The organism is Billgrantia endophytica (assembly GCF_002879615.1).
Taxonomy (GTDB): Bacteria; Pseudomonadota; Gammaproteobacteria; order Pseudomonadales; family Halomonadaceae; genus Halomonas; species Halomonas endophytica.
In genome coordinates, this window is record NZ_PNRF01000031.1 from 1 (window position 1) to 55,758 (window position 55,758).

56 protein-coding genes and 3 tRNA genes (1 of these 59 only partly in view) are annotated in these 55,758 nt (G+C 59.0%); 30 read left to right on the plus strand and 29 right to left on the minus strand.

Annotation, left to right across the window (positions count from 1 at the left end; translation table 11 throughout):
• From C1H69_RS23860 to C1H69_RS24435, 12 genes are all read left to right on the plus strand, one after another.
• The coding region (locus tag C1H69_RS23860; RefSeq protein WP_205738502.1) for a hypothetical protein at positions 1 to 254 on the plus strand (254 nt) is incomplete at its 5' end.
• A 359-nt stretch (positions 255 to 613) separates the two neighbouring features.
• Positions 614 to 1,630: an extracellular catalytic domain type 1 short-chain-length polyhydroxyalkanoate depolymerase gene (locus C1H69_RS15000; protein WP_102654199.1), complete on the plus strand. Its 1,017-nt coding sequence runs from the start codon at positions 614 to 616 to the stop codon at positions 1,628 to 1,630.
• 157 nt (positions 1,631 to 1,787) lie between these two features.
• Positions 1,788 to 2,459, plus strand: a complete 672-nt coding sequence (locus tag C1H69_RS15005; protein WP_102654200.1) for a Crp/Fnr family transcriptional regulator — start codon at positions 1,788 to 1,790, stop codon at positions 2,457 to 2,459.
• A 397-nt stretch (positions 2,460 to 2,856) separates the two neighbouring features.
• Positions 2,857 to 3,354, plus strand: coding sequence for a GNAT family N-acetyltransferase (locus C1H69_RS15010; protein ID WP_102654201.1), 498 nt, complete (start codon positions 2,857 to 2,859; stop codon positions 3,352 to 3,354).
• Between the two features lie 167 nt (positions 3,355 to 3,521).
• Positions 3,522 to 4,652 (plus strand): histone deacetylase family protein, encoded by a 1,131-nt coding sequence (locus tag C1H69_RS15015; protein ID WP_102654202.1) that lies wholly within the window; start codon positions 3,522 to 3,524, stop codon positions 4,650 to 4,652.
• A gap of 290 nt (positions 4,653 to 4,942) precedes the next feature.
• A tRNA-Glu gene (locus C1H69_RS15020) sits at positions 4,943 to 5,018 on the plus strand.
• Positions 5,019 to 5,059: 41 nt separating this feature from the next.
• A tRNA-Gly gene (locus C1H69_RS15025) sits at positions 5,060 to 5,134 on the plus strand.
• 724 nt (positions 5,135 to 5,858) lie between these two features.
• Complete coding sequence (locus C1H69_RS23300; RefSeq protein WP_133154983.1) at positions 5,859 to 6,323, plus strand: hypothetical protein; 465 nt, start codon at positions 5,859 to 5,861, stop codon at positions 6,321 to 6,323.
• Between the two features lie 31 nt (positions 6,324 to 6,354).
• Entirely contained in the window at positions 6,355 to 7,278 is a 924-nt protein-coding gene (locus C1H69_RS15035) for a hypothetical protein (protein WP_133154984.1), read from the plus strand.
• Positions 7,279 to 7,291: 13 nt separating this feature from the next.
• Entirely contained in the window at positions 7,292 to 8,068 is a 777-nt protein-coding gene (locus tag C1H69_RS15040; protein ID WP_102654204.1) for a hypothetical protein, read from the plus strand.
• Positions 8,069 to 8,307: 239 nt separating this feature from the next.
• Entirely contained in the window at positions 8,308 to 9,282 is a 975-nt protein-coding gene (locus C1H69_RS15045) for a hypothetical protein (RefSeq protein WP_133154985.1), read from the plus strand.
• Positions 9,283 to 9,467: 185 nt separating this feature from the next.
• Positions 9,468 to 9,683: an ATP-binding cassette domain-containing protein gene (locus tag C1H69_RS24435; protein ID WP_102654206.1), complete on the plus strand. Its 216-nt coding sequence runs from the start codon at positions 9,468 to 9,470 to the stop codon at positions 9,681 to 9,683.
• Positions 9,684 to 9,966: 283 nt separating this feature from the next.
• Here the strand turns inward: C1H69_RS24435 and C1H69_RS15060 are convergent, their stop codons facing one another.
• The 8 genes from C1H69_RS15060 to C1H69_RS15095 all read right to left on the minus strand — a co-directional run bounded on the left by C1H69_RS15060 (position 9,967) and on the right by C1H69_RS15095 (position 17,676).
• Positions 9,967 to 11,007, minus strand: coding sequence for a Csu type fimbrial protein (locus C1H69_RS15060; protein ID WP_102654208.1), 1,041 nt, complete (start codon positions 11,005 to 11,007; stop codon positions 9,967 to 9,969).
• 31 nt (positions 11,008 to 11,038) lie between these two features.
• Positions 11,039 to 13,411 carry a fimbria/pilus outer membrane usher protein gene (locus C1H69_RS15065; RefSeq protein ID WP_102654209.1) on the minus strand — a complete coding sequence of 791 codons (2,373 nt, stop codon included), beginning with the start codon at positions 13,409 to 13,411 and terminating at the stop codon, positions 11,039 to 11,041.
• A 22-nt stretch (positions 13,412 to 13,433) separates the two neighbouring features.
• On the minus strand, positions 13,434 to 14,222 hold the full coding sequence (locus tag C1H69_RS15070) for a fimbrial biogenesis chaperone (RefSeq protein WP_102654210.1): 789 nt from the start codon (positions 14,220 to 14,222) through the stop codon (positions 13,434 to 13,436).
• A gap of 14 nt (positions 14,223 to 14,236) precedes the next feature.
• Positions 14,237 to 14,770: a Csu type fimbrial protein gene (locus C1H69_RS15075; RefSeq protein WP_165789498.1), complete on the minus strand. Its 534-nt coding sequence runs from the start codon at positions 14,768 to 14,770 to the stop codon at positions 14,237 to 14,239.
• Positions 14,771 to 14,798: 28 nt separating this feature from the next.
• Positions 14,799 to 15,350, minus strand: a complete 552-nt coding sequence (locus tag C1H69_RS15080; RefSeq protein WP_102654212.1) for a Csu type fimbrial protein — start codon at positions 15,348 to 15,350, stop codon at positions 14,799 to 14,801.
• A gap of 67 nt (positions 15,351 to 15,417) precedes the next feature.
• Positions 15,418 to 15,948, minus strand: a complete 531-nt coding sequence (locus C1H69_RS15085) for a Csu type fimbrial protein (RefSeq protein WP_102654213.1) — start codon at positions 15,946 to 15,948, stop codon at positions 15,418 to 15,420.
• Positions 15,949 to 16,008: 60 nt separating this feature from the next.
• Positions 16,009 to 16,602, minus strand: a complete 594-nt coding sequence (locus tag C1H69_RS15090) for a Csu type fimbrial protein (protein WP_102654214.1) — start codon at positions 16,600 to 16,602, stop codon at positions 16,009 to 16,011.
• Positions 16,603 to 16,767: 165 nt separating this feature from the next.
• A complete protein-coding gene (locus C1H69_RS15095) occupies positions 16,768 to 17,676 on the minus strand; it encodes a helix-turn-helix domain-containing protein (RefSeq protein ID WP_102654215.1) in 909 nt (302 codons plus the stop codon).
• 535 nt (positions 17,677 to 18,211) lie between these two features.
• Here C1H69_RS15095 and C1H69_RS15100 point away from each other — a divergent pair.
• The 7 genes from C1H69_RS15100 to C1H69_RS15130 all read left to right on the plus strand — a co-directional run bounded on the left by C1H69_RS15100 (position 18,212) and on the right by C1H69_RS15130 (position 22,853).
• On the plus strand, positions 18,212 to 19,174 hold the full coding sequence (locus C1H69_RS15100; RefSeq protein WP_102654216.1) for an ABC transporter ATP-binding protein: 963 nt from the start codon (positions 18,212 to 18,214) through the stop codon (positions 19,172 to 19,174).
• Complete coding sequence (locus C1H69_RS15105) at positions 19,171 to 19,944, plus strand: ABC transporter permease (protein WP_102654217.1); 774 nt, start codon at positions 19,171 to 19,173, stop codon at positions 19,942 to 19,944. The genes C1H69_RS15100 and C1H69_RS15105 overlap by 4 nt, the downstream gene beginning before the upstream one ends.
• The gene (gene queF, locus C1H69_RS15110) at positions 19,944 to 20,780 is read left to right on the plus strand and encodes an NADPH-dependent 7-cyano-7-deazaguanine reductase QueF (RefSeq protein WP_102654218.1); all 837 of its coding nucleotides are present in this window, start codon (positions 19,944 to 19,946) and stop codon (positions 20,778 to 20,780) included. The genes C1H69_RS15105 and queF overlap by 1 nt, the downstream gene beginning before the upstream one ends.
• 72 nt (positions 20,781 to 20,852) lie before the next feature.
• Positions 20,853 to 21,413: a nitroreductase family protein gene (locus tag C1H69_RS15115; protein WP_102654219.1), complete on the plus strand. Its 561-nt coding sequence runs from the start codon at positions 20,853 to 20,855 to the stop codon at positions 21,411 to 21,413.
• 2 nt (positions 21,414 to 21,415) lie between these two features.
• The gene (locus C1H69_RS15120) at positions 21,416 to 21,919 is read left to right on the plus strand and encodes a YiiD C-terminal domain-containing protein (protein ID WP_102654220.1); all 504 of its coding nucleotides are present in this window, start codon (positions 21,416 to 21,418) and stop codon (positions 21,917 to 21,919) included.
• 116 nt (positions 21,920 to 22,035) lie between these two features.
• A tRNA-Ser gene (locus tag C1H69_RS15125) sits at positions 22,036 to 22,123 on the plus strand.
• 292 nt (positions 22,124 to 22,415) lie between these two features.
• Positions 22,416 to 22,853: a transposase gene (locus C1H69_RS15130; RefSeq protein ID WP_102654221.1), complete on the plus strand. Its 438-nt coding sequence runs from the start codon at positions 22,416 to 22,418 to the stop codon at positions 22,851 to 22,853.
• A gap of 20 nt (positions 22,854 to 22,873) precedes the next feature.
• Here C1H69_RS15130 and C1H69_RS15135 read toward each other — a convergent pair whose 3' ends face one another.
• From C1H69_RS15135 to C1H69_RS15145, 3 genes are all read right to left on the minus strand, one after another.
• Positions 22,874 to 23,077, minus strand: coding sequence for a TetR/AcrR family transcriptional regulator (locus tag C1H69_RS15135; RefSeq protein ID WP_102654222.1), 204 nt, complete (start codon positions 23,075 to 23,077; stop codon positions 22,874 to 22,876).
• Entirely contained in the window at positions 23,074 to 23,991 is a 918-nt protein-coding gene (locus C1H69_RS15140) for an SDR family NAD(P)-dependent oxidoreductase (protein ID WP_102654223.1), read from the minus strand. Before C1H69_RS15140 ends, C1H69_RS15135 begins: the two co-directional genes overlap by 4 nt.
• A gap of 72 nt (positions 23,992 to 24,063) precedes the next feature.
• Positions 24,064 to 25,065 (minus strand): aldo/keto reductase, encoded by a 1,002-nt coding sequence (locus tag C1H69_RS15145; protein WP_102654224.1) that lies wholly within the window; start codon positions 25,063 to 25,065, stop codon positions 24,064 to 24,066.
• 99 nt (positions 25,066 to 25,164) lie between these two features.
• Between C1H69_RS15145 and C1H69_RS15150 the strand changes: the two genes are divergently transcribed.
• Entirely contained in the window at positions 25,165 to 26,070 is a 906-nt protein-coding gene (locus C1H69_RS15150) for a LysR family transcriptional regulator (protein ID WP_102654225.1), read from the plus strand.
• A 16-nt stretch (positions 26,071 to 26,086) separates the two neighbouring features.
• Here C1H69_RS15150 and C1H69_RS15155 read toward each other — a convergent pair whose 3' ends face one another.
• Entirely contained in the window at positions 26,087 to 26,917 is an 831-nt protein-coding gene (locus C1H69_RS15155; RefSeq protein ID WP_102654226.1) for an SDR family NAD(P)-dependent oxidoreductase, read from the minus strand.
• Positions 26,918 to 27,080: 163 nt separating this feature from the next.
• Between C1H69_RS15155 and C1H69_RS15160 the strand changes: the two genes are divergently transcribed.
• Positions 27,081 to 27,665, plus strand: coding sequence for a TetR/AcrR family transcriptional regulator (locus C1H69_RS15160; RefSeq protein WP_165789501.1), 585 nt, complete (start codon positions 27,081 to 27,083; stop codon positions 27,663 to 27,665).
• A gap of 319 nt (positions 27,666 to 27,984) precedes the next feature.
• Here the strand turns inward: C1H69_RS15160 and speB are convergent, their stop codons facing one another.
• The 7 genes from speB to C1H69_RS15195 all read right to left on the minus strand — a co-directional run bounded on the left by speB (position 27,985) and on the right by C1H69_RS15195 (position 34,102).
• Positions 27,985 to 28,974 carry an agmatinase gene (gene speB, locus C1H69_RS15165; RefSeq protein ID WP_102654228.1) on the minus strand — a complete coding sequence of 330 codons (990 nt, stop codon included), beginning with the start codon at positions 28,972 to 28,974 and terminating at the stop codon, positions 27,985 to 27,987.
• A gap of 24 nt (positions 28,975 to 28,998) precedes the next feature.
• Positions 28,999 to 30,276 carry a M20 family metallo-hydrolase gene (locus tag C1H69_RS15170; protein WP_102654229.1) on the minus strand — a complete coding sequence of 426 codons (1,278 nt, stop codon included), beginning with the start codon at positions 30,274 to 30,276 and terminating at the stop codon, positions 28,999 to 29,001.
• A gap of 10 nt (positions 30,277 to 30,286) precedes the next feature.
• Complete coding sequence (locus C1H69_RS15175) at positions 30,287 to 31,006, minus strand: DUF1989 domain-containing protein (protein ID WP_102654230.1); 720 nt, start codon at positions 31,004 to 31,006, stop codon at positions 30,287 to 30,289.
• Between the two features lie 37 nt (positions 31,007 to 31,043).
• Positions 31,044 to 31,844, minus strand: coding sequence for an amino acid ABC transporter ATP-binding protein (locus C1H69_RS15180; protein WP_102654231.1), 801 nt, complete (start codon positions 31,842 to 31,844; stop codon positions 31,044 to 31,046).
• On the minus strand, positions 31,831 to 32,529 hold the full coding sequence (locus C1H69_RS15185; RefSeq protein ID WP_102654232.1) for an amino acid ABC transporter permease: 699 nt from the start codon (positions 32,527 to 32,529) through the stop codon (positions 31,831 to 31,833). The genes C1H69_RS15180 and C1H69_RS15185 overlap by 14 nt, the downstream gene beginning before the upstream one ends.
• 22 nt (positions 32,530 to 32,551) lie before the next feature.
• Positions 32,552 to 33,208: an amino acid ABC transporter permease gene (locus tag C1H69_RS15190; protein ID WP_102654233.1), complete on the minus strand. Its 657-nt coding sequence runs from the start codon at positions 33,206 to 33,208 to the stop codon at positions 32,552 to 32,554.
• Positions 33,209 to 33,274: 66 nt separating this feature from the next.
• The gene (locus tag C1H69_RS15195) at positions 33,275 to 34,102 is read right to left on the minus strand and encodes a transporter substrate-binding domain-containing protein (RefSeq protein WP_102654234.1); all 828 of its coding nucleotides are present in this window, start codon (positions 34,100 to 34,102) and stop codon (positions 33,275 to 33,277) included.
• A 161-nt stretch (positions 34,103 to 34,263) separates the two neighbouring features.
• Between C1H69_RS15195 and C1H69_RS15200 the strand changes: the two genes are divergently transcribed.
• Complete coding sequence (locus C1H69_RS15200) at positions 34,264 to 35,208, plus strand: LysR family transcriptional regulator (RefSeq protein ID WP_102654235.1); 945 nt, start codon at positions 34,264 to 34,266, stop codon at positions 35,206 to 35,208.
• A gap of 49 nt (positions 35,209 to 35,257) precedes the next feature.
• Here the strand turns inward: C1H69_RS15200 and C1H69_RS15205 are convergent, their stop codons facing one another.
• From C1H69_RS15205 to C1H69_RS15230, 6 genes are all read right to left on the minus strand, one after another.
• Complete coding sequence (locus C1H69_RS15205; RefSeq protein WP_102654236.1) at positions 35,258 to 36,523, minus strand: amidase; 1,266 nt, start codon at positions 36,521 to 36,523, stop codon at positions 35,258 to 35,260.
• Positions 36,524 to 36,568: 45 nt separating this feature from the next.
• A complete protein-coding gene (locus C1H69_RS15210) occupies positions 36,569 to 37,969 on the minus strand; it encodes an amidase (protein ID WP_102654237.1) in 1,401 nt (466 codons plus the stop codon).
• 16 nt (positions 37,970 to 37,985) lie between these two features.
• On the minus strand, positions 37,986 to 38,456 hold the full coding sequence (locus C1H69_RS15215) for a RidA family protein (RefSeq protein WP_102654238.1): 471 nt from the start codon (positions 38,454 to 38,456) through the stop codon (positions 37,986 to 37,988).
• Positions 38,457 to 38,558: 102 nt separating this feature from the next.
• Complete coding sequence (locus tag C1H69_RS15220) at positions 38,559 to 39,833, minus strand: TRAP transporter large permease (RefSeq protein WP_102654239.1); 1,275 nt, start codon at positions 39,831 to 39,833, stop codon at positions 38,559 to 38,561.
• Positions 39,834 to 39,848: 15 nt separating this feature from the next.
• Positions 39,849 to 40,370, minus strand: coding sequence for a TRAP transporter small permease (locus C1H69_RS15225; protein ID WP_102654240.1), 522 nt, complete (start codon positions 40,368 to 40,370; stop codon positions 39,849 to 39,851).
• Between the two features lie 44 nt (positions 40,371 to 40,414).
• The gene (locus tag C1H69_RS15230; RefSeq protein WP_102654241.1) at positions 40,415 to 41,416 is read right to left on the minus strand and encodes a TRAP transporter substrate-binding protein; all 1,002 of its coding nucleotides are present in this window, start codon (positions 41,414 to 41,416) and stop codon (positions 40,415 to 40,417) included.
• Positions 41,417 to 41,746: 330 nt separating this feature from the next.
• Here C1H69_RS15230 and C1H69_RS15235 point away from each other — a divergent pair, with 330 nt between their 5' ends.
• Together C1H69_RS15235 and C1H69_RS15240 are read left to right on the plus strand one after the other, a co-directional pair.
• A complete protein-coding gene (locus C1H69_RS15235) occupies positions 41,747 to 42,478 on the plus strand; it encodes a FadR/GntR family transcriptional regulator (protein ID WP_102654242.1) in 732 nt (243 codons plus the stop codon).
• A 178-nt stretch (positions 42,479 to 42,656) separates the two neighbouring features.
• Positions 42,657 to 43,247, plus strand: a complete 591-nt coding sequence (locus C1H69_RS15240) for an IS110 family RNA-guided transposase (protein ID WP_102654243.1) — start codon at positions 42,657 to 42,659, stop codon at positions 43,245 to 43,247.
• Between the two features lie 214 nt (positions 43,248 to 43,461).
• Here C1H69_RS15240 and C1H69_RS15245 read toward each other — a convergent pair whose 3' ends face one another.
• Positions 43,462 to 44,253, minus strand: coding sequence for a GntR family transcriptional regulator (locus C1H69_RS15245; RefSeq protein ID WP_102654244.1), 792 nt, complete (start codon positions 44,251 to 44,253; stop codon positions 43,462 to 43,464).
• 110 nt (positions 44,254 to 44,363) lie between these two features.
• Between C1H69_RS15245 and C1H69_RS15250 the strand changes: the two genes are divergently transcribed.
• From C1H69_RS15250 to C1H69_RS15270, 5 genes are read left to right on the plus strand one after another with little or no spacing between them, the layout of a single operon-like run.
• Entirely contained in the window at positions 44,364 to 46,484 is a 2,121-nt protein-coding gene (locus C1H69_RS15250; RefSeq protein ID WP_102654245.1) for a TRAP transporter permease, read from the plus strand.
• 59 nt (positions 46,485 to 46,543) lie between these two features.
• Positions 46,544 to 47,524: a TAXI family TRAP transporter solute-binding subunit gene (locus tag C1H69_RS15255; protein WP_102654246.1), complete on the plus strand. Its 981-nt coding sequence runs from the start codon at positions 46,544 to 46,546 to the stop codon at positions 47,522 to 47,524.
• 10 nt (positions 47,525 to 47,534) lie between these two features.
• Complete coding sequence (locus C1H69_RS15260) at positions 47,535 to 48,890, plus strand: class-II fumarase/aspartase family protein (protein WP_102654247.1); 1,356 nt, start codon at positions 47,535 to 47,537, stop codon at positions 48,888 to 48,890.
• Positions 48,883 to 50,325 (plus strand): class II fumarate hydratase, encoded by a 1,443-nt coding sequence (locus tag C1H69_RS15265; protein ID WP_102654248.1) that lies wholly within the window; start codon positions 48,883 to 48,885, stop codon positions 50,323 to 50,325. Before C1H69_RS15260 ends, C1H69_RS15265 begins: the two co-directional genes overlap by 8 nt.
• Positions 50,315 to 51,472: a mandelate racemase/muconate lactonizing enzyme family protein gene (locus tag C1H69_RS15270; protein ID WP_102654249.1), complete on the plus strand. Its 1,158-nt coding sequence runs from the start codon at positions 50,315 to 50,317 to the stop codon at positions 51,470 to 51,472. The genes C1H69_RS15265 and C1H69_RS15270 overlap by 11 nt, the downstream gene beginning before the upstream one ends.
• A gap of 402 nt (positions 51,473 to 51,874) precedes the next feature.
• Here C1H69_RS15270 and C1H69_RS15280 read toward each other — a convergent pair whose 3' ends face one another.
• Positions 51,875 to 52,681, minus strand: coding sequence for a sulfite exporter TauE/SafE family protein (locus tag C1H69_RS15280; RefSeq protein ID WP_102654250.1), 807 nt, complete (start codon positions 52,679 to 52,681; stop codon positions 51,875 to 51,877).
• A 594-nt stretch (positions 52,682 to 53,275) separates the two neighbouring features.
• Here C1H69_RS15280 and C1H69_RS15285 point away from each other — a divergent pair.
• Positions 53,276 to 53,521 carry a hypothetical protein gene (locus C1H69_RS15285; RefSeq protein ID WP_102654251.1) on the plus strand — a complete coding sequence of 82 codons (246 nt, stop codon included), beginning with the start codon at positions 53,276 to 53,278 and terminating at the stop codon, positions 53,519 to 53,521.
• A 263-nt stretch (positions 53,522 to 53,784) separates the two neighbouring features.
• Here the strand turns inward: C1H69_RS15285 and C1H69_RS15290 are convergent, their stop codons facing one another.
• Both C1H69_RS15290 and C1H69_RS15295 read right to left on the minus strand, forming a co-directional pair.
• The gene (locus C1H69_RS15290; RefSeq protein ID WP_102654252.1) at positions 53,785 to 55,290 is read right to left on the minus strand and encodes a tripartite tricarboxylate transporter permease; all 1,506 of its coding nucleotides are present in this window, start codon (positions 55,288 to 55,290) and stop codon (positions 53,785 to 53,787) included.
• A protein-coding gene (locus tag C1H69_RS15295) for a tripartite tricarboxylate transporter TctB family protein (protein WP_165789502.1) crosses the window boundary here: on the minus strand, positions 55,290 to 55,758 show its 3' portion. 50 nt of this gene lie beyond the right edge of the window; only the last 469 of its 519 coding nucleotides appear in the window; its start codon lies beyond the right edge, outside the window; its stop codon occupies positions 55,290 to 55,292. The genes C1H69_RS15290 and C1H69_RS15295 overlap by 1 nt, the downstream gene beginning before the upstream one ends.

Sequence of the window (55,758 nt, forward strand, 5' to 3'; positions counted from 1 at the left end):
TCGATCTCCTTTCCCGCTCCAGTTATTTGTTCACCCTCGAATGTGCCAAGGCTCGGGCCGTGATCCGGGGCGCCGGTCCGATCGATCTCCTTTCCCGCTCCAGTTTTGATCCGCACAAGCCCATCGGCCCCGCCTACATATGCCTTGACGGTGCTCCCCGATACGATGCCCGACAGGCAGCGACGCCTTCCATTGAGAACCATTCCGAGATTGCCTTCGGGAAGCCCGCATTTTCCGAGATCAAGCCGGCCTGACCAGGCTGGCGGAGCGTGGTATGGGGGCCGACGGCCTCAGCACCAACCATTGCCGCCCCCCGTCCTCGATGATGTGATCAATTTTGCACAGCCTTTCCCCGAGCATAGGCGTAACGTCATTGGCATGGAGGCATCGTTTCCTGCCACCGCCTCCCTATGTCCTTTACGGCTGGGCAAGACCGGACAAGCATTTCCTCCTGCGTGCCTGGCAAGACATACGTTTTGGGCGTGCTCACTCGAGGAGCCGTCGGCATTGATCACGCAAGGACAATATCATGGTAAATCTACTGAACCCTTTCGCGTACATAGATTTAATACCCTCCTTCACGCAAATGGATTTAATGAACCCTCTCACGTACATGAAAAGAAACAGCAGCGGTAGCGGCGACCATCTGTCGACCCTGAGTGAGTTCGGAACCAATCCAGGCGCCTTGCAGGCTCGAACGCATATACCGACAGACTTGGCCGAGGGCGCGCCACTGGTCGTCGTGCTGCATGGCTGCAAGCAGACAGCGGAGGACTATGATCATGGCGCCGGCTGGTCCGAGGTTGCCGACCAGTTCGGATTCGCCCTGCTGTTTCCCGAGCAGCAACGCTCGAACAATTGGCTGCTTGGCTTCAATTGGTTCGAGCCACGTGACACCCGGCGTGGTGCCGGTGAGGCCCTCTCGATTCGGCATATGGTCGAACAGGTAGTCAGCGATCATGGTATCGATCGCCAGCGCATCTTCATCACCGGCTTGTCCGCGGGTGGCGCCATGACATCGGTCATGCTCGCGACCTATCCGGACGTCTTCGCCGGCGGTGCCATCATCGCCGGGCTACCGTTCGGGAGTGCATACACCGCTCTGGCCGCACTGCGTCGAATGAAGGGAAAAGGAGAGCCGACAGCACGACAGCTCGCAACACGGTTACGTGATGCCTCGGGATATGACGGGCCTTGGCCGACACTCTCGGTGTGGCACGGGAGCGGCGACCATACGGTCGCCCCCTCGAATGCCACGGCGATTCTCGACCAGTGGCGGGTGCTTCACGATCTCGGACGAATGCCGACAAGCACGCACATCGTCAACGGCTATCCTCGGCGTGTCTGGAGCGATGCCGACGGTCATGAACTCATCGAAGAATACAACATCACCGGGATGGGTCACGGTACGCCATTGAAGACGGGAGGACGCAACAGTTGTGGTTCGCGTGGTGCCTATATGCTCGAGGTGAATATCTCTTCCACACGCCACATCGCCGATTTCTGGGGGCTCGATTCGCCAGCCAGGCCAGCCATTACAGGTGACGCCACTGTCATCCCCGCAGGCCGGTCGAAGCATGTGCTTCCCGAAAGGAAACCGGGCGCCGCTTCTCTTCGCCCCACGGCATGAGTCGCATCAGGCCGAAGTGCGCCGAAAACACGTCTGACAATCGCCGCACCCAGGCGTGCTATGCTTGATGGCAGGAATCCGACGGCCCGCCCCTAGCGTGTCAGCGACGACGCTTCTAAATACTGACCGTTAAATATCCCCAACAGGAGTCCGTGATATGGCGACCGACGACCTACCGTCATTCGAGGTGACATCGTTCTTGGCGAAGATAGGCGAGGGACAACGCATCGATCGATACCACGAGGATCAGGTCGTCTTCGCTCAGGGCGCTGCGGCCGATGCGGTCTTCTTTATTCAGGAAGGCGAGGTCAAGGTCAGCGTGGTGTCCGAGCAGGGCAAGGAAGCGGTGGTCGCCATGCTTGGCAAGGAAGAGTTCTTCGGCGAAGGATGTCTTGCCGGGCAGGCACTGCGCATATCGACGGTGACGACCCTGACCGAGGCGGTCATCATACGGCTGGAGAAAGCGGCCATCGTACGCTTGATCCAAGAGGAACCGGAGTTTTCCGAAACGTTCATTTCCCACCTGCTGAGCCGTGCCATCCGTGTGGAGGCGGACCTTGTCGATCAGTTGTTCAACTCCAGCGAAAAGCGTCTTGCCCGAACGTTGCTTCTACTGGCGAATTTCGGCCAGGAAGGCAATCCGACGCCGATGATCGCGAAGATCAGTCAGGAGACGCTGGCCCAGATGGTCGGCACTACCCGCTCAAGGGTGAGCTTCTTCATGAACCGGTTTCGAGAATTGGGTTTCATTTCCTACAATGGCGGCATCGAAATCCACAGCTCACTGTTGAATGCGGTGTTGCATGACCAGCCGCATATCAAGCCCTGACGGTGTCCGTTTCCAGCCGACCCTTGATCGGCCAGGTCCGTTTCAGCGAAGGCCAAGGAACGAAAGAATGACGAGTACGACGACGACGACACCGATAATATAAAAGATTCTATTCATGAGGTTTCTCTGCTGGTGCGCATCGCCCTGAAAAGGAGTAATGCGCTGTCATATGTGTCATGATGGCGATCCATCTGTGCGGTAGTTAACATAGCACCCTGCTGTCCGGAAAGCTTCCCTTGTTTTTCCTTTCCATCGCATACAAGCCTTGCCTTTCAGAAAAACGGGTGCCATGTGATGGGGTGATCATTTCAACCCATTGAATCAGTTGAAAAAATATCCATCTAAAAAGGAAGCCGTACTATGGAGTCACCTTCTGATCCGGCAGGACCCCGACACCATGGTGGATTATTTTTTCATGCGTGTTCCTCATGCGGGTAACTCAATAATGAAGCTTGAATTGAAAGAAGTCACTCTTGTGAATTTTGAAGAAGTCATTGCTCTTGAAGTGACTGAGGATCAACGTGGATATGTTGCCGGTAATCTGTACTCCATTGCCGAATCAAAGTTCCATTCAACGTACCGGCCTTGCGCAATCTATTGTGACAACAAAGCGGTTGGTTTTCTCATGTACGAATCATTGGAACGCCACAATAAACCAAAAGAATACAGCATATTCCGTTTCATGATTGATAAGGAATATCAAGGAAAAGGTCTCGGCCGTAAGGCCATGGATCTCATATTGGCGGAAATAAGAGAAAAAGGCGGCGTTGAAAAAATTTCGATTTGCTATGTTAAAAGCAACCCTGTTGCCAGTGGATTCTACGGCAGTTTTGGCTTTCGTGAGATAGGAATTGATGAGGAAACCGGTGAGGTTATTGCGGAAATTCGGGTGTAGAATAATTCGAACGCCTTGTCGTACCACAACATCAGTAGATTATCTGGCGGCGCCTGTGTCGGGAGGCAACATGCCGTTATTGAGCACCCGATACCCGAATTTTCTATCAACCTATTAGGCTCGCATCGACTACACTGGAATTGATAATTCCATTTCCGAATGTACCCATGGAGGATTTTATCTTGATCGGCGAACGAGATGTATTAGTTATACATGATGACCGTATGCTGGCTCATAAGCCAGATGCTGAGGAGCCTTTCCAACCTGGGAAGTTGGATAGCCGTGTGCAAGCAATTCTCGGAGGGCTTTTCGAAGCCGCTGTCATAAAATGGAGCTACCCGGAACATCCGGGACGGCTTCTGGCCATTACTGATTTGTTGACGCGTGAACCCGTACCGGGTGTGCGCTATGAGACGGCCCGAGCGGCTACGGAGGAGGAGCTAGGTAGGGTGCATACCACGTCCTATATAGAGAATATTTATGCCCTGCGTGGTAAGCAGGCCTGGCTGGATGTCGATACCACCGCCGTTTCGCCAGGCAGCGTCGATGCAGCCGAAGTGGCCGCGGGGTCGGCCATTGCCGCAGTCGAAGCCGTTGTCGGCGGTCGTGCCGGCAGTGCATTCGCTCTCTGCCGGCCCCCCGGCCATCATGCAAACTCGGTACGCGCTCGCGGTTTTTGCCTGTTCAACAATGTTGCCGTGGCTGCGGCCCATGCCCAAGCTGCGCTGGGTTGCGAGCGGGTATTGATCGTTGACTGGGATGTCCATCACGGTAATGGGACTCAGAGCATCTTTTGGGCCTCGCCGGATGTCATGTTTTTCGATACCCATCGTGCCCCCCCCTTTTACCCCGGAACCGGCAGCAAGGAGGAAGTGGGCGAGGGCCTGGGCGAGGGATTGACCGTCAATGTTCCCTTGCCGGCCGGCTGCGGCGACCCCGCGTTGATCAAAGTCTATCGAGAGATATTGGTTCCGGCGGTGGAATGGTTCAAGCCCGATGTGATACTGGTCTCGGCGGGTTTCGATATGCATCAACTGGATCTATGCATGAACTTGAGCTACAACGGCTTTGGCGCGCTGACCGGTATCGTGCAAGAACTGGCCGACAAGCATTGCGATGGGCGTTTGGTCATGGTTCTGGAGGGTGGCTATCATCTTGAGTCATTGGCACGCGGAGTCCGGACCGTGCTGGAAGTCCTGGCTGGTGGCGAACCGCCGGAAATCGAGGAGCCAGGCCTGCGCGAAGTGGCCGAACTAGTCGCCTTTCACAGTACGGCTTTCAAGGGAAGCGTTGCATAAATCCTCTCGCTGTTTCACGATCGGGGCGGGGTAAAATCAAACCGTCGCACAGCGGCAAGAGCCATGGGCATCAGGATCACCAAACACGAGGGGGCTCTCCAACGGCCAGTAGCTGGCCGGAGTCTGTCCTTGAAGAAAAGTTGGCGCAAGGGTTGCCTGGAAGGCAAAGTAAGTCCATAATTGCGGCCGTTGTTGATTGGCTGGCGGCGGAAAGTTTTTACAATCAAGGAGTTAGAAGCTCGATTGTCATCTCGTTTCCCGCTCCAGGCTCTCACTTCGGTGGGTATTGAGTCCCATTCGTCTAGTGGCCCAGGACACCGCCCTTTCACGGCGGGAACAGGGGTTCGAACCCCCTATGGGACGCCACCCTTCCGGCAGGCATGCCGATAGCATACTATGTCAGACAAGCGGGAATAGCTCAGTGGTAGAGCACAACCTTGCCAAGGTTGGGGTCGCGAGTTCGAATCTCGTTTCCCGCTCCAGTTTTTGATCTGCAGAAGTCCAAGGTGTTGCCACGTTTACAGGCTCTCAGGAGGTGACGACCGATCTTTCCTCTGTATCTGTAAGTGGTTCCACATCTCTTCCCTCAGCAAGACAAGATCAGCTCGCTACTTCACTGACCATGACCCCGGTCCATCGGCTGCCCGCCATACCAGTGCTGCCGGCACAGCCAGAAAAACCGTGACTCCCACCATCTCTGACATCCAACGGAAACGCTGAGCTGTCGATGCGCAGTCCTCAAGTAGCCGAGCTCACGTTACACGAAGCAAAATACCATCAGTTCAAGCGCATGTTCGCGACACTTGGCAATCATGTCAATGCCCTTCACCGTGAATCGATGGGAGGGCTGACCCTGGATGGGTTGGCCTCGTTTCGTCTTCGCCAATCTGCTCTTCGTATCCTATTGGTATCGGTGTCAGGCTGCTCGCTCGTCACACTTTGAGGTAGCCTGATGCGGGACCAATGATAAGACTAAGATCTAGTAAGAAAAATGTATCTCCAGCCATAAAGCTTTGCCTCTCCCTGCCGATAGTCCTAGTTAGACGGCCATCTAAAAACAGCCGGAGGGCATTCTATGTGTCTAGCCATCTGTGTATGTGAATTGCTTGTACCACAGCTGGCAGCACCGCCGATGCAGGTCAGGCTTAGCCGCAAAACTGGGTGAACACCACCCAATGTCTCATGCCTCTAAGCAGGAGAGCTGAAGTGAAAAAGAAAGTTGGTGCTTGTCTAGCTATTGGCTTTTTCCTTCTGGCATTGTGGGGTGTTGTCCTCGGACAATCAAGAGAGGCTTCTGTTTCAACAGAAAGTAATCCTGGAAGGATGCTGGCACTTAGTAGCGGCGGTGGTATAAAGCAATCATTCCATCATCCTACGAGAGCTGATTGCCCTCAAGATGCTATTTTGCCAAGAAAAGAACTTACTGACATTGAATGGCAAACGATGTGGTATCCCGATGCCATTGGGCAGAGAGTCGAGCTTTGCTATTTTGCTCCCTACGCTAGCAATTCTGTAGACTGTATACTTGTTTCGCCGAATTCTTCGGGAAACATCTCTAGCTTTAACGGTCAGCTCTTTGATATCGATTCCAATGTCGAGCTTGTATATGAAGCGGATAGCGCTACAGGAACACTTTCGAGACAAATAGAAAATGCTGTAATGATAGTGTAACCTTTAACTTTCGCTACTAAACGGTGAGAAGATGGGCATCCATGGTGTGGGAAATGGCTATATCGAAAACGCCACACTAGCTTCTGTAAAGTATGAGGCTGGCAAAGCGGCCAGCCTCACTCAAAGCACAGAGGTTAATGTAAGAGGCAGTAAACAAGCACAAGAAAGCAGCACGGTTACCCTTAGTGGTCGCGCTATCATGGCTTCTCGACTGTTTTCCTCAGAAAGTGGGGAGCCGCCTGTGCTGCCGAGTATTCGTACGAATGGCGAATATATGGGCATGCTGCCTCAACATTTCTTGACGGAGAGTGATCGATCGCTTATTTCAGAAGTGTATGAGCTGGCGTATGAGAAAGGCGTGGACCTACGGTATGTGGATCAGTTGGCTAGAGATTTAGGGCGTTATCGTAAACACGATAATGGCACCATGCTGATAAGCTTCAATGAGGGTTCATACGATCTGCAAGGTCGAAAACAAACGATAAGCTTTACTGAAAAGGATGCCGCTACTGCTGAAAGAATCCTGTCAGGGGGGGCGTTAAGCTCAACAGATATTGATCAAGGTTTTATAAGGTGGAGGCTGGACCCGGGAATTGGTTTTGGTCTAAGCAGTAATCTTGATTTTTTGGAACAAATGGTAATCCAATTTTCCTCCAGAGCTGATGAGGTGGCGGAGCTAGGTGCCAAGTTCTCGACTCATGTCTGGATAGAAAACAACTACATTCTTCATACAGCAGATGAAGTCACGCTACATAGGCCCAGTGTTTCGGAAGCACCGACCGAAGAAGATCAGGTCAAGGAGGCACTGGCATCATTCCAAATCTCCAAACATGGCCTCAATGAACGGCTGCTGGAGGGCTTCTTCGGCAAGAGTGAGGCGAGAAACACAGCGCAAAGCCTGCTATCACGGCTATTCGATCTGCTGAAGATATCCAACACAAGTAAGAGAGGCTAAGGAGAGCGTTCTCATGACCCACATCATCGGTATTCCGAACTCCCAGGTCGGCCAACCCATTGCAGATAACAGCACCCGGGTTACGCCAACCGCCAGCACGATCGAATACACCGACGCTTCATCGTCGGCTAGTGGCTCGTCGTCGCCTTCCAGTCAGCTTTCCACCCTGGCCCAGCAACTAAGCGATAGCGCCCTACGTGCCGATGAGCGTGACAGCGCCCTGAGCCGCAAAGAGCTGGGTGTCAGGGCCGAGGAACGGCTCGGACAGATTCTCGGGCCGAACTACACGGCCAACAAGGCACGCCACGACAGCGAAGTGCCCAATACCGACGATCCCGCGCTGCTGGCTCGCGCCCAGCAGGCCACCGACTTCGTCAACACGGCAAATAGCAGCCGTGAAACGCCCAACCCCTTTTCCGGTCTATCGAATGATCAATTAACACTGATTATCTATGATGATAGCGGCGCCTATACTGTCAATGAACGCCGTACAGCATATTATGAGGCCGCTGAACAAAGACAAGCCTGGAAAAGGGAAGTAGTCGCTAAGACCATAGCAGAATATAATAGCACAGGGAAAATGACTAATTTCTATTCGGAAGTTCTAGCTTATTACGAATCATTTCCCCCGATCGAGAAAGCACAATATCCGGTCGACTATACAGAAAATCTTCAGCAGCGGATCAACGACGATACCGATCACCGTCCCAAGGCTGCGCAAACCCCAGATCTATTCAACCTTTTCGCAGTGCTGGATCGGCTCAATGCCCATGAGTCTGAAAGCAAGTAAGGAAAGTACTCCCTGGATCGTCATAAGGAGATATGACATGCAAGCATCTTACGTTCCCGATTATGAAAGCAGATTCAATAGCGCAGGAGGGGGCTCTATTTGTTCGGACCGGCTGAGTAACGAGCGGTGGTCCGAACTCTACCAATATACCGCAACCTTTACGGTCTACTGATCATTGACTGCCCTTGGCCCTGTAAATCTGAGGGTGCTATTCGTCTATTTATAAGCGGAGACAAGTCGTGGAAACATACTCTTCTACCTATGCCAGCAGCCTCTTGACCACTAACAATCATTATAACGAGAAGGTGCTAGGGCGCGGTACCATGAGCGCCCACCATATAAATAATGGGAGCTATACTGGATTGCAGGCCGGTGACTCTCCTCTGCTAGTGAACTCATCCGGGGTAGGCGGCAGCCTTCCCCTGACGCGGAGTGACGAAAAAAGCGCCGTGGTCACGCTCTCCGCCATGGCGATGGAGATGTCAAAAATCCTCTTGAAGGAAAGCGCGGCAACCGTCTCTCCTGCCGAGTTCGACGCTTTTCTAGAAAAAATGCATGAACAGCTCCAGGAAACGGGCAAGGAAGCGGAGATATTGCTGGAGCGACCGGACAGCTTGGACAAAAACAGGCTTTCTATCGCAGAGCAGGCGGCCAATCACCTGCTGTCGAAATTTTATAATACCGACGAGCCGTTCCCCCAAGCATCCTCCGAAAACCCTTTCGCCGAACTGGATAGGCACTCCCTCTCCAAAATCGCCTTTGATGACTCTGGAGACTTTACCTCAGCAGAGCGCTATTTGGCGTTTCTGCAGATGACGGAGAACGATACTCACTTCAGAAACCAGATGTTTGAACTGCGCCGCGAGCTATATGCGACGGAAGGTGATAGTGGCTCGGTGGGTAACATGGCCAGGCAGACAGACGCCAAATTGATCTCTGGCATGACGGAGGCGGAAAGAGCCTGGCGTGGTGTATCAGCTCCCGTAGAAAACAATCGATTTCCAGCTAATAATGAGGAGCTTCCGGAGTTACCCGCCTATACGAATGGAGTGAAAGCGTCACTGGACAGCTTTTTCGTCGTGATGGGTGATGAAGAGGGGAGTGTGCTGCGCAGCATCGACATCAGAGCAGTGCTTGAAAACGAAGATGGCATGAACCTGCTAAAGATGGCGCTGCGTAGCCTTGAGCAGAAAGACGCGGAAGAGCGTGAGTAGGACAGTCGCTTCCGCGAATGCGTGGGATGTTGTATGGGGGTTAAACGAACGCATCATGGAAGCCTTCTTCGGGGTGAGCCGTGAACAGGATAGCGAGCGCAACCCGTTCTCTCGCTTGCTGGAGATGAACTGGACCTTCAATGACAACGACAGCAACAAGAAGGGATGACGCCGAAAGGGATGGCATGAGCCCCCCGAACGAAGCGGGGGAGCCGCTGCTTCGGCTTCATGGTGTGGGTCATGGCTATCGGATTGGGGGTGAGTTCCTGCCGGTCCTGCGGGAGGTCTCCCTGGAGATTCGCCGGGGCGAAGCGTGTGCGGTGGTGGGTGCTTCCGGTTCGGGCAAGAGCACCTTGTTGAATTTACTGGGTTGCTGGACCTGCCGGCACGAGTGCGTTTAGGCATCTTTCCAACGTGGGTTCGTCGGTCGGGAAGTAGCCGTTTTTTATGAAGTTTCTCGCCAAGCGAGGAAACATGAGAGCCATGGGCACCCCTGAAGGGAAGTGGGGGATGAAAAGCGGGCACACGCAGCGCGTATGCCCGATGGGAACGACGTCAGGCCACTCGGGCGCCTGCTCGCGTGCCATCGCCAGATAACTGAGCGGGCGCGAGTAGTAGTACGGATGTATCGACTCTTCCAGAGGCTTGTAGCCCCATTCGCCGCCGCTGACAAGACAGGCTTGCTCAGAACTTGACGTCCACCTGCACGTTGTCGGTGTAAACCGCGGCTGGTGGCGTTGGCTGATCCGGCAGGATCACCCCGCGATAGTTGAAGATCTGCTCGGTCCTGCCGTCCAGCACACCGGGGTTGACCTCCGCTTCGTCGCTGGTGCGGCGCTCGCTGCCCTGATCGCCCCAGCGGTCGTTGCCACTGGTCGACTTGTACAGCTCGTAGGCCAGGTACTGGTTGCCGTTGCGCATGCGTCGCTGTGTGCCGTCTGGGTTGCTGCCCAGGCTCATGCCGACGGTGTAGCTGGCGTTCTTGCTGCAGCGCACCTGCACCGAGCCGATGGTCGGGGAGAAACCGCTCACCAGCGCGGCACTGCCGAAGTTGAGATCCGGAGTGACCATTTCGCACTGGTTGGTCACGATCAACCGCAGGGTCAGGGTAGCGACTTCTCCTTCCCCCCAGTTGAGGACGCCTGAACAACCGGTGAGACAGAGACCTCTCAGTCCCTTGCTGCGGTCCCAGCCGCCCCAGGCCAGGCATGACTTCGCGACCTGCGTGCCGGGACAGATCTGCCAGAACCACCGCAGTCTCACGGCGGCGGTGTAGGTGCCGGCCGGAATGCTGTCAAGCGTCGGTTCGGTTTGGAAGAATAACGGGACGTCGAGGGCGTCGGCGGTGCCGCCGATCCACTTGAACTGGGTCAGGTCCAGGTCCCGACCGATCACCAACGGTTGCCAGTCACCAAAGGTGTAGATGCTGTACCGGACACTGTCTCCCGTTGCCTGGTTGACCAGCCTGCCGCCAGCGTCGTCCTCCAGCCGTACGCGGATCCAGTCCTGACCGTAGATCGCGAAGCCGTCGCGGTTGCAGTACAGGCCGCCTGGCGCGTCCACGTTGGTGTGGCGTGTCTCGATATCGAGCGAGCCATACTGGCCCAGGGATACCAGTTGGCCGGTGATTGGCCCACAGCGACTGCCAGCCCATGCGCTGGGTGTTTGCAGCACGCCGCCGAGCAGCGCCACTGCCAGCAGTATTCGAATCATCCGGGGTTTCATGCATTACTCCTGCTGAGTCTGTCTGTCCGTCTTAGCGGCATTCCAGCGGACCGATCTGGGTAATTTCATCGGCCTGGGTCTCGAAATCGAAAGTCGCTTCGCAGGTGCCTCCCTCGGGCAACGCCACTTGCAGGCGGTTGTGTGGCTTCAAACGCTCCATGTAAACCAGGCCGCCCCAACCGATGTAGTCGCTCTGGCCGTTGTCGCCCTGGACTGCGGAACCAACTGGCAGGGGGGTGCCCTGGGCATCGTGCAGGACGATGCTGGCAGCAGCCACCCGGCTGACCGGGAAGCGCAGCAGGTAGCCACTGCCGGCCTTGACGGCGACACGCTGTTCAACCTTGGGTGTGTCGAAGCTGGAAGGCAGGCCGAGGGGGTCGATCTCGTACTTGGCGTTGTAGTAGGAGGTGCTCCAGGGCACCAGCAGGTGGCCGTCACTGTCGGTGGAGCCGACCAGGCGGTTCTCGTAGCGCACCGGAATGTCCTCCTGGCCGTCGGTGCTGACCAGCACGAAAGAGTCTCCGACCCGGTTGGCGGCGTGGACCGAAGCATTCATCAGCACCAGCGAGCCGCTGACGTCGACCCAACGGTTGTAGTTCCGGCTGCTGCCATAAACGCCGCCCTGGACCTGTAAACGGTCGCCACGCCAGGTCAGGCTCGCCTGGCGATAGGCATCGGCGCTGTCGCTGTCGGTATAGGCCAGGTCCCAGCCAAAGCCTCCCTCGCTGGGCACCGAACGGCGATAGTCGATACGCCGGGTTTCGAGTTTGTCGGCGCTGCGCTCGAAGCTGGTGCTGACCGAACTGCGCCCGCCGAAGGGAATCATCAGTTGCATGCCGAAGGCCCAATCGTCTCCGCCAATCTCGCGGTTGGCGGAGAGCAGCAGGTTGCTGTCGGCCCACAATGACTTGCTCCAGCTCAGGTTGAGCAGGCGTGTACGGCTGTTGTCATGTGCCTTGATGTCGAAGTAGCCGACGCCGAAGCTGCCCAGTTGAGCCGGCGATACGCTGGCATTCACCTGAGTGCTGCGGCGGCTGAACCGGTAGTTGTTGTCGTGGCTGGACAGGTCGCCATAGTCACTGCTGCGCCGGGTATGCTGGACTCCGACGTTGAAACGGCTCCGGGTGTATTGATAGCCGGCGGCGACCTGATTGCCCTCCTCGCCATGCTGGCGGCTGCCGCTGTAGGCGGCATTGAGTGTACCCAGATTGCCCAGACGGAACACCCCGCCCAGGCCTCCCAGGGCGAAGCTGCTGGCAGCCTCGGCGTGGCTCTCCAGGGTGAAATAGTCGTTTACGCCGTAACGGTACGAACCGTTGGCGACGCCGGTGCCATAGGAAAAATTCTTGAGGCCATAGTCGCGTCGCAGGACACCGGTGGCGAACGAGAAATCCGACAGCCCGGGGCGCAGCAGCGAGCTGGAAATGTAGAACGGCATGGTGGTGGTGACCTGCCGTCCCAGGGCGTCGGTGGTCACCACCACAGCCTCGCCGGCACCGGTGATGAAGGGCACGTTGGTGATGCTGAACGGCCCCGGATTTACATTTTCCGAGCTGTTCTTGTAACCGTCGATGAACAGGTCCACCGTGGTCGGTACTGCGGCCTCCCCCGAGAACTGTGGCAACGGGTAGGTGATGACGTCCGGACGCAGCGAGAAGTCGCGCGAAATCTGCACACCGGCCATGCGCACCGGAGTGTTCCAGGCCAGGGGGTTGTTGATGAAGTCGCCCAGCTCGTAGGTCAGGATGCGGTTCTCGTCGGAATGGCGCCAGTAGGTGTCGTGGCGCAGGTAGCGCCGGCCGAGCGGACTATTGTTGGAATAGGGGTGCTGGTAGGTACCGGTATTGCTCAGCACGCCGTAGCTGCCGAACAGGCGCAGTTCGTTCCACACCGAGGTGTAGCTCAAACCATGGTCCGGAGCGTTGCTATAGGCCTGATAGTTGAGCAGCGCGCCAAAGCTGCTCTGCGCCGGGGTGCGCTCGAATACCTGGCTGCGGCCCAGTTGCTGCTCCGGCAGCCAGTGCGGCGGCACGTCAAGCAACAGGCGCAGCCTGCTGCCGTCGTACTCGGCGCGCATGTCGGCGACGGCGTCGACCTGCACCTTGCCACGGCTATCGGCGGGCAACTGCAAGCCAACCTTGCTCAGGTCCGTGGCTGCGACGAAATAATGGCCATCCTGCATCTGCACCGGCACTACCTGACCGCTGGAGCGCTGGTTTACAACCAGTTCAAGGAACAGCGTGGCATTTGCTGTTGCTGGTATTTCACCGAGCCGCGGTGGTGGTGGCAGCGGGGCGGCCCGAGCGTCCAGGGTGGGCAGTGCCAGTGCCAGCAGCGCCAAGGGGGCAAGGCTACGCGGCTTGCGGATGACTGACGGGCGGTGACAGATCGGCTGTTTTTCCATAGCGGGCAATCGCCGTAGCGCCTCAAGGCAACTGCTGGATGGCTTGTGGCGAACCGGCGCCGTTGACGGTCGCGTGAAGGCTGGCGCCGGCAGCGACTCTGCCCGGCAGTGGCCAGCGGTAGCTGCTATGTGCCAGCACGTAGCCGAGCAGGCCGTCGGATACGCTGAGCGCCTGGCCGCCCTGGTCGAACGCCACCTGAGTCAAACGCGCCCGCACCGGACCATCGTTGCGGATCACCAGGTAGGCCTCGCCACCGTCACGCTCGATGTTCCAGCTCAACCGTGGCTCGCCGGCGGCTGTCTTGCGCTTTTTGGTCGGGTCGGGCTTGAGCCAGAGATTCTCGCCGTAGAGAAACAGCGGTACGGAGTAGCGCATCTGGAAACGGATCGCCTGGCTGAGGCCGTCCCCACTGTCGGCCTGGCTTTCTGCAGTGGGGATTTCGTCGACCACGATCCGGTATGCCTGCTCGGTGCCCGGTGGCACGTCTGCAAGGCGGGTAAGACGCAGCAATTGCTTGGCACCCGGCTCGATGCGGATCATCGGCGGGCTGCCGATCACGTCACGCTGCTCGGTGTAATGTTCTTCCTTGCCGTCCTGGCTCCAGGCGAAAATCCTCAGTTGCAGCAGCACCTGGCTGTCGCCACGGTTTTCCAGCCACAGCGCACTGGCGCGTTGGTCGCTTTCCAGGACCGGGTCGATCGGCCAGATCAGTATCGAACTGGCGGCTAGCGCGGCTCCGGGCAGCCACAGCGCGGCGGTGAGCAATGCCGCAGCGAGGCTGCGAACGAAAGATGAGAGGGCAATGGGCATGGGGGCTCCTCGGATCACCATGACAAGGTCACGGTCAAGACATCCTGATAGGTACCGGGCGGGCTCAGGCCGGGCAGTTGCAGGGCCGCATAGATCGGCAGGCGAATATCGTTGGGGTTGTCGTAGACAACCGCGACGCTCTGGTTGACGGGGACCGCCTGGCTCAGGCCGGCATCGCGATACAACTGGTAAGGAATACGATGGCTGCCACTGTCGAGATTGCGCTCGCCATTGGCGAAATGGCTTCCGCCGTCCAGGCTCATGGACAACGCCACGCCAGGCGTGCAGGAAAGTGTGACGGCGGCGTTGGCAGCGAAGCCGGTAACCAGGCTGTCGGTGGCGATGGCCGGGTGCCGGCCGAAATCCAGGGTTCCCAGCTTGCCGGCCTCCGGGCTTATCACACCGTTGATCTGGCAACCCGGAGTGATACTGGCCCATACCCGCAGGATGGAGGTTTCAGCCGCATGGGCCGACACCACGACACAAGCGCACAGCGCCGCACAAAGCCGCCGAATCGTACAAGCGTCTGGACGGTAGCGAAGGTACATGGCGGTGACTCCAGCAATAGTGACCAAGTCAGAACTCCAGTTGCAGGGTAAGAACGTCGGTATAGATGCCGGTCGAGATACCCGGCGCGCCAAAGGCGCGTGCATAGAGTTCGATCTGCTGGTTGCTGCCATTACCGACGATGGATATCGCCGTGTTGTTGGGCAGCACCTGGGTACGCGCACGGTCGAGGTAAAGGTCATAGGGGATGTACTGCGAGCCCGTCTGCGCATTCACCAGGGCATGCTGCGCGGGGTTGCCATGGGCATCGTTGGTGCCGCCCAGTACTTTCAGCGACACGCTGGTACCGGTCGAGCAGCGCAACATGATGCCCTCGCCGGCGCTGCCGACCAGAACCGCGTCCTGGCGCCTGAACTGCGTACTGGCCTGGCCGAAATCGAGGGTGCCAAAGTCGATGTCCGCATCGCTGCCTGCGATGCTGTCGTTCACCGCACAACTGTCCATCAACACCAGGGTGGTATCGATGAAGCCTGTGGTGGTGCCGGCCTGGCCCGGTGCCGCGGCGAACGCCAGGGCGAGCGCGGCCACACCACCGGATAGCAGTGAAGCAAGAGATTTCATAGCGAAGACTCAAGCGTTGCCGCGGCGCAATCGCTTCGGACGAGAGCGCTGCGGCAGCGTTGCTGGATTAGAATTCCACGGTCACGGTCAGGGTGTCGGTGTAGAGACCGGCGTCCTTGGCGGTGGCGTTGGGCAGGATGGAGCCATAGACCGGCACGGCGATGGGGTCGCCCGAGCTGACGGTGTAGCTCACCGGTGTGTTGGCAACAAACTCCTGAGTCCGGCCAGCATCCTGGTACAGCTCGTAGTCAACCGTGTTGGAGTCTGGGCCGCTGAGCGCACGATCACCGTTCAGGCCGCCGTCGATGCTGACGCTGAACGAACCAACACCAGAATCGCAGGTGACTTCCAGGGCGCCACCACCACCGGTGGCCAGTTCTGCGGTAAGCACGTTGCTCCAGATCGGGCCGGACCGGCCGAAGTCCAGCTCGCCGAAATCGTTGGCGCTACCCGATACCGAGCCGTTCACTTCGCAGCCACTGTCGATATTCAGTGTGGCCTGGACTTGACCGGAGACCGCGGCATGGCTTTGGCTCAGCGGCAGCAGGCAGGCAATACTCGCAGCGGCGAGAGAGAGATAGGTCTTGTGCAATGTCATCTTCAGATCCTTGTGGGTTGAAACGAGAGGCGCAGGCTGGCCTTCCAGCCTTGCTGCGGACTACCAGGTCAGTGTCATGCGCAGAGTGTCCTGGTAGCGACCTGCCTTGGGGACAGATGCCTGGGGCACAACGCTGGCGTACAGGGACAATTCGGTTTGTCCCGTGCCGGCGCGTCGGGATATCGGCGCTGTATCCAGTGGCTGCCGGCGTGCGGCGTCGATGAACAAACGATAGGGAATGACGGTGTCATCGGCCGTCAGCCGCAGGTAACGCTTGTCGCCACTGCCCGCGTTCTGTCCCCCGTCCACCTGCAGTTGATATTCGACCTCGGGGTTGCATTCCAGGCTGGCCAGCGGCAGGGATGGGGTGTCATCATTGACGAGCTGTGCGGAAAGAGGGCCCCCAGCCGGATCAAGGCGCGGATAACGGCCAAAATCGAGCCGGGCCGGCCGCAGCATGTCACCCCGTTCAGCAACGCTGCTAAGCAGGCAGCCACGATCTATGTCAAGGCTGACCTGCACGATGCCCTGCATGCTGTACCCGACTGCTGCGGGCTCGACTGCCTGAGCCGAGGGTGCCGCGGCCAAGGCGAGCAGGGCCAGAGAGCGCCATTTGCAGGGAGACAGGAGAATTCGAGTTCCAACGAAAATCATGGGAAGACCAAGTTCAGTGTCTGTTTGTCTTCATTTTCGAGGAGGGCCGCCGCCTCCGTCTTGTAGAAGCGGCCGGTATTTTTAGAAAAGGACTTTTGTGTGTGCCAGCGGTTTTGATAACCGGGGTCAGGCACGGCGCTGGGTCAAGCTTTCATCAGTGAAGCGTCAGAAAAACTCGCGCCGGTATTGGGAAGGTGTCACGCCGACGATGCGCTTGAAGGTCGTGCTGAAATGGGCTTGGTCGGCGAACCCGCAGGCGTAGGCAATATCGCTCAAGGGCACTGCACTACCCTTGAGCAACTCGCAAGCCTTGCGCACACGAGCTGCCATGAGGTACTGATGCGGTGTCTGCCCCGTGGACGCCTTGAATTGCTGCAGGAAAGCCGTCCGGCCGAGATTGGCGGCGGCGGCGAGGTCGTCGAGGTGCAGGCTGGCGCTTAAATTGGCTTCCAGATACTCGGTGACTGCCTTCAATTGGTACGTGCCCAGACGGTATTTCGTCTCCTGCTCCGGTCTGCCGCGCCAGGAGGCGGCATTTCTGAGCGTGTGCGCAGCGATGGCGTGTGCCAGATAGTCCGCCTTGAGACGGGCAACGTCCCATGGGTCGTCCAGCGTCTGCTTGACGCTACGTAGCAACAGGCTGAGGGCTCGATCCTCGAGCCCGACGACGGAAGCGATCTCTTCCTGGCCGGCACCTGAGGCGCCGAACATCTCGTGGGCGACTTCCTCGAAGGTCGCGGACTTCACGAATACATGCAGCGCTTCTGTCTTGTTGGCAATGACGGTCCGAGAGGCATCGCCCGCTCCGGTCAGCACCATGCTGTCGGGTGCAAGCACTCCCTGGAACTGTTTGCCGCCGGTGCGGCGCCACAGGTTGACCGGTTGAATTTGCAGAACGAACCAGATGTCCTGTACCGCGCTACAGACCGTATCGTGCGGCTCTTCGACAGTGAGCTGCGAATAGAGGCTGGCCCACCCCAGCCCTTCACTCGATTTAAGCACCGTAATACCGTCCTCGCGATGGAACGGGGTGTCGTGGCGGAGGAACGTCGATGTGAAGGGAGATTTTTCCATGATAGCGCCTAATACCTGCTGCTATACCAGGCTCAAAACATGATAAGGAAAGCCTGAATTAGCCTTCTTTCTAGCGACTATGCTGGAAGTTTCTGGAAAGTCGAAGTGGAGCGGGCTGCGGGAATCGAATCCGACCCATAATTTATTGACTATAAATGAATTCTTCTGGACCGCGATATGTGGATGGGCAGAATCATGGACTAGTTTAACCTGGCAGTCTGTGGCAGGCAATTTCAGGCATCCCCTGCAAGCCGTTTTTCAGCTACCGACAGCCATGCGGTGGCGAACCCCAGGCTGCAACCGGCTGCCATCAGCGTCATTATCATCTCCGGTGGCTCGGCATGATTGGCACAGTGGCATCACGGCTCTCACGGGTCATTTTCGTGCCGGAAAATAGAAAGACATGGATTGTTGGGCCTTCACTTCGCGAGAGCCGCTGGGAGCGGTTACCTTGAAGTTTTCGTATGTACCCCCATCTCCTCAGCCTTGCCTGACGGCATTTTGACTCTCTCACTTCAACGAACAGAGGTTGCGCATGGCCGAACCGGCGCTGTCGATCCGTGGCCTGACCAAGGTCTACGGCAACGGCTTCCACGCCCTGAAGGGCATCGATCTCGATGTCGAGCAGGGTGACTTCTTTGCCATGCTGGGCCCCAATGGCGCTGGCAAGTCCACCACCCTGGGAGTGGTCTGTTCGCTGGTTCAGAAGACGGCCGGCCAGGTCTCGATCTTCGGTATCGATATCGATCGCGACTTCCCCCGGGCCAAGTACCATCTGGGCGTGGTGCCCCAGGAATTCAATTTCAACCAGTTCGAGAACGTGAGCGACATCGTGCTGGCCCAGGCGGGCTATTACGGCATGTCGCGCCGTGAGGCGTTGCCCAGGGCCAAGCAGTTGCTGACGGACCTGGGGCTGTGGGACAAGCGCAACGGCAATGCCCTCATGCTGTCGGGTGGCATGAAGCGGCGCCTGATGATCGCCCGGGCGCTGATGCACAGGCCCAAGCTGTTGATCCTCGATGAACCCACCGCCGGGGTCGACATCGAACTGCGTCGCAGCATGTGGGAGTACATGCGGCGCATCAACCGGGAGGAGGGCACCACCATCATCCTCACCACGCACTACCTCGAGGAGGCGGAAAGTCTGTGTCGAAACGTGGCGATCATCAACCATGGCGAGATCATCCGGAACACCAGTGTGAGGGGACTGCTGGCCGAGCTCGATACCGAGACCTTCCTGCTCGACCTGGCACATCCTGTGTACGAGCTGCCCGACGTCGCGGGGTTCGAAGTGCGCCAGGTCGATAGCGCCCAGCTGGCGGTGGTGGTCCACCGCGGGCAACGCATGAACGACATCTTCACGGCGTTGAGCGAGAAGGACATCCAGGTGGTTTCCATGCGTAATCGAGCCAACCGACTCGAGGAGATGTTTGTCTCCATGGTCGAGCAGGGTAACGAAGACAAGGCCGCTGCCGAACGGGCGGAGGCACGCGCATGAATCCCACCCAGACCGCCATTGCCCTCTGGACCCTGGTTCACAAGGAGATCAAGCGCTTCACGCGCATCTGGCCGCAAACGTTGCTGCCGCCCTCGATCACCATGACCATGTACTTCATCATCTTCGGCAGCCTGATCGGTTCGCGTATCGGAGAGATGGACGGCTTCAGCTACATGGACTTCATCGTGCCCGGGCTGATCATGATGGCGGTGATCACCAACAGCTATTCCAACGTGGCCTCGTCGTTCTTCTCCAACAAGTTCCAGCGCTCCATCGAGGAGATGATGGTGTCGCCGATGCCCAACTGGGTGATCCTGGCCGGCTTCGTGCTGGGCGGCATGGCCCGTGGGCTGGGTGTGGGACTGATCGTCACCATCGTATCGCTGTTCTTCACCCGAATCAGCGTGGCGCACCCTGTCCTGACCATCGGCGTTGTCGTGCTCACCGCGGCGTTGTTCTCCATCGGCGGCTTCATCAATGCGCTGCTGGGCAAGAAGTTCGATGACATCTCCATCGTCCCGACCTTCATCCTGACACCCCTGACCTACCTGGGCGGGGTCTTCTACTCGATCTCGCTGCTGCCGACTTTCTGGCAGGGCGTATCGATGCTCAACCCCATCCTCTACATGGTCAATGTCTTCCGCTACGGCTTCCTGGGGGTTTCCGACATCCCGGTGGGCTGGGCATTGGCCGCCATTTTCACCTTCATCGTGGTGCTGTTCGGCATCGCCCTGTGGATGCTGGAGAACGGCAAAGGAATTCGCAGCTGATGGCACATCATCGTCCCGACACCCTGGAACATGCCCCGCTGGGGCGCGAGTCCGCCTACCCGGAGCAGTACGATGCCGCGCTGCTCTACCCCATTTCCCGAGCCGCCAACCGCGCGCCGCTGGGTATCGAGGCGGGTGCGTTGCCCTTCGTCGGCCAGGACGAATGGCACGCCTTCGAGGTTTCCTGGCTCAACGCACGCGGCAAGCCGATCGTCGCCGTGGCACGCTTCCGGCTGCCGGCGGACTCGCCCAACCTGATCGAGTCGAAGTCCTGGAAGCTCTACCTGAACGGCTTCAACCAGACCCGCTTCGACAGCCGCGAGCGGGTCGTCACCATCCTGGAGCAAGACCTGGCAGCCGCCGCCGGTGCACCGGTATCGGTCGAACTGTTCGACGTCGATGCCCCGGCCCTTGCCGTTCGGGAACTGCCGGGCGAATGCCTGGACGACCTGGATATCGAGATCAGCGACTACACACCGAGTACCGAGCACCTCAGGGTGAGTGAAGACGTGGTAGAGGAGACGCTGTACTCCCATCTGCTGAAATCCAACTGCCCGGTGACCGGACAGCCCGACTGGGGCAGCGTGTTGATCCGCTACCGCGGACCGAGGCTCGACCGCGAAGGCTTGCTGCGCTACCTGGTCGGCTACCGCCAGCACCAGGACTTCCACGAGCATTGCGTCGAACACATCTTCACCGACCTGATGGCGCGGGCACGGCCCGAACGGCTACTGGTGCTGGCGCGCTATGTACGGCGTGGTGGGCTCGATATCAGCCCCTGGCGAGGCACCCCGGGCGAAAAGCCGCCCGAGTCGCTGCGGCTGGCACGACAATAGCGGCTTGGGTAAAGTGCTCGATACGCCAACAGGAAACCAACGGAGGCAAGAGCCGCCGATGAGGAGAGCATCATGGATGCGATGACGCTGCTGCATGAGCGCAGTTCCATGGGCAAATTGATCGGCCCGGCGCCGGGCCCGGAACAGCTCGAAGCGATCTACCGGGCCGCGCTGCGGGCACCCGATCACAAGGAGTTGCGCCCCTGGCGTTTCATCGAATTCTCGGGTGAAGGGCTCGACCGCCTGGGAGAACTGTTCGCCGAGGCGGAATTTCGCGAGGACCCGGATGCCGGCGATGCGGCCCTGGATGCCGCGCGCAAGAAGCCGCTGCGGGCGCCAATGATCATCGCCGTGGTGGCGAAGGTGACGCCGGACATTCCCAAGGTGCCGAAGATCGAGCAGGTGCTCTCGGCCGGTTGTGCCGCTCACGGCATCCTGCTGGCGGCCCACGCCCTGGGGCTCGGCGCCATGTGGCGCAGCGGCAAGTACCTGTTCGACCCTACCGTGCGCAAGGGGCTGGGCCTGGAAGGTGAGGACGAGCTCATCGCCTTCGTCTACCTGGGCCAACTGGCTGGGCGCCACAAGCCTGTTGCCGAACACAGGCCCAGCGACTTCGTCGAGCGCTGGAACTGAGCATGCGCCGAATCGGCATACCCCACCCGCGCCTACCACTGCCTGAGCCCGGCCAGGCTGACGATCCGCAAGCGTTTCTGGCCTGGCTTGCCGGGGCGATACCCATGGTGGCGCACCTGGGCATCCGTGACATGACCAGGGAAGGGGAGAGCCTGGCCTGGGAACTCGCCCTCGAGCCGAATCTCAATGACAAGGGCACCGGCTTCGGCGGCGCGCTGACCGCCCAGACCACCCTGTTGGGATGGTGCTGGACCACGCTATGGCTGCGCGAACGCGGGCTCGCCCGGGACGTCGTCGTGGCCGACGCCACGCAGCGCTTCCTGGCGCCGGTAACCGGCGACTACCGCATGACCTGCACCCCCGAGGCACCGGAAGGCACCGAAAGCCTGGCGTCGCAGCTGGAAAGCCGTGGCCGTGGGAGAATCGCCCTGGTACAGCAGCTCTGGTGTGGCGGCACCTTGTGCCTGGAAGCCCGTGGTGACTACGCGGTGCTGAAGGCCGACTGAGCCGGTCGCCGGGCAAAAACCGGCTTGCAAACGCGCACTTAAGCCGTTAGTATTTGCGCCGTTCTGACGCATAGGCCGAGCCGCCAACGCTGGCCCGTGAGCAAGAACCACAATGCGGAGGGGTGTCCGAGTGGTCGAAGGAGCACGCCTGGAAAGTGTGTAAGTCGAAAGGCTTCGAGGGTTCGAATCCCTCCCCCTCCGCCACGAATATCGAATAAGCCGCTGATTTCAGCGGCTTATTCTTTGTATGAAAGTTTTTGACCCACACTTTGACCCTGAGGAACTCCCAGGAAATATATAATAAAATCAGCACGATATAATTGAAAAGGCCTGCATGGGTTGGCACGTTGTAAGCCGCCAAACACACAACGATGCTGAAGGAGACCCATGCAGGCCTCTCGATTCTTGCACACTCTGCTGACCTCATCACTCCCCGTGGTCCACGCTAAACGCCTGCACGCGTTGCGTGACGTGATGGGGCGCTGTTGGCCAGGCGATCGCCCGGCGTCAGAAGGAGCCCTGGGTGCTGGTCAGCAATCTGCCAGAGCGCTCAACGTTGGCGGACAAGCTGGTCGCTATCTACCGGCAGCGCATGCAGATTGAAGAAGGCTTCCGTGACATCAAGAGCCCTTTGTTTGGGCTGGGCTTCAGCATGCACCAATCTCGCCAAGGCAAGCGCATCGAGATCCTGCTGCTGATCGCCATGCTGGCCAATGTCGTCGTGATGGTTGTCGGCCTGCATGTCCGTGACAGCGGCCAACAGCACTGCTACCAGAGCAATAGTATCCGGCACCGGCATGTGCTCTCCGTGTGGCGGCTGGGCCTGGAATGGCTACGATATCCTCGAGGTGGTGCCGCCCCTTGGGCCTCCTGTAAAACGTTTCAAGCAAGCCTTCGCGAGGAGGTCAACGAGCAGGCCTTATGCGACGAATAGCCAAAGTTTGTGGGGATCCCTCAGCTCTGAATCAGTGCGTGGAATAGTTCGTCCTTGGATTTAAAGGATAGATACAGCGTTCCTTTCGCCATCCCCGCTTCAGTGGCGATGTCGTTCATTGATGTCCGCTTGGCACCATACGTCATGTAGAGTTTGGCAGCTGCATCAAGTATCCGCGCCGCCCGACGGCTATCGGTCGTGCCAACCTTGTCCGTCTCGTTCATGCCTGTTCAATCTCCTCATGAAGGCCGAGCATTTTAGCGCTGTCGCTCCACATGCGAGCGATGGCAACTTCGTCGCGTGCGAGCACCGAAGGGGCCGGGAAAGTTACTTTCCCCTTCTTGAGCAGCACATAGACTTGATCGACGGGTGGCTCGATCTCGCCCAACGCAACTTCGGCAAGGGTTGATCCCGCCAACTTCGGCGTATGAAGCGCAGGAGAGAACCTCGCTACCAGCGGCAGCACATATTTGAACGCCAAGCCGATAACGCGGCCACGCCCCCCGAGAAGCCCGGTGCCCGGCGTCGGCCCCGGTGAGTAGGCCAAGACCCGAATATGTTTCGCGCGCACTGAGGGATCGCGCGACAATGCCTGCGCCGTCAGCAAGTTGCAGAGCTTTGCGGCAGCATAGGAGCGTCCTGCTGCCGTTGAGACATTCTCATCTCGGCCAGGATCGGTCTCTGGATATGCCAGACGGTGCGCGTCGGCGTGCTTCGGGGCGGGCACCGCCGCGCCTTCTTCGGGGTCGTGTATGCCGCTGGTCGTCAGTACGATGCGCGCACCCGGTGTTAGAGCAGACCAGAGCTTCCGAATTATCAGGTAGTGCGCAAGGTGGTTCACCGCGAAATTGCTCTCGAAGCCATCCTCGGTCTTTTCGAGCGCGAAGTTGCCGCCGGCATTGAGAACCAGCAGGTCGATGCCGCTCCCGGAACATCGGTCTAGAACCTGCCGGCAAAAATCACCGACAGATTCGAGGCTCGCCAGTTGCAAGGGCAAAGCCTCTCCCACGAGTGCGGGGCCGGCTCCGCGCATGCCGACAATCAGTAAGTTGCTCCGCTTCGCGATTATGCGCGCGGCTATGAGCCCAAGACCGGAGGTCCCCCCCGTCATCACCGAGCATCCGATTTTTGATGCCATCAGAAAACCTCTATATATGCATCCGAGAATTTCGTAGTGGTCCCAGGAAGGTCTCGGATGTATCCATGCGCATCAGCCGTGAGCGTGCTCGCTGTCGAGGTGGGCAAGCATTGCCGGTGGATATCGTTCGCCGGCAACGGCGTTGCGCGGGATAGCGAACTCGATCGTTGCGAGGTCTTTCGACGTTAACTCAACAGAGGCGCCCTGCAGTGACTCGGCGAGCCTGTCCGGGCGGCGGGCGCCGATGAGCGGGATGATGTCCTGCCCCTGGGCCATCACCCATGCGATGGCGATCTGTGCGACGGTCAGGCCCTTCGCGTCCGCGACTTGGCGCAATGCCTCGACGAGTTTCAGGTTCGCATCGAGGTTCTCGCCCTGGAAGCGCGGGCCGAAGGAGCGGGTGTCACCTTGCTTGAAGGCGCCAGGATGCCAATGACCGCTGATCAGACCGCGGGACAGGACGCCATAGGCGGTGACGGCGATGCCGAGTTCGCGGCATGTCGGCAGGATCGCGTCCTCGATGCCACGTGATACCAGCGAGTATTCAATCTGCACGTCGGCGATCGGATGGATGGTCGCCGCACGCCGGATCGTATCGGCGCCAACTTCCGACAGACCTATATGACGAACAGAGCCCTCCTCGACCAGTCGTGCGAGCGCACCGACAGTCTCCTCGATAGGCACGTTCGGGTCGAGGCGAGCCGGGCGATAAACGTCGACATGGTCCACACCCAGCCTTTGCAGCGAGTAGGCGATGAAATTGCGGAGTGCCGCCGGACGACAGTCCGTACCGCCCCAGCCGCCCGCCGGATCGCGAAGCACGCCCGTCTTTACGCTGAGCTGATAGCTGTCTCGCGGGCGTCCCTTCAACGCCTCTGCGATCAGCAACTCGTTGTGGCCGGTTCCATAGAAATCTCCGGTATCGATCAGCGTTACGCCGCCCTCGATCGCTCGATGGATCGTGGCGATACTCTCTGAACGATCTGTTTCGCCATAGGCGTCAGACATACCCATGCATCCAAGCCCTATGGCCGAAACCATCGGTCCTGTTTTGCCAAGCTTTCTCGTCTTCATCTCAGTCTCCAGTTCTTATTCGGACGTCGTTTATTTAAGTTGGAGAGCGGTGTACGATAAAGCAGTTTTTTCGGAACGGCCCGTACGGCTGAGCGGACGATGAAAAAAGCAAACCTGGAAGACGTATCCATCTTCGCAGCGGTCGCCGACGCGGGCGGCTTCCGGTCGGCGGCGCGCAAGCTCGGCGTGAGGGCATCGTCGCTGAGCGATGCCGTCCAGAGACTGGAAGCGCGGCTCGACATCCGTTTGCTGAACAGGTCGACACGGAGCGTCACGCCGACCGAGGCCGGACAACGCCTGCTGGAGCGTTTCCGCCCCGCGCTTGACGACATCAACGCTGCTTTGGACGGCATAAGCGACAGCAGCGACGTTGCCGGTACGCTGAAGCTGAATGTGCCGGCAATCGTGGCCACGCACATCCTCCCGCCGATCATCACCGGCTTTCTGAAAGCCCATCCATCGGTGCGAATGGAAATTAGCGTTGACGAGAGCTTCGTCGATGTCGTTGCGGGCGGTTTCGACGCGGGAGTCCGGTACGAGGTGAATGTCGATCGGGATATGATTGTGATTCCGATCGGGCCGCGAGAGCAGCGCTATATAGGTGCGGCATCGCCCGACTATCTGGAAAGGCACGGCGTGCCCCATCACCCACGTGATCTCGCCGATCACGCCTGCATCCGACATCGCTTCCCCAGCGGGCGCGTCATGCCGCTGGAGTTCCGAAAAAGGGATCAGGTGTTTCGTGTGTCATCGAGAGGGCAACTGGTCGCCGAATCCATGGATCTTGAGGTCGCCGCAGCCGTGGGTGGTCTTGGGATTATCTTCACCTTCGACGTGTCGTTGGAAGCGGCCATGGCGAGAGGTGATCTGGTGCCCGTCATGCCGGATTGGTGGCTGACCGTGCCGGGACCTTCGCTATATTTTCCAAGTCGTCGTCATATGCCACTACCCCTGAGAGCCTTCGTGGATCATGTAAAACAGCTGCACGGAGCGAAAACTGCGTGAGGATGCCTTGGCGATCTCATCCGATACCAAGCAACTGCTCTGAGCGCTCCCATAGCCGTTGCGCCAGATTGGTATCGAGAGCTTGAGGATTGTTGCGCCTGGCAGGCTTGAACTTCTCGTAATAGGCGCCTGAGATCCAGTCGATGCCGGGCCTGCCTTCAGCCAGCCAGACCAGTTGCGCAGCACCCTTTTCGGGAGTGATGAAGGTGGCGCGGGTGAGCGGAAAGCTGGTGATGAATTTCATCAGCCTGCTCGTCGTGTTGGAGCCAAAGCTGGTCGCGACAATACCAGGATGGAACGCGGCGGCCGAAAGACCCTTCGGATGATAGCGCTGGTGCAGTTCCTTTGTGAACAGGATATTGGCGAGCTTGGCCGTGCCATAGGCGCGAATGGACGAATAGTTCTTGTCCTGATCGAGATCGTCGATGTCCAGCTTGCCTGACATTCGCGCGCCGGTACTGGAGGTTTGGATCACCGAGGCGTTGTTTTCGATCAGCTTGTGCATCAGCAGATGAGTCAGCAGGAACGGGGCCAGGTGATTGATCTGGATCGTCTGCTCGAAACCATCGACGGTCTTTTTCCGGTCACCGAATACGCCGCCGGCATTGTTGGCCAGTACGTCGATGCGCTTGCAGGTGCTATCGAGGTCGGCAGCGAGCTTGCGCACATCATCGAGCCGGGTGAAGTCGGCCAGAAAATACTCGGCGCCGATCTCCCGGGCGACACTTTCGGTCTTCTGCGGTGAGCGTCCCACCAGCACGACGCGGTGGCCGTTCTTGTGCAATTGCCGCGCGGCGGCGGCGCCGATGCCATCGCTGGCACCCGTGATGACGATTGTTCGTGACATGACTTATCCTTTGTCGACAGGCAGTCTCCACCATCGGAAAGCCGGTGGTGGTTGACTTTCATCGCTCTATGTCATAAAGTGCTGTATATGTCAGTGACTGTCAAGATGGTGGGATCATTTGAGTTCGCAAACGAGCAGCCTCCGGGACCGCACCCGCCGCGCCGTGCAGAAGGAGATCGCCGATGCGGCTCATGCCCTATTCGTCGAGCGCGGTTATGAAGAAACGAAGATTGACGACATTGCCGCTGCGGTCGGCATGTCGCAGCGCAGTGTCTTCCGGTACTTTGAGACCAAGGAAGAACTCGTCATCGGCAAGTTTGACTTTGCTGCGGCAGCTATGCTGGCGATCGTGCGGGACCGGCCGATGGAGGAAGCGGTGTGGGTGTCGCTCAGGCGAGTCTTCGATGAAATGGTCGCACCTTGCGACGACCCTGGGCAGCGTCCGGCGGCTGTCTCCATCTTGAGTGTCGTGTTCGGAACGCCGGCGCTGTTTGCCGCCTATCTTCAGAAAATGCATCAGCTTCAGGAGGCGATTGTGGAGGCATTGCTCGAGCGTGCCAACGCCGCTGGCCGCCCTTATGCCGGGGATGACCCCGCCCCTCGTGCGCTCACAGCTGCTGCCTTCGGATGTCTGGTCGCAGCGCAGCATTCCTGGTTGGCTGGCGGGACTACAAAGACTTTCGCCCAGGCTTTGGACCAGGCGATGGCAGCGGTGCGGTCACCGCAAGTTCCTCCTCGAACCGGTTAGTCATTCTGGATGATCGGTAGGTCGCGGCAAATTGTTCCCGGAGAAATAGCCCCTTTTTTGAGAGTGCCCCATCGAAAGCAAACCGGGCAGAAAACCACCCCTGTCGAGCCGTTCCGGGTAGCGACGCGAGCTGTGATCGATGAACCGGCAGGAGTCGGCCTCATTTGTGGTCGTTCGTGAAATCATTTCCGGTATTTTGAAGGAGACATCCCCGCTTCAAAGCGGGGATGTCCGAGCGTGCGGGGTGAGCCATTCGCCATCATCGGACGTCGAGACGCGCGACCGCGGGGTTGTCAATTATCGATCTGATGAGAGCGAGTCATGATGGGGATGACTGCAACTGAGGCTCGGTGAGCAGGCACAGCAGCTCGTACATCAGGGTCGCGCCCACCAGCGCCGTATTGCCGCTGGGGTCGAAGGGCGGCGCCACTTCCACCACGTCGGCACCGATCAGTGGCAGGCCGCGGAAGCCGCGCACCAGCTGTAGTGCCTGCAGGCTGGTTAGCCCGCCCACCTCCGGCGTGCCGGTTCCCGGAGCGAAGGCCGGGTCGAGGCTGTCGATATCGAAGGACAGGTACACGGAGCCGCTGCCCACCACCCGCCGTGCCTCGGCGATCACTCCCTCGATGCCCAGCGCATCGACCTCTTCCATGAATATCACCCGCATGCCCATGGCATCGGAGTAGTCCCAGCCCTGAGTGGTGTTCTGGGCACCGCGGATGCCGATCTGCACGGTACGCACGGGGTCGATCAGCCCGGCCTCGCAGGCCAGCCGGAAGGGGCCGCCGTGATGGAATTTCGAGCCCTGGAACACGTCCCAGGTGTCGGTGTGGGCGTCGATGTGGATCAGCCCCACCGGACCATCGGCGGCTAGGCCGCGCAGGATCGGGTAGGTCACCGAATGATCGCCGCCGGCGCTGAGCGGAATCACCCCGGCTTCGCGTATGGCACGATAGTAGGCGGCGATGTCGTCGGAGACTTGCTCGAGGTCGTACACCGAGGTGAAGCGTACGTCGCCGATATCGGCGATCCGCGCCTGATCGAAGGGATCGAGGCGGGTGACATGGTGGATGCCGCGCATCAGGCTCGACTGGTTGCGGATTTCCCGTGGGCCGAGGCGGGCGCCAGGGCGGTTGCTCACACCGCCGTCGAAGGGAATGCCCACCAGGGCGATATCCAGGCCGTCGAGCGTGTCGGCCAGCGGCGCGCGCAGGAAGCTGGCGATTTCGCGGTAGCGCGGCTCGAGGCGCGGCACATAGGGCTCTCCGCTGGCGGCGTTGCGGGTGCTGGCGTTGGTCGGGCGTGACATCGGGAACTCCTTGCTGATAAGGGCCTAGGCGCCAAGGCGCGCCAGGCTGGCGGCGAGCAGCCGGGTGCCGGACACCGCATCGTCGAGCTCGGTGTGCTCGTCCGGATGATGGCTGAGGCCGTCGCGGCAGGGCACGAACAGCATGGCGGTGGGGCAGTACCCGGCCAGGTGGATGGCATCGTGGAAGGCGCCGGAGACCAGATGCGGGGCCTGCAGCAACAGGTCGTTGGCGGTGTCGTCGAGCAGCGTGGTCAAGGAGGCGGGGAAGGCCACCGGGTCGATACATGACAGTGGTGTCAGCGTGGCCCGGCAGCCGTTCCAGGTCTGCTCGGCGAGCAGCCGGAAGCTGGCCGCCAGAGCGTCCAGCGTCGTGGACTCGGGGTGGCGCAGGTCGATGCTGAAGGTGACTTGGTCGGGAATGGTGTTCACCGAGCCGGGGCTGACCGCGAACCTGCCGATGGTGAAGCGTACCCGGTCCTCGTCGTCCCGCGCCGCCTCGCGCAGCGATGCGGCCAGCGCGCAGGCGCCCTCGAATGCATCGCGACGCATGGCGCGTGGCGTGGTGCCGGCGTGGTTGGTGCTGCCGGTCACCGTGACCTCGAACCAGTTCACCCCCTGGATGCCATCGACCACGCCGACCGGTGCACCGGCGCGCTCGAGGATCGGGCCCTGCTCGATATGCAGTTCGACGAAAGCGTGCATCGGCGTGCCGAGCGGTCGACGCGGCACCCCGGCGGCATCCAGTGCGGCCAGGCAATCGTCCAGCGCGGCGCCGAAGCTCAGGCCGTCGGCGTCCACGATGGCGCGGGTCTCGTCGAGTCCACGTACCCCGCAGAACACCGCCGAGCCCGAGGTACCGGGGGAAAAACGCGCGCCCTCCTCGTTGGTCCAACTGACCAGCGACAGCGGCCGGCGTGGGGCTATCCCGGCGTCCTTGAGCGCGCGCAGCGCCTCGAGCCCGGCCAGGACCCCCAGCGCGCCGTCGTACTTGCCGCCGGCCGGCTGGCTGTCGAGGTGGCTGCCGGTGACCACCGGGTTCAGGCCCGGCTCGCTGCCGGGCAGGTCGAGGAACACATTACCCACGGCATCGACACTGGCTGTGGCACCCAGCGCGGCAGCCTGTTCGGCCAGCCACAGGCGCGCACGGGTGTCGTTGGTGTCGAGCGCCAGGCGTGCCACGCCGCCATCGTCGCGTGCGCCGAAGGTGGCGAGGTGGACCAGGTCGCGTTCGAGGCGTGACGGGTTCACTGCCGCGGCGATGGTCGCGGCGTCGATCGCCGTGCTCGTGGTGGAATCGGCCATGGGCGTTTCCTCAGTCGTGGACTTCGAAGTGCACCTCGACGGGGGAGCACGCCTCGCCGTTGATCGGGATGATGTCCTGGGGGCAGGCGGACATGGCGACGACGCAGTCCATTTCGGCACGTAGCTCGACGTAGTCCCCCGGCCTGGAGACCGGCGGACACCAGTCGACCTTCATCTGGCCGTTGACCGGAATGTTCATCCACAGGTTGAGCGGCTGCGGGACTTCCGGGGCGTCGATGCCGATCGCCTTGACCGCCAGGCGCAGGTTGTCGGCACAGTTGTCATGGTAGCCTTCCACACCGAGTGTCATGTAGCGGAACAGGTCGCAGGCGGCCATCAGGGTATCGTGGATGCCCGGTGAGGTGTCGGCGGTGAGGGTCATGATCGGGCGCCGGCGGTTGCTCATCAGCGGGTCGCCGACCCGGGGGATCAGCCCGCTGATCCAGGCGCGACCGTGTTCCCAGGACATGAACTCGTTGAGATTGTCGGTGCTGAAGGCCCAGGTGTCGCACACCTGGGTGCCATGGGTGTTGATGATACGAAGGGTCTGGCCGGCCTTGAGGCGCACCGCGCGGCCGCTGCGGGCGGCGACTTCGTAGCGCTCGCCGAGGATGGGCGTGCCGTCCGCGGAGATCGGTGTCTCCAGGGTGCGATTGTGGCCGCAGGGTTCGCTGTTGCTGCGCGGTAGCCGATCGATGCGGGCGTGGTCGAAGCGGGTCTCGGTGCTCATTGTGTGCTCCTTCTGATTGTTGGGGAACATTCGGGTATCAGTCGATATGGCGCTCGCGCCATGTGTTGAGAAACTGCTTGAGGCGCGCGCTGCGCGGCTGGCGGAACAGGATGCTGGGCGGGCCGCTCTCGACCACCTGGCCTTGGTCCATGAATACCACGCGATTCGAGACATTGGCGGCGAAGCCCATCTCGTGGGTGACGATGACCATGGTCATGCCGTCGGCGGCGAGCTGCTTCATGACGTCGAGTACCTCGCCGACCAGCTCCGGGTCGAGCGCCGAGGTGGGTTCGTCGAAGAGCATCACCCGCGGCTTCATGGCCAGCGCACGGGCGATCGCCACGCGTTGCTTCTGGCCGCCGGAGAGGCTTTCGGGAAAGTGGCCGGCGCGCTCCGCGAGGCCGACCCGCTCGAGCATGGCCATTCCCTCGGCCTCGGCGTCGCGTCGCGACAGGCCGTTGACCAGCCGCAGTGCCTCGGTGACGTTCTCCAGCGCGGTGCGGTGGGGCCACAGATGGAAGTGCTGGAATACCATGCCCACCGGCGCGCGCACCTCATCGATACGCCTCTCCCCGGCGCGCACGCGCATGCCGCCGCGCTGATCGTAGCCGAGCAGCTGGCCGTCGATGTAGACGCTGCCGTTGTCGTAGGGCTCGAGGAAGGCGAGGCAGCGCAGCAGGGTCGACTTGCCGGAGCCGGAGGGGCCTATCACGCAGACCACCTCAGAACTGTCGAGCCGGAAGTCGATATCGCTCAGCACCTCGAGGTCGCCGAAGCGTTTGCTGATACCGTGGGCCTCGACGATGGCCCGGGGGGCGATGGTGTCAGCCGTGGGCATGGGCGGGGTCTCCTTTAGGAGTGACGTGGCGTGGTTGGCGGTTGGCCAGGCGCTTCTCCAGCGCATAGCCGCCGCGGGCGATCAGTTCGATGATCATCCAGTAGAGCAGGGCGACGGCGAGGTAGGGCTCGATCACACTGAATGTCTGGTTGACGATGGTGGTGGCATTCTTGGTCAGGTCGTCCACCGAGATGATCGAGATCAGTGCCGACTCCTTGACCAGGATGATCAACTGGTTGGTGCCGGGGGGCACGATCAGGCGCAGCATCTGCGGGATCTGGATACGGGTGAGGGCATGCCAGCGGGAGATGCCCAGCATCCTCGCCGCCTCGAGCTGGCCCTTGGGGATCGACTTGAAGCCGCCGCGATAGATCTCGGCGAAATAACCGGCGCCGTAGAGGCCGATGCCGGTGACCCCGGCGATCTCGGCATCGAGGCGTATGCCGATGCTGGGGCCGCCATAGTAGAGCAGGAACAGCAGCACCAGCAGCGGGGTGCCACGGCATAGCTCCACGTAGCAGGCCACCGGGTAGCCGAACAAGCGCGGGTTGGAGAGCCGCAGCGCGGCCAGCACCAGGCCCAGCGACAGCGCCACCAGGCAACCCAGGAAGCAGATCCACACGGTGTTCCACAGCCCTTGCAGGATCAGTTCGCGGGCTTCCCAGAGCAGGGCGAAATCGAACATGTGATAGCTCCTCGGGATGTTCCTATTCGGTGGCCAGACCGCCGGCCATGCGGCGCTCGAGATGGGCGCTGATCCGGGCCAGTACCAGGTTGACCGCCAGGTAGAGCACGGCCGCGGCGAGATAGGTTTCCAATGGCTGGAAGGTACGCGAGGCGATCTGTTCGCTGACGCGCATCAGTTCGGTCACGGCGATCACCGAGACCAGCGAGGAGTTCTTGAGAATGGTGATGATCTCGTTGGTCAGCGGCGGCAGGGTGAGGCGAAACACCTGCGGCATGACGATGCGCCGACGGGTCTGCCAGGCGGAGATACCGGCCATGCGTGCGGCTTCGATCTGGCCGGCGGGGATGTGCGCGATGCCGCTCCTGAAAATTTCCGACTGGAACGCGGCGGTATTCAGCGTCAAGGTCAGGATCGCGGCGGTGATCGGTGCCACCTCGATGCCGATTTCCGGCAACAGGTAATAAACCAGCAACAGCTGCAGCAGGATCGGCGTGCCGCGCCAGAAGCTGCGATAGAGCCCGCAGGGCCAGCGCACCAGGCGGGACTGGCTGGTCAGGCCGAAGGCCAGCAATATTCCCAGCACCAGTCCCAGCGCGATGGCAGAGAGCGAGACCACCAGGGTGGTGGTCAGGCCCTTGATCAGAACCGGATAGTGATTGAGCAGAATCTCGAGCATGAGGCACCTGTCGAGAAGAAGAGAGGAGAGGGGCGGCTGTGCTGGCCGCCGCCCCTTGGGCCTGAATCACTCCGCGGCAGGCAGCTCCAGCGGCAGGTCCATGGGTGCGCCGAACCACTTCTCCTGCAGCTCGGCGAGGGTACCGTCCTCGTTGAGGCGCTGGATCTGCTCATCCATGAAGGCGTTGAGCGAGGCGCTCTCGTCGTCGCGACGGCCGGCCCAACTGAAATAGACCGGCTCGCCGAAGGTGCCGACCACCTCGAACACGTCGGGGCGGGTGCGCTCGGCCTCGAGCAGGTTGGGCAGGCTGTTGATCACCACGTCGACGCGACCGGTGCCGAGGTCGGCGTAGGCTTCGTCGACGCCGGTGTAAGTGCGGATATCGGACAGCGGCGTGCCGGCTTCCTCGAGCTCGGCGGCCAGGGCCTCGAGCGCCTGGAGCTGGGCCGAACCGGCCTGGGCGGCGGCGACCTTGCCGCCGATGTCCCCGGGCTCGCTGATGTCATCCTCGCCGGCACGCTTGAGGATCGCCATGGTGGCATCAGCGACCGGCGCGCTGAGGTGGTAGCGCGCCATGCGCTCGGGGGTGGCGGTCACCGAAGTGATCACGTAATCGAAGCGGTTGCGTTCCAGGCCGGGCAGAATGCCCTGCCACGGCAGGTCCATGCGAATCAACTCGACGCCGTCGAGCTCTGGCATGATGAGTTCCATGATGTCGGCGGAATAACCGACGATCTCGCCATCCTCGATGAACTCGAAGGGCGCGAAGCGTGCCTCGGTGCCCACCGTGAAGGTGCCTTCGGATCTGATGTCGTCCAGCAGATCAGCCTGGGTGGAGGTGATCAGACCGGCGCTGAGCAGCAGGCCGACGGTGATGGAGGTAATGCGTTGCATGGAGTGGCCCTCTTGTTGTTGATGGTCGTCCGTTCTGCTTGTGCAGGCGAATCGGAATAACGCCCTTGAGTTAAGCAGGGGTCATGCAACAATAAAATTGTTATCTTTCGATGTATGCACCCATATTTTTGATGTAACGCGCACTATAGTAGGGCTTGCCGATGAAACTCTCCGCAGCGGATCTCAAGAGCCTGTCAGTGTTTCTGGCGGTGGCCGAACATCGTGGCTTCGCCGGCGCCCAGACCGCCCTTCATATGAGCCAGTCGGCGGTCAGCTTTCATATTCGCGCCCTGGAGGAGCGGGTCGGTTTCACGGTATGCCGCCGCGGCCGTCAGGGCTTCGAGCTCACCGATCGTGGCGCCATCGTGCACGAGCGGGCCAAGGCGCTACTGGCCTCGGTGGATGACTTCGACAGCGAGATGAGCGAGCTGCGCAGCTCGGTCTACGGCACGCTACGCCTCGGCGTGGTCGACAACACCATCATGGACGTGGATCTCGACCTTCAGGGGGTGATCGGCGAGTTTCTGCGCAAGAACCCACGGGCGCGGCTGAACATCACGGTGGGCAGCCCCGACCGGCTGATCGGTGAGATCGCCAACGGCGAGGTACAACTGGGCATCCTGCCGGAAACCGCGCAGATGGAGGGATTGCAGCACCGCCAGGTCTATACCGAAATGCACGGCGTCTACTGTGCCACGAGCCACCCCCTTTTCGAACGCGATACCCATGGCTTGAGCATCGAGGAGATCATCGAACACCCCTTCGTGGTGCGACCTTATGCCAACCTCCAGGAACTCAAGAGCTTTCCCGGCGCCCGGGTCGGTGCGCACGCCTCCAACATGGAGGCCCAGGCGCTACTCATTCTCAGCGGCCATTTCATTGGCAACCTGCCGCACTACTATGCCAACCACTGGATCGAGCGCGGCGAACTCAAGGCGCTGCTGCCCGGCCAGGTCGAGATCGCCTCGCCGTTCTGCGTGGTGACCCGTGCCGGGCGGCGGCCCTCGCTGATCGTGCGCAATTTCATCCAGGAACTGGTCGCGCGGCTCTGGCAGCAGTCGCACCTGGCTACCGACCCGCTGGCTGCCGACGAGCTGGTGTCATAGGCGGCGCCGAATTGACCGTGTCGTCACCTTTTGGTGGAACCGTTTTGGGTCATGTCATCAGTACGCCGGCGATGGCGAGCAGATGGGCATCCTTGAAGCGGTCCGCGACCAGCTGTATCCCGACCGGCAGGCCTTCCGACGTACGATGCATCGGTAGGTTCAGGCAAGGGCCGCCCAGCAGCGTCCAGGCTCGCGAATACAGGGGGTCTCCTGTGCTGTCCAGGCCTTCGGGGGCGGCACCCGTGGCGCTGGGGGCCAGGATCGCGTCCACTCGCTCGGTGAAGTGGGCGGAGATCTCGTGCCTGGCGTGTTCGGCTGCTTGCCTCGACTGCCAGTAGCGCTCGAGAGAGAGTCGGCGTCCATCCTCCAGCAATGCCTGCAGTGGGCGACTCATCGACTCGCCGAAGCGGATACGCTCGCTGGCCAGAGCATGGGCAGCTTCATAGGCCAGAATGACTTGCTGGTGTGTCACGAGCTCATCAAAAACCGGGCCCAGTCGCAGAGGTGTGACACTGGCCCCCTGCGCTGTCAGGCGCATCGCCGCCTCGTCGATGGCGGTCTTCACGTCGGGGGAAAGCGGCGGTGTGCTTGGCAGTGGGCAGACTGCGATGCGGATGCCGTTCAGGCTCCCGAGGCGCCGGACAGGGGCCGCGCCGGTGAGGAGGCTGAACAGGATGCAGCTGTCTTCCACGCTGCGACTGAACCATCCCACGGTATCCATCGACGGGGCCAGGGCTTTCACACCCGAAGTGCTGATCGTGCCGTGCGTCGGCTTGAAACCGACGACGCCACAATAGCTGGCGGGACGAATGATACTGCCCACGGTCTGGGTGCCCAGGGCCACCGGAACCATGCCACTCGCCACGGCCGCGGCGGACCCGCTCGAGGAGCCGCCAGGAGTCAGCCGGGTGTCGTGGGGGTTGCGGGTCTTACTGGGCTGGAAGTAGGCGTATTCGGTGGATACCGTCTTGCCCATGGGCAGGGCGCCGAGCCGTGCAAGCTGGGTGACGATGGCGGCATCCATGTCGGACGCCGCTACGCAGTGGTAGCCCCGCGTTCCCCAGGTGGTCGGCATCCGCTGCGTGTCGATGATGTCCTTGATGGCTACCGGCACTCCGAAGAGCGCGGGCAGTGGCCCATCCTTGGCGGGCATCGCGACAGTGGGCTCCAGCGCCAGATATTCCCAGGCCTGAATCGACGACTCGCAGGCGTCGATGCGTTCCCGGCAGGCCGCCCACCAGTCCAGAGACGATGCATTCCCGGCGGCCAGCTGCCTCTGGAAGCCTGCGATGGTCATGTTGTCCCACTCGTTCATGCTGGCTGTCTCCTTCCCGCTCATTCTCCTCGGGATAACGGTCGCTCAGGGGGCCGGCGGCTCGCCCAGGATCTCGATACCGCTACCGAGCTGTTCTTCGATGGCTTGCCCGATGGCCAACAGCCGCGCGTCCTGCCAGGGTTCGGCCAGTACCTGTAGGCCCACGGGCATCCCCGCACTGTCCTTGCCGACGGGTAGCGTCAGCCCGCAGAGCCCCGTGAAATTGGCGATGACGGTGTTGCGCAGTGCCTGCATGTTGGCCTTGGAGTAGGCGCCCTCGGGTTTCAGGCTCTCCAGGGTGGGTGGAGTAATGGTCACGGTGGGAGTGAGCATCGCATCCACATCGGCCAGGCGCGTCGCGGCGGTCGCGTACAACCGGTCGATCACCGAGCGGCGGCGTACGTACTCCCAGGCAGGCATGTCGTCGGCGGCCCGTACACGTGCCGCGACGTTGGGGTCCAGAGTCTCGATCATGTCGGGAAGCTCGGTATTAAGGAACGCGGCGAGTTCCGCGGCGGCGAGCCCCCCCTGCTGGAATAGCGCATAGGCCTCGTCGGTGTCGGGCAGTTCCAGAGGTACCAGGCGTGCCCCGGCGGCCTCGAGCTGTCCAATGGCATATTGGACAGCTTCAGCGATGCCCGGGCTGCAGTCGTCCCAGAAATAGCGTTCCGGGATGCCGAAGGTGAGGTCAGCCAGTGATGGGGGGGCCGGTACCCGCGTTGAGCGGCGCGCCAATGCATCGTCGAGGGCATCGAAGGCAAAGGCCAGGTCGTCGACCCGGTGGGCCAGCAGGCCCGGTGTATCCAGCGTGGACGACAGCGGCACGATCTGGTCCTTGGGCCAGCGTCCCGCGGTGGTCTTGAGCCCCGCTACCCCGGTCATCGAGGCGGGGATGCGCACCGAGCCGGCGGTGTCGGTACCCAGCGCCAGGCTGGCCGTGCCGCCGACCAGTGAGACCCCGGCTCCCGAACTCGAGCCTCCCGGGGTCCGGTGGGCCAGGCGGTCCCAGGGATTGCGCGGTGCCCCCCAGTGGGCATTGGTGCCAAGTCCGCCGAAGGCAAATTCCACGGTATGGGTCTTGCCCATGATGCTGGGCAGTTGAGCGAGCAGGGCGGCCATCATGGGGCCGGGTTGCTCCCAGCGCCGGGGTAGCCGTTGCGAGGAACCCGCATAGGTCGGCAGGCCTGGAACCGCGTAGATATCCTTGATTGAAACCGGAATTCCCATCAGGGCTCCGGCATCGCCACCCTGACCAAGCAGGGCATCGGTGGCACGGGCGAAGGCCAGCGCGGCCTCGCCGTTCCAGGTCAGGTAGGCATGGTCGTGGCGGCCACGGGTCTTGTAGGCCTCGATGGCCGCCTCGGCGAGTGCGGTGGCGCTCAGTGTGCCGCCGCGAAGTCCCGCATATTGCTCGCGTAGCGGTAAGCTCAGAGAAGAGAGGGTCATGGCGTGCTCCTGGGTGTCAGTCGCGAATCTCGAAGATCGATTCGACCTCGACCGCCGCATTGCCCGGCAGCGTGGCCACACCGATCGCCGTGCGGGCATGGCGTCCCGCTTCGCCGAACAGGTCGATGAACAGTTCCGAGGCGCCGTTGATGACCAGCGGCACGTCGTGGAAGCCCGGTGCGACGTTGACGAACCCGTTCATGCGCACGCAGCGCACCACCCGGGCCATGTCGCCATCCACCGCGTTGCTGAGTGAGGCCAGAAGGTTCAAGGCGCAGGCCTGGGCGGCAAGCTTGCCGGTTTCCAGGTCGAACTCCGCGCCCACTTTTCCCGGGTAGAGCACGTCGCCGTCCCGTTCGCAGATCTGTCCGGCCAGGAACAGCTGGTTGCCAAGCCGTGACCAGGGCAGGAAGGCGCCTCGTGGCCGGGGAATGTCGGGCAGGGAAAGGCCGCGTGCCGCCACGGCATCCACAATGGTGTGTGTCATTTTCTGTTGTCCTTGTAGTGAGTTCGCACGTTTGGGTGTCGATTCGTCTCGGGCAGTTGCTCGGTCGCTTGTGATGCACTCGCTTGCATGTCCCGTATCTCCTCAGTAGAGCAGTGATGGTAGCCAGGTGCTGAGCCATGGCACGTAGGTGATGACGATCAGCGCAACCAGCATGATCAGGATCAGGGGGATACAGGCTTTGAAGACCTCCAGGAGAGGCATTTTCGAGATGGCCATGGCAACGAAAAGGTTCAGGCCGACCGGGGGAGTGATCATGCCGACGGAAAAGTTGACCAGGGTGATGATGCCGAAGTGCACGGGGTCCACGCCCACTTGGGCGGCGATCGGCTGCAAGAGCGGAGACAGCACGATGATCGCCGAGGCACTGTCGAGGAAGAAGCCGGCGATAATCATCACGACGTTCAAGAGCGCCATTACCTGAAGTGGGTCATCGGTCATGGACAGCACCTGGCTCGCCAGTTGAGTCGGGGTGCCGGTGATCGCCAGGAGCCAGGAGAAGGCGGAGGCACCCGCCGTAATCAGAAGAAGGGTGGCCGAGACCAGGCCGGCATTGCGCAGGGTGCCGAACAGGTCATGCAGGCCGATTGTCCGATAGACGGCCATGCCGACGAACAGGCCGTACATGCAGGCGACCGCGGCGGACTCGGTGGGAGTAAAGATGCCGGTATAGATGCCACCCAGCAGGATGACGGGGAGGCCCAGGCCCCAGGCGGCAGCCTTGAACGCCGCGCCGATCTCTCGTAATGATGGGAACGGTGCACGTTCATACTTCTTGAAGGAGGCGTAGATCATGCAGTAGGCGATCAGCAGCGAGCCGATGAGGATGGCAGGCAGCAAGCCAGCGGCAAACAGCCGGCCTACCGAGGTGCCGGTCACCGAACCATAGATGATCAGGGCGATGCTGGGCGGGACGATAGGGCCCAGAGTGCCTGACGTGGCGATCAAGCCGATGGCGAATCGCTTGTCGTAGCCGGCGGCCACCAGGGCCGGAAACATGATGGTGCCGATGGCCACTACCGTCGCGGGGCTGGACCCCGAGATGGACCCGAAGAACAGGCACGACAGCACGGTAGCGGCAGCCAACCCGCCGGGTACCCATCCGACCAGGGCCTTGGCCAGGTTGATGAGGCGTTCCGACAACCCCCCGATGCGCATCAGTTCGGCGGCCAGAATGAAAAACGGAATGGCCATCAGCGAAAAATTGTTCATTCCCGTGAACATGCGCATTGGCACAATCACAGGGCTGGTGGTGCCGAAGAACTCGATGGCCAGGAAGACGGAGAAGGCCAGTGCCGCGAAGATAGGCAATCCCAGCAGCAACACTGCAAAGAAGATGGGAAGAAGTGCCGTGATCATGAGGAACTCCAGTCGTTAGACGAGCTTGTCTTTCTCGGCGGCTAGCTCCGCGGAGAGGCTGACCGGTGGCTTGGTCCAGGCTTCGTGGATTACCCACAGGTAGCGAATTATCAATAGGACGCCCGACACGCCGATAGGCAGGTAGAACCAGGCCATGGGCAAGCGTAGAGCGGCGGTCAACTGGCCCCGTCCAAGCGTGCTGAAGTAGAGCTGGAAACCGTAGAACGTCAGAAAACCGGCAAAGGCGATGCCCAGCAGCGCGGCAATGATGTGCAGCCAGCGGTTGATGAAAGGGGGAGCGAGCGCATTCAGTACGTCGACGGAAATATGCACGCCGTGGCGCACCCCCATGCTGGCACCGACGAAGCTCATGCAGATGATGGAGTAGATCACGACTTCCTCGGCCCAGAAGAGCGAACCGTTGAAGCCATAGCGATAGACGACTTGGATGGTGGTGAGGATGGTCGCGATCGACATGAACACGACCATCGCCACGCTTTCCAAGCGATCAAGTAGTTTATTGAGCGCTTCGAACATGGTAAGTCCACTAGGTTAGTAGAGGCGTCGAGTGAATCCTGGTATCAGTAGTCGATACCCACCACGTCATACACCTTGTGCAGGAGGTCGGTGGTGACCACGCTCTCGTATTCCTGATGCACCGCCATGCTCGCTTCGATGAACGCCTCGCGAGCCTCCGGCGTGATCTCGGTGATCTCGATCTCGTCGCGGATAGCTTCCATAATCTGCTCTTCATCCTGCTGCGTCAGCTCACGTGAGGCGGTACGACCGTTGTCGAAGGCCTCGATCATCACCTCCTGTAGATCCTCGGGCAGTGATTCCCAGGCGTCGCGGTTTATTACCGTGGCGTAGGCGTGGTAGGCATGGTTGGTCAGCGAGAGATAGTCCTGCACCTCGTGGAAGCGCATGGTGTAGATGTTGGCCAGAGGGTTCTCCTGGCCGGCGACGACGCCCTGTTGCAGGGCGTTGTACACTTCGGTGAAGGCCATGGCGGTGGCGTTGGCACCGAAGTTCTCATAGGTGGAGATGATGATGGGGGCCTGCATGGTGCGTATGCGGATTCTTTGCAGATCCTCGGGGCCCTCGATGGGGCGCTCATCGTTGGTCATGTGACGGAAGCCGGCGCCCCAGAAATTCGCCGCGTACATATTGTGGTCGTGCAGCGTGTCGAGGATCTCGCGGCCCACCTCGCCATCCAGCACTTCGACCATGGTGTCGTAGTCGGGAAGCAGGAAGGGCAGGTCGAGGATTTGCATGCGCGGCTCGAAGTTGCCCAATGTTGCGGTCGGCGGAATGCCGATATCGACCAGCCCCATCTGGATCTGCTCGATGATCTCCACGTCACCGCCGACCTGGGCGGCGGGCAACACATTGATTTGAATTCTGCCGTCGGACTTTTCCTCGACCTCCTCCTTGAAGCGAAGTGCTGCCTGACCGTTCGGCGTATCCTCGATCAGCACGTGTGCGAAGCTGAAGGTGTACTCGGCCGCATGGGCCTGGCTCATGCCAAAGGTGGCCGCCGCCATCGCGGCCACCAGTGATACCTTGGTCAGTGTATGGTTCATTTTCAGCACCTTGTTGGTTTATTGGTGTGCATCTTGGTGTCGTCAGGGTTCTTGGCCTCGCGGTGACTCGTCTTGCGCGCACTCAAGCCGATCATCGGCCGGCAGGACACCAGCCGCTGTGGCATCGTCTCGTGTCGACGTGGTTCGTGATCCCACTGACAGAACTGGTGTGCAGACATCTGATGTCTGACGTCATGCTAGACTGATGATCGAATCCTTTGCAAGACGGAAATGGCAGCCTGTCACCTCGGACGGCCTGTCAAGGCGTAATCTATTGACCTGTCGATGATTTGCTGTCAGCAGTTTCCTATAACACAACGAGATGCCTGCATGAGTTTGAAACGTCAGCCCAACGTACCTTCCACATCCCTTGAGAGATTTGGCAGTTCCATTGACCGCAGCTCGGTTGCCCTGCAACTCCTCGAGCGCATAAAGGGAGCCCTCATCAATGGAGAGCTCAAGCCTGGAGACTACTTGCCATCGGAAACCGAACTGACTCAAAGCCTGGGCATTGGCAAGTCCAGCGTTCGGGAAGCCATCAAGATGCTGCAGGCCGTCGGTATCGTGGAGGTGAGGCGCGGGCAGGGCACCATGATCCGCCGCGAGCCCGGCGACCCGCTGGTGGACCCCATGGCATTCGGCATGATCCTGGCACGAGGCATGACCCGCGACGTACTCGAGTTCCGGCGCATGTTTGAGCCTGCATACACGCTCCAGGCCATGCAGAACGCAATGCCGGAGGACCATGCCCGAATCCGGCAGACCATCGAGGCCTTGGAGGCAGCGATCGTGAACGGTGAGCAGACTGCCCGACACGACATGGCTTTCCATCGGGCGATTCTGCATGCCACCCACAACCCGATGACCATCCGGGTGGGGGAGACGCTGATACAGCTCATCGAGGCGGCATTGGAAACTTCCATGCAGACCCTGCCGGCAGTGGCCCTCAAGGACCACAGGGCGATCTATGCGGCGTTTCAGGCTGGCGATACAGAGGCCGTCAAGTCGGCCATCGAGGTGAGCAGCAAGAGTTGGGAAACCAACCTCACCTATATCGATTGATGGAACCGCTGGGAAAAGGCGCCTGCGGCGCCAGTCGCGATGGGTACCAGCGCTCCTACAGGCTGGAAAAAGCCGCTGTTGGAAATGGGATGGACCCGTCCCCCCATGTGCCAAGATGGGTTTAACGCCATCTGGGTGCATAGGGCACTACACGGCATCCTGAAAGGAGGGTCCATCCATGAAACAGATTAGCATCGTCGGGATTGATCTCGCCAAGCATGTCTTTCAACTTCATGCGGTCGATGCCCACGGCCACCGAGTCTTCCGCAAGACGGTTCAGCGCGATCAATTACGACGCGAACTGGCTCAGCTACCGCCTTGCCTGGTGGCCATGGAAGCCTGTGGTGGCGCCCACTATTGGGCCCGTGAAGCCCAGGACCTGGGGCATGAGGCCCAACTGCTGCCGCCCCAATGCGTCAAGCCCTTCGTGTCAGGGCACAAGAACGATGCCCGGGACGCGGCCGGCATTGCCGAAGCCGCCGCACGACCGGCGACCCCGCGAGTCACGATCAAGACCCCGACGCAACAGACGCTACAGGCCATCCATCGCGTACGCTCCCGGCTCTCTCGGGAGCGCACGGCCGTGGGCAACGAACTGCGGGGTCTGCTGGGGGAATTCGGCATCATCATCCGCCAGGGACACGCGGTAATTCGCCAGGGCCTGGTGCGCGCCTTGATCGATGAACAGCGACCGGCGCTTGGCGAGGAGCTGTGCTTACTGATGGATAACTGGAAAGGTATATGGAGCTCTCCTCGTTTACCAGTATGAGGCGCCTCTTTGGCTCACTGGAGAGCAAATGGTCGGGCGGTCAACGCTATAGAGCCCACGAGGTGGCACGACGTGACGTGATTTTGGATACAGCAGCTGCCGCTTCATTCATCCTTAGACTACCGGATTTCAAGGGAGGTCGAGCTAACAGCTGCGGCTTGGGAATGTGTCTTCTATAAGTTTAACAGAGCATCATATTCCTTGAATGTATAAGCTATTTTTCAGCCTTAACATAAGCCTCTGGAGAAGAAAGAGATGTTGTCGATGACGACAAATTCTTGGGACGTTTAATGGAGGAGGTATATGTGTATCGGCTCGATGGATGTATGCTAATTGCCATTAATAACAATGAGTTATGAGTGTCGTAGTAATGGCGTGTTATTTCTAAACCATATTCTTCCGACAAACAGTTTAATGCTTTTGCTGTATCGCGTGAAATTCCTACTGCTCGAATGGATTGACGTATCTCATCTATTGTGACGCCGTAGTCTTCGCAGATTTTATTCACCACAAGCCCTGAATATCCATGCACTTTTTCTGCTACTGTTGCGTAAGCACTGTCAATATAGATTTCGGTTAAACATATCGGTGTCTGCTGTTGTCCGCTCTCGTAGCGAAGTGTCGTCACGTGTGCCCAGCGTCGACCAGGCTTATCATCGAGCCGACTGGCCAATTCATAATCCGCCACGATAGTTTCAACCTGTATTACCTCTCGTATAGTAGCAGAGTTGTAATAAACCAAATCTTCCACCGTAGTAGCTGACGGATTGTATCCCGAGCTAGGGCGAACAGAATCTACTCTTGTTCCCACCCCTTTATGCCGAGAGACCAGGCCAAGTAACACAAGCTGATTGAGAGCCGCCCGAGCGGTGGCGCGGCTGACACTATGCTGCTCTGCCATTTCGCTCTCGGTAGGGAGGTAGCTGCCCAGCGGATAGAGCCCATCGCTGATTTCTTTCACGTAGCGGGATGCCAGCTGGGCATACAAAGGTCGTTGTTTAGCCATATCGTGGAGCCTTGCTCAGGATGTGTAGGCCCAAAGTATCATTGCGGCACCTTCAGGGCTATGTGACTTTGTACGTACAAAGTCATTTATGCGTACAAGAGAGGGGCCCGATGCCGCGTAACCATGAAGGTCAGCCAGCGGAGGAATTGACTGATAACGTTCAGGAAATCGCCAATGACGCTGAAAAGTATGATTTTGGTGCAAAAATCCGGCCGCTAACCGGTTGGCAATTTGCCATGGTGTCTGCTCTGGGTGTTCTCTACAGTGCGTTTCACCTCGCCGTACTTAACATTTTGCCGTTGGATGAATGGGTATTTCGCGCCATCCACGTCAACATGGCAGCGGTCATTGCGTTCACGGTCTACTCGACCTTCGGTCGTTCCGAGCGATCTCGCGCTCCTTGGTGGGACTTAGCGCTTGGCGCAATGGCGATTGTGTGTACTGCTTATATCTGGTGGCAGTTAGATGGATTGATCGTCAGAACTGGTGTGATGATGACGACTTGGGACGTCATTATCGCGACGGTGGGCATTTTCATCGTTATTGAATTTGCTCGCCGATCTGCTGGGCTAGCATTACCTATTTTGGCCATGGTTTTCCTGTTGTACGGCATTATTGGGCCCTGGCTTCCCGGCGTCTTGTTTCATCGTGGATTTGGATTTGGAGAATTCACCACTTTCGTATACAGCATGGAAGGGGTGTTCGGCATCACCACGGCGGCAGCAGCCCAGTACATTGTGCTTTTCGTGACGTTCGCGGCCTTTCTACAGGTATCAAAAGTCGGCGATCTCTTCATGAATTTGGCTTTTGCGGCGATGGGACGAGCCAGAGGCGGCCCGGCCAAGGCAGCGGTTGCGGGTAGTATTTTCTTTGGCATGATTAGTGGTAGCGGTGTGGCGAATGTGGTCGCATCAGGCACTTTTACTATCCCGGTTATGCGGCGCGTAGGATATCCACGCAGCAGTGCCGGTGCCATTGAAGCTGCTGCTTCGACCGGCGGGCAGTTGGCTCCTCCCATTATGGGGGCCGGTGCCTTTATCATGGCGGAAATCACCGGCATTCCATATACTCATATCGCCTTGGCTGCCATACCACCATGCCTGCTTTACTATCTGGCTGTCTACATTCATGTGGATCTTGAGGCCATCAAGAAAAATATTCATGGTCTGCCGCGTTCGGAATTACCCAAGTTTCGCCCCATGCTGCGGGAAATCTTTTTGCTGCTGCCATTGGGAACGCTACTTGCCTTCCTCATTACAGGTTATTCTATAATCGCCGCGGGCTCGTGGGGTGTCGCTACAGCTGTATTAGTGCTGCTGAGGAACCAACTGGCCTTGGATAGTCGCTGGTTAGCGACGCCCTTGGTTGTGCTTATTCTGGCGATAGTCCTCCTCCCGGGTTTGCCGGCAAACACCTACGGTGTGTTAACCATCGTTTCTGGGTTTTTGGCGCTAACGGTGGGCTACTTATACGAACGACCAAAGACCGCTTTGTTTGAGGTTTTTGGCAACGTTGCGCGAGACATCCTCAAGGCACTCGAACAGGCCAGCCGGCAGTCGCTGCAATTAGCAGCCGTATGTGCTTGTGCTGGAATAATCGTCGGGGTGATCGGCCTTACTGGCCTGGGTGGGCGCTTCTCGGCATTACTCTTGAGTGTGGCGGGACAGAGCGAGATCATCGCGTTGATTTGTGCCATGTTGGTTGCACTGATACTGGGTATGGGCATGCCAACCACTGCGGCCTATGCAATTGCTGCAAGTGTTGTAGCACCCAGCCTACAACGTATGGGAATTGAACCTCTTTCAGCTCATTTCTTTGTCTTCTATTACGCCGTTATATCGACGATTACTCCACCGATAGCCTTGTCTGCATTTGCTGGTGCTGCGTTAGCAGGCGCTAATCCGTGGAAAACATCTTTTAAATCAGTGCGCTATGGCATTGCGGCATTTATCGTTCCTTTCTTGTTTGTCTACCATGATGAAATCTTAATGCAGGGGGAATGGTATTCGATCATACAAGTCGTAACGACTGCTGCGATAGCCGTCTGGATGATAGCCATTGCCAGCGAAGGTTGGTTTAGAGGAGCACTGAATCCGCTCATGCGCGTCCTGTTCACAGTCGCAGCTGTTTGCCTATTCGCGGGGGGGATCTATACCGATTTGATCGGACTAGCACTAGGAGCTTGCTTAATTAAATCTCGTTATTTTCCGGCAGGGCGCCTGGCTCAATAGCTGGAATAAAAACGGCGAGGTAGCCACTCGTCAAACATTAGTAATAAAGGAGTTTAACCATGATGCGTTACATTGTAACTACATTGGGTGTGTTCGTACTTTCGACCTCAGTCAGTGTTGCACAAGATCAATCAGACTGGCCGAGTAATATAGTGATCGGTACGGCATCTCCAGGCGGAACACATGCTATCTACGGTCAAGGCCTTGCTTCGATCATTTCAAACCACTTGGATATGCCGGCCTCTACACAACAAACACAAGGCCCTAATCAGAATTTGGTGCTTACCCAGATGAATCGGATCGATATCGGACTAACCACAATGGGGCCGGCATATGAAGCATGGACGGGTGAGCTTGAACTTAACCCTGGGGTTGAGCATCAGGATGTCCGGGCTCTGATCCCCATGTACATCACACCCTTCCAAGTAGCATCACTTGAGCGTTCGGGAATCGCTTCGGTTGAAGACCTTGATGGAAAAATCGTGGGTACAGGGCCACGGGGAGGCACCGGTGGTACGTACTGGCAACGTTGGTTCGATGCGCTGGGACTCAATGTCACCATTCGAAATGGACCGCTCGGTGATCAAACTTCCCAACTGGCGGATGGACGTTTAGATGCTGTAGCGACAGCGGCCGGCTTACCAATTTCGGCATTCAGCGAACTCGAGGCAACCGTTCCCGCCAATGTCTTTTCTCTTTCCAACGAGCAGATCGAAGAATTGCTGCCTGACTTACCTTACGCGAGACAGTTCACGATCCCAGCCCAAACCTATGATTCCCTGGATGAACCCGTCGAATCACTAGGAATGTGGAATTTCGTCATCGTAAACAAAGACATGCCTGATGACTTGGCATATGAAATCGTGAAGGCTGTATTCGATCATCATGACGAGCTATTGGCGACACACTCTTCGGCTGCGGAGACGTTGGTGGACAATGTCGTTGAAAATGACTTCTTGTGGCTGCATCCAGGTGCCGTACGTTACTACGAAGAGCAAGGTATTGAGCTTCCCGAAGGCGCGCTTCCCCAAGACATCTAGGAATAGTTATATGCAACTTAATGAACAAATTTCCGCCATTGATTCTCCTTGGTTCGGTAAAAGCTTTACCGATCCGGAAATGCGACGAATTTTTTCGTCTTATCGCTATATCGAGCACTGCATCGATGTGGAAGTTGCTCTAGCCAAGGCGCAAGCGCGCCTTGGTCTTATTCCAACTTCTGCTGCTGAAGGAATCGAGAATAGCGTCGAGGTTGCTGGTTTGAACTTCGAGCGTCTGCAGCACGAAACCGATATCGTGGGTTATCCCATTTTGCCTTTGGTTGAACAGCTCTCTGCCATGTGCGGAGATGCTGGACGTTATCTGCACTGGGGTGCAACTACGCAAGACATCATGGATACTGCCATTATCCTCCAGGTGCGGGAAGGGCTTGCGTTAATTGACGCGCGGCTGAGCAGCTTAAAGGCTACCCTCGGACGCTTAGCCAAAGAGCATCGCGACACGGTGATGGCAGGGCGTACCCATCTCCAGCATGCGCTACCCATCACCTTCGGCTACAAGGCAGCTGTTTGGTTGTCCTCACTGGAACGCCACATAGAACGCCTTGAGCAGTTGCGTGAGCGTGTCTTGATAGGGCAATTTTCAGGTGCCGCCGGCACTTTAGCCTCGCTGGGTGAATCAGGGCTGGAAGTACAGGAAGCCCTGATGAAGGAACTTGAGCTAAAGACACCTTCGATTACGTGGCATTCTGCTAGGGATACAGTGACCGAGGTCGTTCAGTTCCTTGCCATGGTCAATGGCAGTCTCGCCAAGATTGCTTGTGACGTATCGATCATGATGATGACCGAGATCGGTGAGGTGTCGGAGCCCTTCGTGAGGCACCGCGGTGCCAGCAGCACCATGCCCCAGAAACAAAATCCGGTGGCTTGCGAATTGATTCTAGCGAGCGCCAAAGTGGTAAGGCAGCATGCCGGACTCATGCTGGATGCCATGGTTCATGACTTTGAGCGAGCGACTGGTCCTTGGCATCTGGAGTGGTTTGCCATACCGGAAAGTTTTGGGCTTACATCAGGGTCATTGTCGCAGTCGGTGCATATGCTCGATGGTCTTGTCGTCGATAAAGCCAATATGAAACGTAATCTCGACATGTCGAAAGGGTTGATCGTATCTGAATCCGTGATGATGGCCCTGGCGCCAGAGATTGGCCGTAAGCCGGCACACGATCTTGTCTATCTCGCTTGTCGCAAGTCAATCGAGACCGGACAGCCGCTTCTCGAGATACTGATAAAAATGCCTGAAGTCACCGATACGCTGACGACGGAAAGGCTAACCTGGCTCCTCGACCCCGCCAACTATGTCGGCACGGCCCCGCAAATGGTCGACAGAATGGTGGCCAGTCATGAGTAAGGCTGACACAGTGGTTCGTCATGAAAGCGATGCCGAAGGTGTGGTCGACATACCAGCTCATCGTTACTGGGGCGCACAGACGCAGCGTGCGCTGGAACTCTTTACGGTGGGAAATGAGAAGCTTCCCTCTCGTATCGTGCACACCTTTGGTTGGCATAAAGCAGCGGCAGCTTATGCCAATCAACAATTGGGATGTTTGCCGCACTCGATGGCAAAGATCGTCGAAGAGGCTTCACTTGAAGTCGCCTCAGGTCTTCTTGACGACCATTTTCCGCTCCCCTTGTGGCAGACCGGAAGTGGCACGCAAACGAACATGAATGCTAATGAGGTCATTGCCAATCGGGCCAATGAGCTGCAGGGCTTTCCCTTGGGGTCCAAGCATCCAGTGCATCCGAATGACCATGTCAATCGGAGTCAGTCGTCGAACGACAGCTTTCCTACCGTCATGAATGTGGCGGCCACTCTGGCTGTTAGAGAAGACTTGCTCCCTGAGCTGAAGCGCTTGGAAGCGGTGTTTACCACTAAGGCTGCGGAGTTCAGCCAGGCCATGCGTATTGGACGCACTCATCTTAATGATGCCGTTCCGATGCTGGTGGGCCAGAGCTTCGATGTCTATCGACGGCAAATCGAACTTGGTATCGGCCGAATCAAGGAAACACTGGTCCGCCTTGAGGAAGTGCCCCAAGGCGGCACGGCGATTGGCACAGGGGCGAACGCCCCCAAAGGATTTGATACGTTTTTTTGTGAACGAATGTCGGCATTGCTATCCATTCCTATTCACCCAGCACAGGTGAAAGGCGAAGCGATGTCAGCGCATGATGCATTGGTGGAGCTTTCTGGAAGCCTGAACGGCTTGGCCGTTACGTTAACCAAGATCGCGAATGATATTCGCCTGTTAAGTGCAGGCCCACGCAGTGGTATCGGCGAATACCTGATTCCTGACGATGGCCTCAGCTCCTCGATCATGCCGGGGAAGCGCAATGCGACGGTAGCAGAGGTATTAATACAGGTTTGCCAGCGAGTGATGGGGAGTCATGTCACCGTGACACACGCCGGGGCGTCAGGCCTGTTCGAGTTAAATGTCGCCAAGCCGGTACTTATCCATGCCGTACTAGAATCCATCGAGCTGCTGACAGATGCTTGTGGGGTCTTCCGGGAGCGTCTGCTCATTGGATTAGCGGTGGATCGGGAAAGGCTGGAAAAGAATGTCTCGATGTCCTTGATGCTAGCTACGGGCCTATCGCCGCTGATTGGGTATGACAAAGTGGCAGAGATATCCCGTAAGGCCCAGAAAGAGGGAACATCGGTGCGCGATGCTGCGCTGGCGCTTGCCTATGTGTCGCCACAAGATTTTGACTCCTATACGGCACCTTCTTCTATGCTGGGCCCATTCGCGTCCGTAACGGTACCGATCAGGAGCGTTGATGAAAATTAATCGAATAACAGAAAAAGACTTGCCCATTTCGTCTCCGGGATCGAATGCGGTCGTTAATTTTAAAGGTCTCACCACCAGTGTAGTCATGATAGAAAGCGATATTGTTCGTAACGGCAAGGCCTTGGTGGGGTATGGTTTCGGCTCCATTGGAAGATGGGGAGTAGGAGGGCTACTCAGGGAACGCTTCATTCCACGCCTGATGGCTGCACCTGCGGACACGCTGCTAGATGATGCAGGCCTTATCGATCCCTTCCGTTGTTGGGAGGTGGCCATGGCCAACGAAAAACCGGGCGGGCACGGTGAGCGTGCGGTGGCGTTGGGAGCACTTGACATGGCGCTATGGGACCTCTTGGCCAAGGCAGAAGATGTGCCTTTATGGCGGCTGTTGGCGAACCGCTTTCGTAACGGAGTCGCGGATGAGAGAGTGGAGGTATATGCCGCTGGTGGTTATTACGAGGAATCCCATTCGCTTCAGGTCTTGAAAGATGAAATGCAACGCTATTGCGATCTTGGCTATACGTCAGCCAAAATAAAAATCGGTGGAGCTGTACTCAGCGAGGATATGAAACGGATTGAAGCAGCCATCTCGGTATTAGGTAGTCCAAGCGCCTTGGCGGTGGATGCGAATGGACGTTTCGATCTAAAAACCGCATTGAGTTATGCGGAAGCGATCGAACCATTAAAGTTACGCTGGTACGAAGAGGCTGGAGATCCTCTTGACTACCGTTTGCAGGCGACATTGGCCGAACATACCAGCACCCCATTGGCGGGCGGCGAAAATATCTTCTCATCTCAGGATGCCAAGAACTTACTCCGTTATGCCGGTATGCGCCCCGACCGTGACATCCTTCAGTTTGACTGCGGTCTATCTTACGGACTACCTGACTATCTCAAGACGTTGTCATTAATGGCGGAGCATGGATGGTCATGGCGTTCTGTGCACCCTCATGGTGGCCATCAAATGTCGTTGAATCTGGCGGCGGGCCTGGGTCTGGGAGGCAACGAGTCTTACCCTGGGGTTTTCCAACCATTAGGAGGGTTCGCCGATCACATTGTGATCGAAAACGGGTCAGTACGTTTGCATGATACTCCCGGTATAGGCTTTGAACTCAAGCCCAAACTTTGGGACTGGCTTCGGTCCTTATAACTCCTTCAACTGAGCAGGTGAAATGCCTCGGTCGGCTGATCGGAGAATGATTGTAAAATCTGGTGGGTGGCGGTCAGGTCGTGCACCTCAGCCGCGACACCGTAAGCCCCTTGAGATAGAGCGAAGGGACTTCCGGCAGTTGCTCAGGAGCCGCTGCTGTAGCCTCTCCAGCAGCGTTTTCTCGGGCCTCGGCGCTCAGCGTGGCGATACAGAGGCCGTCAAGTCGGCCATCGAGGTGAGCAGCAAGAGTTGGGAAACCAACCTCACCTATATCGATTGATGGAACCGCTGGGAAAAGGCGCCTGCGGCGCCAGTCGCGATGGGTACCAGCGCTCCTACAGGGTGGAAAAAGCCGCTGTTGGAGGCAGCTTTAGCTCGTGACCGGCCCCCCCTGACTGGAGATCAGGCCGTCGACACCGTATACACCATCTGGGCAGCCAGGATCACCAGCATCACCGCAAACACCCGCTTGAGGGTAGCCACCGGCAGCCGGTGCGCAAGCCTTGCCCCCAGCGGTGCGGTCAGAATGCTCAGCGGCGCCATCAGCAGCAGCGCGGGAAGATAGACATAGCCCAGCGCGGCGCTTGGCAGCCCACTGACGCTCCAGCCATTGATCAGGTAGCCTAGTGAGCCGGCCAGCGCGATCGGCAGGCCCACGGCGGCCGAGGTGCCGATGGCGTGCTGTACCTTGATGTTGCACCAGGTGAGAAACGGCACGGTCAGCGCCCCGCCGCCGATCGCCACCAGCGCCGAGATGCCGCCGATGCCGGTGCCCGCCGCAGTGATGCCGAGCGGCCCCGGCAGCCCGCGCGATGGCCTGGGCCTCAGGTTGGCCAGCATCTGCAGCGCCATCAGCATCATGAAACAAGCGAAGAAGATCGCCAACTCGCGGGTGGGAATCAGGGCGGCGACAAAGGTCGCCAGGAAGGTACCCACCAGAATGCCCGGAGTGATGAAACGCACCACGTGCCAGCGCACCGCACCGTGACGATGATGGGAGCGCAGGCTGGAGAGCGAGGATGGCACGATGGCGGCCATCGACGTGCCCAGCGCCAGGTGCGCGAGATGCTCATGGGGAACGCCCTGCAACACGAACAACGAGGTCAGCACAGGCACCATGATCCCCCCGCCGCCAATGCCCAGCAAGCCAGCCATCAAACCGACGAAACCACCCAGCGCCAGATAGGACAACCACCATACCAGCTCCAATGTCTTACTCCTTTTCGAGATCGCGTACCGCGGGAGCCGCTAGTGTAGTGGAAAACGCGGCGCCGGTTGCGAGGGGGACCCCAGGGCTCCCACAGCGATACTCTCCACCCAGGAGGAACAAACCGCTGTCGGAGCTAGCTTCAGCTCGCGACCGCGGTGTTGTCCGCGTTAGCGATAACTGCCAAGCACATCAGCCTCCGCCGAGGCGCCTGCGGCGGCAGTCGCGACGCAAAGCGGTGCTCCCACAAGGGTGGAACAAGCAGGCTGTGGGAGATAGCGTCAGCTCGCGACTGCGGTGTTGCCCGCGTTAGCGATAACTGCCGGTAGCGAGTCTTGCGTGGCGTCGGGTAGGGTTGTGCATGCGGTTCATACTGCCTCCTGGTGGTAGTCCTGGGTAGTCGACCAAGATGGTCCTTCTCCTTCGAAACCGGCGGTGACCTGGCGGCCTTTACAGCATGGGAAAGGAAGCGGGCGGTGTGGGGTCCATGATCTCCCGGAAATGCACTTGGGGTGGGGTTGTCGACATTGACGCGCCGCAGCATTCGCTGCTAACATGTCTATCGTTGAGAGGCAACCATTCAAGAGGTACTTCAGATGAAAGTTCAATGCATAGATGCCCAGAGCGCCGAAACGATCGTACATCATGCCGCACAGCACCGACTTCAGGACCATGGTGTTTCCATCTCTGCCGAGGGTAATACTCTGAGCGTGGTACCGACCAATGCCTTCGTGGGTTTGCTCTCCAACGCCATCGGCATGATGTTCGGACTGTTCCTCACTCGCCCTGAGCGCGAAGCCGATCAGCAGCAGGCTGTCAACGGTGGCACTACCACTCCTTGAATGAGCGCATCATCACCCAGTTCATAATGTCCAGCCTCGTGAACCAACAATTCATAACCGGGGCTAGTACAATCCTCTCCAATCATCCCGCTCCAGGCTCGCCGGTCATTTGTCATATCGCCATGGACCACATGGCTGTCGATGAGCTTTTGAGTCAGAGTACGCGGTTTGGCCATGATGGTGTGCCTCCTGAAGGCAGTGCCCGCCAATATGCGTAAGCACAGGCGGGCAAACCAAGAGCGTATGGGCCTGTTATTTGGTTGCTATCTTGTATCTTGAATGGGCTTCCTATCACGAAAGACCGAGATCAGGGACTGCCCAAGTGGAAGAATAAAAACGGCAAACGCACAAAACAGGATGATCGCCGAAACAGGCTGGCTGATAAAATAGCTGAATTCATCACCGGAGACGCGCAAGCCCCGACGAAGGTTGGACTCCATCATGCTTCCCAAGACCAGAGCGAGGATGATCGGGGCCGGGTGAATATCCAGTTTGCGAAGGACATAACCCAATATACCAGCCACTACGGCCACCCAGACTGACAAGATATTGTTATCGTACGTATAGGAACCCAACAAGCATATGCTGGTTACCACGGTCGCTATCAGGGCAGGGTTTAGTCGTGTAATCTGAACCCAGAATCGAGCCCCCAACAGGCCGATCAGCATCATCATCGGCAGGCCGATCAGCAGGGACACGAAGATGGCGTAGGGGATCTCGGGGTTGCGCGCAAACAACATGGGCCCTGGATTGATGCCGTGAATCATCAGGGCACCAATTAGGATGGCAGCACTGGCGGAGCCTGGTATGCCCAGTGAAAGCAAGGGAGCCAAGGCACCGGGGCCAGCTGCGTTATTGGCTGTTTCGGATGCCACCACCCCTTCCGGATTGCCGCTGCCAAAGGTTTCAGGTTTCTTGGACAGTCGCTTCGCCACGCTGTAGCTGACCAGGGAGGCAATGGTGGCACCGGCGCCGGGGACGACCCCGATCAGAAAGCCGATGATGGAACTCCGGCCCATCGTCTTGCCGAAGGGGTAGATCATTGACATGGATTTCCACGGGCTTGGCAGAGAATGAATGCGTTCCCCGGATGATTTCAGGGAGCGTTCCAGCATCATGAATACTTCCGACAGTGCGAACAGGCCGATTAGGGCGGGTAGGAAGGGTACGCCTTCAAGGAGACCGCGATGAAAAACATAGCGCTGTGTTCCGGAAACAGGATCAAGACCAATTGTCACGATCATCAGACCGATGACAAGGCCGATTACTGCTCGCGTCATGGACCCCGACGCCAATGAGGTGACGAGTGCCAAGCCCAACAATGACAAGGCAAAATATTCCGCAGGCCCGAATGACAGTGCAATATGAGCAAGCCCTGCTGCACTGACGATCAGCAGCAGCGTACTGGTAAAGGCGCCGAAGCCTGAACCGAGGATCGAGAGAGTCAAGGCCTTCCCGGCCTCTCCATTCATTCGCATGGGGAAACCATCAAAGGCAGTGATGGCGGCAGCTGGCTGCCCCGGTGCGTTGACTAGGATGGCAGGAATGGCAGCCGCATAGTCACCCGCTACATAGATGGCAACCAACATGACCATTGCGGCAACCGGGTCCATCGAAAAGGTAAAGGGCAGGAGGACGGCCATACCGACCGAGGAAGTTAGCCCTGGCAAGGCGCCGACAATATAGCCGATGGCGATACCAAGGAATAGTGCAAGTATCACATCTAACGTCATAAGGGCATAAAAGCCTAGAAGGAGACCGTCAATCATCACCATGCTCCTGTTGGCAGCGGCGTACCCAACGTCATTTCAAATATAAGTTTGGTGAAAGCCAGAAATCCGAGTGTCAAAGCGAAAAGCGCCCATAGCTTTCTTATACCAGCGACATAGCCAAAAACCATTGTGAAGATTGCGGAAGTCAAGTAAAAGCCGAGCCAATTTAGCACCATGGCGTAAGCAAGTGTACAAACCAGGCCGAAGAAAACTATCAAAGGCTTGTGGATTTCGATCACCTCAAGGCGCTGCCGGGTTAGAATGCGACGGATCGCAAAGAACCCCAGCGCGATGGCTGATAAAATCGCCAAAATCCCAATACCTATCGGAAATGTATGAGCTTGAACCCAGGCAGAGCCGCGGGTAGGAAACCCCATGGCTTGAATGATGTACCAGCTCGAGCCCAAAATTAATATACTGGCTGCAATCAGATCAGCGGTTTCGCTCCTTAGCGCGATATACCAT

What these genes read in the sequence shown, in the direction of transcription:
- C1H69_RS15000 (WP_102654199.1), top strand. Translation starts at nt 614, where the DNA reads ATGAAAAGAAACAGCAGCGGTAGCGGCGACCATCTGTCGACCCTGAGT.
- C1H69_RS15005 (WP_102654200.1), top strand. Translation starts at nt 1,788, where the DNA reads ATGGCGACCGACGACCTACCGTCATTCGAGGTGACATCGTTCTTGGCG.
- C1H69_RS15010 (WP_102654201.1), top strand. Translation starts at nt 2,857, where the DNA reads ATGGTGGATTATTTTTTCATGCGTGTTCCTCATGCGGGTAACTCAATA.
- C1H69_RS15015 (WP_102654202.1), top strand. Translation starts at nt 3,522, where the DNA reads ATGGAGGATTTTATCTTGATCGGCGAACGAGATGTATTAGTTATACAT.
- C1H69_RS15035 (WP_133154984.1), top strand. Translation starts at nt 6,355, where the DNA reads ATGGGCATCCATGGTGTGGGAAATGGCTATATCGAAAACGCCACACTA.
- C1H69_RS15040 (WP_102654204.1), top strand. Translation starts at nt 7,292, where the DNA reads ATGACCCACATCATCGGTATTCCGAACTCCCAGGTCGGCCAACCCATT.
- C1H69_RS24435 (WP_102654206.1), top strand. Translation starts at nt 9,468, where the DNA reads ATGAGCCCCCCGAACGAAGCGGGGGAGCCGCTGCTTCGGCTTCATGGT.
- C1H69_RS15060 (WP_102654208.1), bottom strand. Translation starts at nt 11,007, where the DNA reads ATGAAACCCCGGATGATTCGAATACTGCTGGCAGTGGCGCTGCTCGGC.
- C1H69_RS15065 (WP_102654209.1), bottom strand. Translation starts at nt 13,411, where the DNA reads ATGGAAAAACAGCCGATCTGTCACCGCCCGTCAGTCATCCGCAAGCCG.
- C1H69_RS15070 (WP_102654210.1), bottom strand. Translation starts at nt 14,222, where the DNA reads ATGCCCATTGCCCTCTCATCTTTCGTTCGCAGCCTCGCTGCGGCATTG.
- C1H69_RS15075 (WP_165789498.1), bottom strand. Translation starts at nt 14,770, where the DNA reads ATGTACCTTCGCTACCGTCCAGACGCTTGTACGATTCGGCGGCTTTGT.
- C1H69_RS15080 (WP_102654212.1), bottom strand. Translation starts at nt 15,350, where the DNA reads ATGAAATCTCTTGCTTCACTGCTATCCGGTGGTGTGGCCGCGCTCGCC.
- C1H69_RS15085 (WP_102654213.1), bottom strand. Translation starts at nt 15,948, where the DNA reads ATGACATTGCACAAGACCTATCTCTCTCTCGCCGCTGCGAGTATTGCC.
- C1H69_RS15090 (WP_102654214.1), bottom strand. Translation starts at nt 16,602, where the DNA reads ATGATTTTCGTTGGAACTCGAATTCTCCTGTCTCCCTGCAAATGGCGC.
- C1H69_RS15095 (WP_102654215.1), bottom strand. Translation starts at nt 17,676, where the DNA reads ATGGAAAAATCTCCCTTCACATCGACGTTCCTCCGCCACGACACCCCG.
- C1H69_RS15100 (WP_102654216.1), top strand. Translation starts at nt 18,212, where the DNA reads ATGGCCGAACCGGCGCTGTCGATCCGTGGCCTGACCAAGGTCTACGGC.
- C1H69_RS15105 (WP_102654217.1), top strand. Translation starts at nt 19,171, where the DNA reads ATGAATCCCACCCAGACCGCCATTGCCCTCTGGACCCTGGTTCACAAG.
- queF (WP_102654218.1), top strand. Translation starts at nt 19,944, where the DNA reads ATGGCACATCATCGTCCCGACACCCTGGAACATGCCCCGCTGGGGCGC.
- C1H69_RS15115 (WP_102654219.1), top strand. Translation starts at nt 20,853, where the DNA reads ATGGATGCGATGACGCTGCTGCATGAGCGCAGTTCCATGGGCAAATTG.
- C1H69_RS15120 (WP_102654220.1), top strand. Translation starts at nt 21,416, where the DNA reads ATGCGCCGAATCGGCATACCCCACCCGCGCCTACCACTGCCTGAGCCC.
- C1H69_RS15135 (WP_102654222.1), bottom strand. Translation starts at nt 23,077, where the DNA reads ATGAACGAGACGGACAAGGTTGGCACGACCGATAGCCGTCGGGCGGCG.
- C1H69_RS15140 (WP_102654223.1), bottom strand. Translation starts at nt 23,991, where the DNA reads ATGGCATCAAAAATCGGATGCTCGGTGATGACGGGGGGGACCTCCGGT.
- C1H69_RS15145 (WP_102654224.1), bottom strand. Translation starts at nt 25,065, where the DNA reads ATGAAGACGAGAAAGCTTGGCAAAACAGGACCGATGGTTTCGGCCATA.
- C1H69_RS15150 (WP_102654225.1), top strand. Translation starts at nt 25,165, where the DNA reads ATGAAAAAAGCAAACCTGGAAGACGTATCCATCTTCGCAGCGGTCGCC.
- C1H69_RS15155 (WP_102654226.1), bottom strand. Translation starts at nt 26,917, where the DNA reads ATGTCACGAACAATCGTCATCACGGGTGCCAGCGATGGCATCGGCGCC.
- speB (WP_102654228.1), bottom strand. Translation starts at nt 28,974, where the DNA reads ATGTCACGCCCGACCAACGCCAGCACCCGCAACGCCGCCAGCGGAGAG.
- C1H69_RS15170 (WP_102654229.1), bottom strand. Translation starts at nt 30,276, where the DNA reads ATGGCCGATTCCACCACGAGCACGGCGATCGACGCCGCGACCATCGCC.
- C1H69_RS15175 (WP_102654230.1), bottom strand. Translation starts at nt 31,006, where the DNA reads ATGAGCACCGAGACCCGCTTCGACCACGCCCGCATCGATCGGCTACCG.
- C1H69_RS15180 (WP_102654231.1), bottom strand. Translation starts at nt 31,844, where the DNA reads ATGCCCACGGCTGACACCATCGCCCCCCGGGCCATCGTCGAGGCCCAC.
- C1H69_RS15185 (WP_102654232.1), bottom strand. Translation starts at nt 32,529, where the DNA reads ATGTTCGATTTCGCCCTGCTCTGGGAAGCCCGCGAACTGATCCTGCAA.
- C1H69_RS15190 (WP_102654233.1), bottom strand. Translation starts at nt 33,208, where the DNA reads ATGCTCGAGATTCTGCTCAATCACTATCCGGTTCTGATCAAGGGCCTG.
- C1H69_RS15195 (WP_102654234.1), bottom strand. Translation starts at nt 34,102, where the DNA reads ATGCAACGCATTACCTCCATCACCGTCGGCCTGCTGCTCAGCGCCGGT.
- C1H69_RS15200 (WP_102654235.1), top strand. Translation starts at nt 34,264, where the DNA reads ATGAAACTCTCCGCAGCGGATCTCAAGAGCCTGTCAGTGTTTCTGGCG.
- C1H69_RS15205 (WP_102654236.1), bottom strand. Translation starts at nt 36,523, where the DNA reads ATGAACGAGTGGGACAACATGACCATCGCAGGCTTCCAGAGGCAGCTG.
- C1H69_RS15210 (WP_102654237.1), bottom strand. Translation starts at nt 37,969, where the DNA reads ATGACCCTCTCTTCTCTGAGCTTACCGCTACGCGAGCAATATGCGGGA.
- C1H69_RS15215 (WP_102654238.1), bottom strand. Translation starts at nt 38,456, where the DNA reads ATGACACACACCATTGTGGATGCCGTGGCGGCACGCGGCCTTTCCCTG.
- C1H69_RS15220 (WP_102654239.1), bottom strand. Translation starts at nt 39,833, where the DNA reads ATGATCACGGCACTTCTTCCCATCTTCTTTGCAGTGTTGCTGCTGGGA.
- C1H69_RS15225 (WP_102654240.1), bottom strand. Translation starts at nt 40,370, where the DNA reads ATGTTCGAAGCGCTCAATAAACTACTTGATCGCTTGGAAAGCGTGGCG.
- C1H69_RS15230 (WP_102654241.1), bottom strand. Translation starts at nt 41,416, where the DNA reads ATGAACCATACACTGACCAAGGTATCACTGGTGGCCGCGATGGCGGCG.
- C1H69_RS15235 (WP_102654242.1), top strand. Translation starts at nt 41,747, where the DNA reads ATGAGTTTGAAACGTCAGCCCAACGTACCTTCCACATCCCTTGAGAGA.
- C1H69_RS15240 (WP_102654243.1), top strand. Translation starts at nt 42,657, where the DNA reads ATGAAACAGATTAGCATCGTCGGGATTGATCTCGCCAAGCATGTCTTT.
- C1H69_RS15245 (WP_102654244.1), bottom strand. Translation starts at nt 44,253, where the DNA reads ATGGCTAAACAACGACCTTTGTATGCCCAGCTGGCATCCCGCTACGTG.
- C1H69_RS15250 (WP_102654245.1), top strand. Translation starts at nt 44,364, where the DNA reads ATGCCGCGTAACCATGAAGGTCAGCCAGCGGAGGAATTGACTGATAAC.
- C1H69_RS15255 (WP_102654246.1), top strand. Translation starts at nt 46,544, where the DNA reads ATGATGCGTTACATTGTAACTACATTGGGTGTGTTCGTACTTTCGACC.
- C1H69_RS15260 (WP_102654247.1), top strand. Translation starts at nt 47,535, where the DNA reads ATGCAACTTAATGAACAAATTTCCGCCATTGATTCTCCTTGGTTCGGT.
- C1H69_RS15265 (WP_102654248.1), top strand. Translation starts at nt 48,883, where the DNA reads ATGAGTAAGGCTGACACAGTGGTTCGTCATGAAAGCGATGCCGAAGGT.
- C1H69_RS15270 (WP_102654249.1), top strand. Translation starts at nt 50,315, where the DNA reads ATGAAAATTAATCGAATAACAGAAAAAGACTTGCCCATTTCGTCTCCG.
- C1H69_RS15285 (WP_102654251.1), top strand. Translation starts at nt 53,276, where the DNA reads ATGAAAGTTCAATGCATAGATGCCCAGAGCGCCGAAACGATCGTACAT.
- C1H69_RS15290 (WP_102654252.1), bottom strand. Translation starts at nt 55,290, where the DNA reads ATGATTGACGGTCTCCTTCTAGGCTTTTATGCCCTTATGACGTTAGAT.